The sequence below is a fragment of the Streptomyces sp. NPDC037290 genome (genome assembly GCF_055603245.1).
In genome coordinates this window covers 57,672-112,407 of sequence record NZ_JBVJVZ010000018.1, presented here as the reverse complement: position 1 = coordinate 112,407, position 54,736 = coordinate 57,672, and the positions used below count along the sequence as shown (strand labels likewise).

56 protein-coding genes and 8 pseudogenes (2 of these 64 only partly in view) are annotated in these 54,736 nt (G+C 69.0%); 40 read left to right on the top strand and 24 right to left on the bottom strand.

The window, feature by feature from the left end:
- On the bottom strand, window positions 1-256 hold the 5' portion of the coding sequence (locus tag ACZ7HQ_RS37035; protein WP_470999603.1) for a MarR family winged helix-turn-helix transcriptional regulator. The gene continues 191 nt to the left of window position 1, outside the view; the window shows 256 of its 447 coding nt (coding positions 1-256); its start codon is at window positions 254-256; the stop codon falls past the left edge of the window.
- 84 nt (window positions 257-340) lie between these two features.
- Here ACZ7HQ_RS37035 and ACZ7HQ_RS37030 point away from each other — a divergent pair, with 84 nt between their 5' ends.
- On the top strand, window positions 341-1,030 hold the full coding sequence (locus ACZ7HQ_RS37030) for a hemerythrin domain-containing protein (RefSeq protein ID WP_470999601.1): 690 nt from the start codon (window positions 341-343) through the stop codon (window positions 1,028-1,030).
- Window positions 1,031-1,377: 347 nt separating this feature from the next.
- On the opposite strand, the pseudogene ACZ7HQ_RS37025 reads toward ACZ7HQ_RS37030, so the two are convergent.
- Window positions 1,378-2,042 (bottom strand): annotated as a pseudogene (locus tag ACZ7HQ_RS37025) (GAF and ANTAR domain-containing protein).
- A gap of 77 nt (window positions 2,043-2,119) precedes the next feature.
- On the opposite strand from ACZ7HQ_RS37025, the gene ACZ7HQ_RS37020 reads away from it, so the two are divergent.
- The 5 genes from ACZ7HQ_RS37020 (at window position 2,120) to ACZ7HQ_RS37000 (ending at window position 4,702) form a co-directional block, all read left to right on the top strand.
- The gene (locus tag ACZ7HQ_RS37020; protein ID WP_470999599.1) at window positions 2,120-2,527 is read left to right on the top strand and encodes a hypothetical protein; all 408 of its coding nucleotides are present in this window, start codon (window positions 2,120-2,122) and stop codon (window positions 2,525-2,527) included.
- 30 nt (window positions 2,528-2,557) lie between these two features.
- A complete protein-coding gene (locus ACZ7HQ_RS37015) occupies window positions 2,558-3,130 on the top strand; it encodes a hypothetical protein (RefSeq protein ID WP_470999598.1) in 573 nt (190 codons plus the stop codon).
- A gap of 19 nt (window positions 3,131-3,149) precedes the next feature.
- Window positions 3,150-3,647: a hypothetical protein gene (locus ACZ7HQ_RS37010; protein ID WP_470999596.1), complete on the top strand. Its 498-nt coding sequence runs from the start codon at window positions 3,150-3,152 to the stop codon at window positions 3,645-3,647.
- Between the two features lie 113 nt (window positions 3,648-3,760).
- On the top strand, window positions 3,761-3,889 hold the full coding sequence (locus ACZ7HQ_RS37005; RefSeq protein ID WP_470999594.1) for a hypothetical protein: 129 nt from the start codon (window positions 3,761-3,763) through the stop codon (window positions 3,887-3,889).
- Between the two features lie 102 nt (window positions 3,890-3,991).
- Window positions 3,992-4,702 (top strand): N-acyl homoserine lactonase family protein, encoded by a 711-nt coding sequence (locus tag ACZ7HQ_RS37000; RefSeq protein ID WP_470999592.1) that lies wholly within the window; start codon window positions 3,992-3,994, stop codon window positions 4,700-4,702.
- On the opposite strand, the gene ACZ7HQ_RS36995 is transcribed toward ACZ7HQ_RS37000, so the two are convergent.
- The gene (locus ACZ7HQ_RS36995) at window positions 4,699-4,923 is read right to left on the bottom strand and encodes a hypothetical protein (protein ID WP_470999590.1); all 225 of its coding nucleotides are present in this window, start codon (window positions 4,921-4,923) and stop codon (window positions 4,699-4,701) included. The genes ACZ7HQ_RS37000 and ACZ7HQ_RS36995 overlap by 4 nt on opposite strands.
- Before the next feature lie 364 nt (window positions 4,924-5,287).
- Entirely contained in the window at window positions 5,288-5,689 is a 402-nt protein-coding gene (locus ACZ7HQ_RS36990; protein ID WP_470999588.1) for a hypothetical protein, read from the bottom strand.
- A gap of 1,650 nt (window positions 5,690-7,339) precedes the next feature.
- Between ACZ7HQ_RS36990 and ACZ7HQ_RS36985 the strand changes: the two genes are divergently transcribed.
- Window positions 7,340-8,944: a M48 family metallopeptidase gene (locus ACZ7HQ_RS36985; protein ID WP_470999586.1), complete on the top strand. Its 1,605-nt coding sequence runs from the start codon at window positions 7,340-7,342 to the stop codon at window positions 8,942-8,944.
- Window positions 8,945-9,278: 334 nt separating this feature from the next.
- Here the strand turns inward: ACZ7HQ_RS36985 and ACZ7HQ_RS36980 are convergent, their stop codons facing one another.
- The gene (locus ACZ7HQ_RS36980; RefSeq protein WP_470999584.1) at window positions 9,279-9,992 is read right to left on the bottom strand and encodes a hypothetical protein; all 714 of its coding nucleotides are present in this window, start codon (window positions 9,990-9,992) and stop codon (window positions 9,279-9,281) included.
- 609 nt (window positions 9,993-10,601) lie between these two features.
- On the opposite strand from ACZ7HQ_RS36980, the gene ACZ7HQ_RS36975 reads away from it, so the two are divergent.
- Window positions 10,602-11,201: a hypothetical protein gene (locus ACZ7HQ_RS36975; protein ID WP_470999582.1), complete on the top strand. Its 600-nt coding sequence runs from the start codon at window positions 10,602-10,604 to the stop codon at window positions 11,199-11,201.
- 361 nt (window positions 11,202-11,562) lie between these two features.
- Here the strand turns inward: ACZ7HQ_RS36975 and ACZ7HQ_RS36970 are convergent, their stop codons facing one another.
- The 3 genes from ACZ7HQ_RS36970 to ACZ7HQ_RS36960 form a co-directional block, all read right to left on the bottom strand.
- Window positions 11,563-12,042, bottom strand: a complete 480-nt coding sequence (locus ACZ7HQ_RS36970; protein ID WP_470999580.1) for a hypothetical protein — start codon at window positions 12,040-12,042, stop codon at window positions 11,563-11,565.
- 144 nt (window positions 12,043-12,186) lie between these two features.
- Window positions 12,187-12,750: a TetR/AcrR family transcriptional regulator gene (locus ACZ7HQ_RS36965; protein WP_470999578.1), complete on the bottom strand. Its 564-nt coding sequence runs from the start codon at window positions 12,748-12,750 to the stop codon at window positions 12,187-12,189.
- Window positions 12,747-13,109 (bottom strand): DUF1304 domain-containing protein, encoded by a 363-nt coding sequence (locus ACZ7HQ_RS36960; RefSeq protein ID WP_055496002.1) that lies wholly within the window; start codon window positions 13,107-13,109, stop codon window positions 12,747-12,749. The genes ACZ7HQ_RS36965 and ACZ7HQ_RS36960 overlap by 4 nt, the downstream gene beginning before the upstream one ends.
- A 42-nt stretch (window positions 13,110-13,151) precedes the next feature.
- Between ACZ7HQ_RS36960 and ACZ7HQ_RS36955 the strand changes: the two are divergent.
- Window positions 13,152-13,810: pseudogene (locus tag ACZ7HQ_RS36955) on the top strand (IS5 family transposase); the annotation flags it as partial.
- Window positions 13,809-14,081: pseudogene (locus tag ACZ7HQ_RS36950) on the top strand (transposase); the annotation flags it as partial. The pseudogenes ACZ7HQ_RS36955 and ACZ7HQ_RS36950, both read left to right, overlap by 2 nt.
- A gap of 4 nt (window positions 14,082-14,085) precedes the next feature.
- On the opposite strand, the gene ACZ7HQ_RS36945 reads toward ACZ7HQ_RS36950, so the two are convergent.
- Window positions 14,086-14,901, bottom strand: coding sequence for a terpene synthase family protein (locus tag ACZ7HQ_RS36945; RefSeq protein WP_470999575.1), 816 nt, complete (start codon window positions 14,899-14,901; stop codon window positions 14,086-14,088).
- A gap of 689 nt (window positions 14,902-15,590) precedes the next feature.
- Between ACZ7HQ_RS36945 and ACZ7HQ_RS36940 the strand changes: the two genes are divergently transcribed.
- A complete protein-coding gene (locus ACZ7HQ_RS36940; RefSeq protein ID WP_470999573.1) occupies window positions 15,591-15,794 on the top strand; it encodes a cold-shock protein in 204 nt (67 codons plus the stop codon).
- A gap of 793 nt (window positions 15,795-16,587) precedes the next feature.
- Here the strand turns inward: ACZ7HQ_RS36940 and ACZ7HQ_RS36935 are convergent.
- Entirely contained in the window at window positions 16,588-17,079 is a 492-nt protein-coding gene (locus ACZ7HQ_RS36935) for a hypothetical protein (RefSeq protein WP_470999651.1), read from the bottom strand.
- On the opposite strand from ACZ7HQ_RS36935, the pseudogene ACZ7HQ_RS36930 reads away from it, so the two are divergent.
- Window positions 17,042-17,247: pseudogene (locus ACZ7HQ_RS36930) on the top strand (IS5/IS1182 family transposase); the annotation flags it as partial. The gene ACZ7HQ_RS36935 and the pseudogene ACZ7HQ_RS36930 sit on opposite strands and share 38 nt — an antisense overlap.
- On the opposite strand, the gene ACZ7HQ_RS36925 reads toward ACZ7HQ_RS36930, so the two are convergent.
- Window positions 17,218-17,445, bottom strand: a complete 228-nt coding sequence (locus ACZ7HQ_RS36925) for a hypothetical protein (RefSeq protein WP_470999649.1) — start codon at window positions 17,443-17,445, stop codon at window positions 17,218-17,220. The pseudogene ACZ7HQ_RS36930 and the gene ACZ7HQ_RS36925 overlap by 30 nt on opposite strands.
- A 248-nt stretch (window positions 17,446-17,693) precedes the next feature.
- On the opposite strand from ACZ7HQ_RS36925, the pseudogene ACZ7HQ_RS36920 reads away from it, so the two are divergent.
- Window positions 17,694-17,899, top strand: a pseudogene (locus ACZ7HQ_RS36920) (transposase family protein); the annotation flags it as partial.
- 118 nt (window positions 17,900-18,017) lie between these two features.
- Window positions 18,018-18,989 (top strand): phosphotransferase family protein, encoded by a 972-nt coding sequence (locus tag ACZ7HQ_RS36915; RefSeq protein WP_470999571.1) that lies wholly within the window; start codon window positions 18,018-18,020, stop codon window positions 18,987-18,989.
- 97 nt (window positions 18,990-19,086) lie between these two features.
- On the opposite strand, the gene ACZ7HQ_RS36910 is transcribed toward ACZ7HQ_RS36915, so the two are convergent.
- Window positions 19,087-19,284, bottom strand: coding sequence for a hypothetical protein (locus ACZ7HQ_RS36910; protein WP_470999569.1), 198 nt, complete (start codon window positions 19,282-19,284; stop codon window positions 19,087-19,089).
- A gap of 227 nt (window positions 19,285-19,511) precedes the next feature.
- Here ACZ7HQ_RS36910 and ACZ7HQ_RS36905 point away from each other — a divergent pair.
- Window positions 19,512-19,919: pseudogene (locus tag ACZ7HQ_RS36905) on the top strand (transposase); the annotation flags it as partial.
- 24 nt (window positions 19,920-19,943) lie between these two features.
- Here ACZ7HQ_RS36905 and ACZ7HQ_RS36900 read toward each other — a convergent pair.
- The gene (locus ACZ7HQ_RS36900) at window positions 19,944-20,159 is read right to left on the bottom strand and encodes a DUF6207 family protein (protein ID WP_470999567.1); all 216 of its coding nucleotides are present in this window, start codon (window positions 20,157-20,159) and stop codon (window positions 19,944-19,946) included.
- 385 nt (window positions 20,160-20,544) lie between these two features.
- Between ACZ7HQ_RS36900 and ACZ7HQ_RS36895 the strand changes: the two genes are divergently transcribed.
- From ACZ7HQ_RS36895 to ACZ7HQ_RS36865, 7 genes and pseudogenes are all read left to right on the top strand, one after another.
- Complete coding sequence (locus tag ACZ7HQ_RS36895; RefSeq protein ID WP_470999566.1) at window positions 20,545-22,587, top strand: hypothetical protein; 2,043 nt, start codon at window positions 20,545-20,547, stop codon at window positions 22,585-22,587.
- A 150-nt stretch (window positions 22,588-22,737) separates the two neighbouring features.
- Window positions 22,738-22,959, top strand: a pseudogene (locus ACZ7HQ_RS36890) (Tn3 family transposase); the annotation flags it as partial.
- Window positions 22,960-23,362: 403 nt separating this feature from the next.
- Window positions 23,363-24,103 (top strand): 7-carboxy-7-deazaguanine synthase QueE, encoded by a 741-nt coding sequence (locus tag ACZ7HQ_RS36885; protein WP_470999564.1) that lies wholly within the window; start codon window positions 23,363-23,365, stop codon window positions 24,101-24,103.
- Between the two features lie 54 nt (window positions 24,104-24,157).
- Window positions 24,158-25,438 (top strand): 7-cyano-7-deazaguanine synthase, encoded by a 1,281-nt coding sequence (locus ACZ7HQ_RS36880; protein ID WP_470999562.1) that lies wholly within the window; start codon window positions 24,158-24,160, stop codon window positions 25,436-25,438.
- Window positions 25,435-25,968: a 6-pyruvoyl trahydropterin synthase family protein gene (locus tag ACZ7HQ_RS36875; protein ID WP_470999561.1), complete on the top strand. Its 534-nt coding sequence runs from the start codon at window positions 25,435-25,437 to the stop codon at window positions 25,966-25,968. Before ACZ7HQ_RS36880 ends, ACZ7HQ_RS36875 begins: the two co-directional genes overlap by 4 nt.
- 729 nt (window positions 25,969-26,697) lie before the next feature.
- Window positions 26,698-26,865, top strand: coding sequence for a hypothetical protein (locus ACZ7HQ_RS36870; protein ID WP_470999559.1), 168 nt, complete (start codon window positions 26,698-26,700; stop codon window positions 26,863-26,865).
- Between the two features lie 45 nt (window positions 26,866-26,910).
- A complete protein-coding gene (locus tag ACZ7HQ_RS36865; protein WP_470999558.1) occupies window positions 26,911-27,108 on the top strand; it encodes a hypothetical protein in 198 nt (65 codons plus the stop codon).
- Here ACZ7HQ_RS36865 and ACZ7HQ_RS36860 read toward each other — a convergent pair.
- On the bottom strand, window positions 27,105-27,374 hold the full coding sequence (locus ACZ7HQ_RS36860) for a hypothetical protein (RefSeq protein ID WP_470999556.1): 270 nt from the start codon (window positions 27,372-27,374) through the stop codon (window positions 27,105-27,107). The genes ACZ7HQ_RS36865 and ACZ7HQ_RS36860 overlap by 4 nt on opposite strands.
- Before the next feature lie 4 nt (window positions 27,375-27,378).
- Here ACZ7HQ_RS36860 and ACZ7HQ_RS36855 point away from each other — a divergent pair, with 4 nt between their 5' ends.
- Window positions 27,379-27,579 carry a hypothetical protein gene (locus ACZ7HQ_RS36855; protein WP_470999554.1) on the top strand — a complete coding sequence of 67 codons (201 nt, stop codon included), beginning with the start codon at window positions 27,379-27,381 and terminating at the stop codon, window positions 27,577-27,579.
- 368 nt (window positions 27,580-27,947) lie between these two features.
- Here the strand turns inward: ACZ7HQ_RS36855 and ACZ7HQ_RS36850 are convergent, their stop codons facing one another.
- Both ACZ7HQ_RS36850 and ACZ7HQ_RS36845 read right to left on the bottom strand, forming a co-directional pair.
- Window positions 27,948-28,082 carry a hypothetical protein gene (locus tag ACZ7HQ_RS36850; protein WP_470999552.1) on the bottom strand — a complete coding sequence of 45 codons (135 nt, stop codon included), beginning with the start codon at window positions 28,080-28,082 and terminating at the stop codon, window positions 27,948-27,950.
- Window positions 28,079-29,077 (bottom strand): NADP-dependent oxidoreductase, encoded by a 999-nt coding sequence (locus tag ACZ7HQ_RS36845; RefSeq protein WP_470999550.1) that lies wholly within the window; start codon window positions 29,075-29,077, stop codon window positions 28,079-28,081. The genes ACZ7HQ_RS36850 and ACZ7HQ_RS36845 overlap by 4 nt, the downstream gene beginning before the upstream one ends.
- A 122-nt stretch (window positions 29,078-29,199) precedes the next feature.
- Here ACZ7HQ_RS36845 and ACZ7HQ_RS36840 point away from each other — a divergent pair, with 122 nt between their 5' ends.
- A complete protein-coding gene (locus tag ACZ7HQ_RS36840; protein WP_470999549.1) occupies window positions 29,200-30,075 on the top strand; it encodes a LysR family transcriptional regulator in 876 nt (291 codons plus the stop codon).
- A 47-nt stretch (window positions 30,076-30,122) separates the two neighbouring features.
- Entirely contained in the window at window positions 30,123-30,287 is a 165-nt protein-coding gene (locus ACZ7HQ_RS36835; protein ID WP_470999547.1) for a hypothetical protein, read from the top strand.
- A gap of 121 nt (window positions 30,288-30,408) precedes the next feature.
- Here ACZ7HQ_RS36835 and ACZ7HQ_RS36830 read toward each other — a convergent pair whose 3' ends face one another.
- Window positions 30,409-30,918: a TetR/AcrR family transcriptional regulator C-terminal domain-containing protein gene (locus tag ACZ7HQ_RS36830; RefSeq protein ID WP_470999545.1), complete on the bottom strand. Its 510-nt coding sequence runs from the start codon at window positions 30,916-30,918 to the stop codon at window positions 30,409-30,411.
- A gap of 193 nt (window positions 30,919-31,111) precedes the next feature.
- On the opposite strand from ACZ7HQ_RS36830, the gene ACZ7HQ_RS36825 reads away from it, so the two are divergent.
- On the top strand, window positions 31,112-31,558 hold the full coding sequence (locus ACZ7HQ_RS36825) for a protein kinase domain-containing protein (RefSeq protein WP_470999543.1): 447 nt from the start codon (window positions 31,112-31,114) through the stop codon (window positions 31,556-31,558).
- Window positions 31,559-31,611: 53 nt separating this feature from the next.
- Here ACZ7HQ_RS36825 and ACZ7HQ_RS36820 read toward each other — a convergent pair whose 3' ends face one another.
- From ACZ7HQ_RS36820 to ACZ7HQ_RS36810, 3 genes are all read right to left on the bottom strand, one after another.
- A complete protein-coding gene (locus ACZ7HQ_RS36820) occupies window positions 31,612-31,875 on the bottom strand; it encodes a hypothetical protein (RefSeq protein ID WP_470999541.1) in 264 nt (87 codons plus the stop codon).
- 12 nt (window positions 31,876-31,887) lie between these two features.
- Window positions 31,888-32,748 (bottom strand): hypothetical protein, encoded by an 861-nt coding sequence (locus ACZ7HQ_RS36815; protein WP_470999539.1) that lies wholly within the window; start codon window positions 32,746-32,748, stop codon window positions 31,888-31,890.
- 217 nt (window positions 32,749-32,965) lie between these two features.
- The gene (locus ACZ7HQ_RS36810; RefSeq protein ID WP_470999537.1) at window positions 32,966-33,247 is read right to left on the bottom strand and encodes a hypothetical protein; all 282 of its coding nucleotides are present in this window, start codon (window positions 33,245-33,247) and stop codon (window positions 32,966-32,968) included.
- A 182-nt stretch (window positions 33,248-33,429) separates the two neighbouring features.
- On the opposite strand from ACZ7HQ_RS36810, the gene ACZ7HQ_RS36805 reads away from it, so the two are divergent.
- A complete protein-coding gene (locus ACZ7HQ_RS36805; RefSeq protein WP_470999535.1) occupies window positions 33,430-33,753 on the top strand; it encodes a hypothetical protein in 324 nt (107 codons plus the stop codon).
- On the opposite strand, the pseudogene ACZ7HQ_RS36800 reads toward ACZ7HQ_RS36805, so the two are convergent.
- Window positions 33,745-34,946: pseudogene (locus ACZ7HQ_RS36800) on the bottom strand (IS110 family RNA-guided transposase). The gene ACZ7HQ_RS36805 and the pseudogene ACZ7HQ_RS36800 overlap by 9 nt on opposite strands.
- A gap of 1,376 nt (window positions 34,947-36,322) precedes the next feature.
- On the opposite strand from ACZ7HQ_RS36800, the gene ACZ7HQ_RS36795 reads away from it, so the two are divergent.
- From ACZ7HQ_RS36795 to ACZ7HQ_RS36785, 3 genes are all read left to right on the top strand, one after another.
- A complete protein-coding gene (locus ACZ7HQ_RS36795) occupies window positions 36,323-36,493 on the top strand; it encodes a DUF5670 family protein (RefSeq protein WP_055705189.1) in 171 nt (56 codons plus the stop codon).
- Between the two features lie 1,453 nt (window positions 36,494-37,946).
- Window positions 37,947-38,903: a hypothetical protein gene (locus ACZ7HQ_RS36790; protein ID WP_470999533.1), complete on the top strand. Its 957-nt coding sequence runs from the start codon at window positions 37,947-37,949 to the stop codon at window positions 38,901-38,903.
- A gap of 211 nt (window positions 38,904-39,114) precedes the next feature.
- Entirely contained in the window at window positions 39,115-39,351 is a 237-nt protein-coding gene (locus ACZ7HQ_RS36785) for a hypothetical protein (RefSeq protein ID WP_470999531.1), read from the top strand.
- A 72-nt stretch (window positions 39,352-39,423) separates the two neighbouring features.
- On the opposite strand, the gene ACZ7HQ_RS36780 is transcribed toward ACZ7HQ_RS36785, so the two are convergent.
- Window positions 39,424-40,089 (bottom strand): TetR/AcrR family transcriptional regulator, encoded by a 666-nt coding sequence (locus ACZ7HQ_RS36780; protein ID WP_470999529.1) that lies wholly within the window; start codon window positions 40,087-40,089, stop codon window positions 39,424-39,426.
- Between the two features lie 109 nt (window positions 40,090-40,198).
- Between ACZ7HQ_RS36780 and ACZ7HQ_RS36775 the strand changes: the two genes are divergently transcribed.
- The 9 genes from ACZ7HQ_RS36775 to asnB all read left to right on the top strand — a co-directional run bounded on the left by ACZ7HQ_RS36775 (window position 40,199) and on the right by asnB (window position 48,365).
- Window positions 40,199-41,146, top strand: a complete 948-nt coding sequence (locus tag ACZ7HQ_RS36775; protein ID WP_470999527.1) for an SDR family NAD(P)-dependent oxidoreductase — start codon at window positions 40,199-40,201, stop codon at window positions 41,144-41,146.
- Window positions 41,147-41,804: 658 nt separating this feature from the next.
- Entirely contained in the window at window positions 41,805-42,410 is a 606-nt protein-coding gene (locus tag ACZ7HQ_RS36770) for a dihydrofolate reductase family protein (RefSeq protein WP_470999526.1), read from the top strand.
- Between the two features lie 360 nt (window positions 42,411-42,770).
- Entirely contained in the window at window positions 42,771-43,745 is a 975-nt protein-coding gene (locus ACZ7HQ_RS36765; RefSeq protein WP_470999523.1) for a GlxA family transcriptional regulator, read from the top strand.
- Window positions 43,746-43,850: 105 nt separating this feature from the next.
- Window positions 43,851-44,012 (top strand): hypothetical protein, encoded by a 162-nt coding sequence (locus ACZ7HQ_RS36760; RefSeq protein ID WP_470999521.1) that lies wholly within the window; start codon window positions 43,851-43,853, stop codon window positions 44,010-44,012.
- A 7-nt stretch (window positions 44,013-44,019) separates the two neighbouring features.
- Window positions 44,020-44,598 (top strand): MBL fold metallo-hydrolase, encoded by a 579-nt coding sequence (locus ACZ7HQ_RS36755; protein WP_470999519.1) that lies wholly within the window; start codon window positions 44,020-44,022, stop codon window positions 44,596-44,598.
- Window positions 44,599-44,941: 343 nt separating this feature from the next.
- Entirely contained in the window at window positions 44,942-45,331 is a 390-nt protein-coding gene (locus ACZ7HQ_RS36750) for a hypothetical protein (RefSeq protein ID WP_470999517.1), read from the top strand.
- 189 nt (window positions 45,332-45,520) lie between these two features.
- The gene (locus tag ACZ7HQ_RS36745; protein WP_470999515.1) at window positions 45,521-45,862 is read left to right on the top strand and encodes a hypothetical protein; all 342 of its coding nucleotides are present in this window, start codon (window positions 45,521-45,523) and stop codon (window positions 45,860-45,862) included.
- A gap of 524 nt (window positions 45,863-46,386) precedes the next feature.
- The gene (locus tag ACZ7HQ_RS36740) at window positions 46,387-46,788 is read left to right on the top strand and encodes a GNAT family N-acetyltransferase (RefSeq protein WP_470999643.1); all 402 of its coding nucleotides are present in this window, start codon (window positions 46,387-46,389) and stop codon (window positions 46,786-46,788) included.
- Window positions 46,789-46,919: 131 nt separating this feature from the next.
- Window positions 46,920-48,365: an asparagine synthase (glutamine-hydrolyzing) gene (asnB, locus tag ACZ7HQ_RS36735; RefSeq protein ID WP_470999513.1), complete on the top strand. Its 1,446-nt coding sequence runs from the start codon at window positions 46,920-46,922 to the stop codon at window positions 48,363-48,365.
- Here the strand turns inward: asnB and ACZ7HQ_RS36730 are convergent.
- Both ACZ7HQ_RS36730 and ACZ7HQ_RS36725 read right to left on the bottom strand, forming a co-directional pair.
- Window positions 48,355-49,632 carry a cation:proton antiporter domain-containing protein gene (locus tag ACZ7HQ_RS36730; RefSeq protein WP_470999511.1) on the bottom strand — a complete coding sequence of 426 codons (1,278 nt, stop codon included), beginning with the start codon at window positions 49,630-49,632 and terminating at the stop codon, window positions 48,355-48,357. The two genes, asnB and ACZ7HQ_RS36730, sit on opposite strands and share 11 nt — an antisense overlap.
- Window positions 49,629-51,065 (bottom strand): tryptophan 7-halogenase, encoded by a 1,437-nt coding sequence (locus ACZ7HQ_RS36725; RefSeq protein ID WP_470999509.1) that lies wholly within the window; start codon window positions 51,063-51,065, stop codon window positions 49,629-49,631. The genes ACZ7HQ_RS36730 and ACZ7HQ_RS36725 overlap by 4 nt, the downstream gene beginning before the upstream one ends.
- Before the next feature lie 513 nt (window positions 51,066-51,578).
- On the opposite strand from ACZ7HQ_RS36725, the gene ACZ7HQ_RS36720 reads away from it, so the two are divergent.
- On the top strand, window positions 51,579-54,736 hold the 5' portion of the coding sequence (locus tag ACZ7HQ_RS36720) for an amino acid adenylation domain-containing protein (RefSeq protein WP_470999507.1). The gene runs 3,313 nt beyond the window's last position; 3,158 of the gene's 6,471 nt are visible here — the first part of the coding sequence; the start codon lies at window positions 51,579-51,581; its stop codon lies off the right edge, out of view.

The following is a 54,736-nucleotide window of genomic DNA, read 5'->3' as shown; positions in this document are numbered from 1 at the left end:
GGTGGTCCGGGTTGGGCTCGTAGGCGGCGAGGCGCAGGGCGACGAGGTCGTTGGAGACGCGCTGGACGTTCTGACGGCTGACGCCGAGGCGCCGCGCGGCCTGGGGGACGGTGAGGGGGTCCTCGGAGGCGACGCTGAGGAGCTGCCATCGGGCCTGGGTGAGCCCTTCCGCGGCGGCGGTCTGCTCGCCGAGCCGGCGCAGGGCCCCGGCTGCCTCGAAGACGTCGGCGATCAGCAGGGCTGCCTCGTCCGGCATCGCACACTCCTCCACTTGACAACATGCTGCTTGAAAGACAATGTGTTGTCATCTTACCGGATCGGCCACCCCGAAGGACAGACCATGCCAAAGATCGACCTCTACCGGAACGTCCACATGGGACAGCGTGCGCGGTTGTTCACCCTCGCCACCGAACTCGGCGCCGCGGACATCACCCACAGCGGCGCCGCCGCCGAGCAGGCGGACCGCTGCCTGGCCATGACCCAGGAACTGCGCGAGCACGCCGACCACGAGGACACCTTCATCCACCAGCTCCTGCGCGAGCGCGCCCCCGAGGCAGCCGACGCACTGGAGGCCGAGCACATACGCCTCGACGCCGCCTTCGCCACACTCGACGAGCAGGCACGCTCGCTCCCCGGCACCCCCGCCGAGGCCCTGCCGGAGGCCCAGCACGCCCTGTACCTCGCCTTGAACGAAGTCATCAGCGCCTACCTCGCGCACCTTCACCTCGAGGAGACGGTCGCGATGCCGGCGCTGTGGCAGTACGCCGGCGACACGGAGCTGGGCGCCGTCCTCGCCGCCTTCCGTGCCTCCCGCACCCCCGAGGAGGCTCTTACCGACCTTCGCCGGATGCTTCCCGCACTGCCGCCCGCAGTGCGGACAGCGATCGCGCGGGGGATCGTCGAGACGGCACCGGGCCAGGAGGCCGACCTCCTGGCCGCGGCCACCACCACCCTCAGCCTCGGCCAGCGCCAGCGGCTGTATGACGACCTCGGCTTGCCGGAAACCTGGGCCCTCCAGGCCCAGCCCTGACGTGCGGCTCGCCGTCACGCCACTTTGCGACGGACACTCACGGAAAGCGGTCCGTGCTCCGACCGGCACAGTCCACGACCCGTGCGGCGGGTGGGCCAGTGCCGGACGATGTCACCGCCATGGTCCTGGCCCGGCACGGTTGCTCCGGCCACCGTCACAGCCCCGCCGGCGCCGACACCGGCGCGCCCGGTCACGCACGGATCACTGTCAGTCCGCCGGACTGTCAGTGTGGGATTGCCGGTTGGGGGACTTCGGTGTGCAGGCCGGGTCGGCGACGCTCCCCTGGGCGCCGGCCGGGTTCAGGCATCCGCGGTCCAGCAAACGTGCCGGGGGAGCCGCCGCCATCGTCAGGCCAGGGTGCCTTTTTCGCTGACCTGGTGGGCCGCCTGGCGGAGCTTGGTGGTGTTCTCCTGGGAGTAGCGGCGCAGCACGTCGGATGCCTGGTCCTCGGTGAGGTAGTGGCTGCCCATGAGGATGCCCATGGCTTCTGCGATGGCATGGAGGGTGGCGACGGCCTGTTCCGTCTGGGTGTGGGTGCGGGCGCTGGAGAAGGCCACCGCGGCGTGGGAGGCCCGCAGCCGGCCGGCTGTCCACTGATCTCGGTGAACGCCCCGGGGCTGCGGGAGCACAGATTCAGTGCGCCGAGGTCCTCGTCCTCGGTGAACAGCAGGAAGCCCATCATGCTGCCCAGTCCCAGCTTCTCCCGGGCCGGGGGAGCGTAGGAGGGCCAGCGCTGGTGCTCGGCGGTCAAGTCGGCGATGCGGAAGATCCGCTCTCCCGTACGGTTTCGGGCCGCGTCGAAACACGGGCCGTCCTGCAGCTGCTCCTGCAGTTGGTCGCTGTCGGTGACCAGCTGGTCCCGGGGAGCGAGAGACTTGACACGGTTGCCGCTCAGAATCAGGACCCCGGCGGCGTCGCAGCCCTCGACCAGCTCGGTGGCGGACTCGGTAATCCGCTTGAGCGTGGCATCCACCGAATCCTGCGCCTGCAGATCCCGGGCCATCGTCGCCATCTGCTGTGCGAACACGCCATGGCTCGCTTGTCGTCTACCCGCGAGTGCCGGCCTCCTCGGACGATCCAGTCGATCCGGTGGAAGGCGAGCGAGTTCCGCTCACCTATGTCGACCGCAATGCGCTCGGTGAGCTCACCTACGCCACCACCGACCCGTACTCGGGCCACGTACGCCGCTTCGTCGGCAGCCCCTACACCTCCGGCGGGCTGTACTGGCTCAGCGAGATCCAGGACCGCAACGGCAACGCCGTACAGATCGTCCGCGACGACGAGGGTTTGCCCACCGCTGTCGTCCACTGCGGCGGTTACGACGTGCGGGCCACCTGTGACCGGGCGAGCGGTCGCGTCGGGGCCTTGGAGCTGCGCACCGCGAACGGCCCGGTCAAGACCGTCTCCTTCGGCTATGAGGTCGGCAGCCTGAGTGAGGTCACGTGCTTCTCTGACACCGTTGCGTTGCGTTTACCTACGACGATGAGCACCGCGTGACGTCCTGGACCGACCGCAACGGCCACACCTATGCGTACGTGTACGACGCGGCGGCCGGGTCGTGGAGACACCGGTCCCGACGGGGCGCTGTCCTCGCGATTCGCGTACGACTCTGCTGAGCGCGTCACCCGGTTCACCGACTCGACCGGCGCGGTCACTGTTACCCGGCTCAACGCGCTCGGGCAGACCGTCTCCGAGACCGACCCGCTCGGACGCACCGTCCACTTCGTGTGGGACCGGCGCGACAATCTGCTGGAGCGCACCGACCAGCTCGGTCACACCGCCCGCTTCACCTGGGACGAGCGGGGCAACCTGACACGGACACAGTTCCCAGACGGCACCGAGTCGAGGACCTGCTACAACGACCTCAACCTGCCGGAGGAGGTCACGGGAGCCGACGGTACGACCTGGCGCCAGGTCTTCGACGAGCGCGGCAACCGCATCCGGATCACGGCACCGGACGGCACCGAGACGCACTTCTCCTACGATGCGCGCGGCGCACTGCTCACGCTGACCGATCCGGCCGGCACGACCGTTCCAGGCCATGATGACGAAGAAGGGCTGGACGATAAACTACGACATCCTGAAATGACGACGCCGTGAGGGATTCAGGGACTACGCGATGGATCTGGTAGTCAACCCCCCGCGCGGAGTCGCGCCGATCGTGCTGGGCATGACGATCGACGAGGCGCTCGCCGCGGTGCCCGACTGGGGCGAGCCCCGGGTATTGCGGCGCCCGAACCGGAACTTGGCGAAGGCGTCCTGGACCCTCGACCATGTCGGCGTACAGGCCCTGGCCGAAGGCGGAACCCAGGTCACCGCGATCGAGTTGTGGTGGCCCGGTGAGGGCCGCACGTCCACCACCCGCGTCCTGCTCGAGGGGGACGAGGTCTTCACTACCCCTGCCGAGGACCTCTTCCAGCGTGCCGCCGAGCGGGGCTGGACGGTCGACACATCGCAGCCCGAGTACCCGGTGGTCCCCGGGGTGTCGGTGGGCTTCACCCGGCAGACCTCACAGGAGGTCGAGCGGGACTCCGACGGTCTTCCGAGGTATGTCACCTCAGTCCTGGTGGGTGGCAAGGACTACTACAACCACCGCTATCAGGACAGCGGGCGTTAGCGGTTTCCCCACGACGGCTGATTGACCGTTTCGGTCATCTCTTGGAGCCGCAACCACGAAGGTGACCGCCCTGGTGGTGACCGGGCCGCGGCTGGCCCAAGACCTTCACCGACTTGAGGCTCTGCACGGCCATCGTCGGCCGGCTGACCTTCGGCGGCAACCTGATCCAGACCAGCACCGAATCCTGCCGCCCCGCCATCACGCAGGCCCGCGCCGCTGCCCAGGACTCTGCCGCAGACTGACCCTGCACGTGAATCGCCCGCCTTGCGGCCGATGGCGTCGATGGTGGTTCTGCTCTCGGCAGACTGGCCGACCGGAACTTCCAAACCTGACAGGCTGGCCGCATGGGGAAGAACATGTCGGTGCGTCGGCTCGATCTGGGTTACTTCATCCGGCCCGCGGCGGAGACCGGCGGCCCGCAGCCGCGGGTCGAACCTGTGCTCGCCTACCTGGTACAACACGATCACGGCCTGATCCTCTTCGACACCGGTATCGGCAAGGCGGACCCCGAGACCGAAGCCCATTACCGTCCCCGACGCCGAGACCTGCAGGATGCCCTGGCCGGGATCGGAGTCGCTCTTGACGACATCTCCCTCGTCGCGAACTGCCACCTCCACTTCGACCACTGCGGCGGCAACCCCCTCTTGGGCGGCAAACCCATCCTGGTCCAGGACGTCGAGCTCGCCACTGCCCGCAACGGCGGCTACACCTTCGACGAACTGATCGATTTCCCCGCCGCGTCCTATGAGGAACTCGCTGGTGAGGCCGAGGTCTGGCCGAGCGTCTGGATCATTCCGACACCAGGGCATACCCAAGGGCATCAGTCGCTGGTCCTTCGGCAGGCCGACGGCACGGTGGTCCTCGCCGGCCAGGCGCACGACTTCGCTTCCCATTACGCATCCGACCAGCTGGCCCGCCAGGCGGCACTTCACGGCGTGGAGCAGCCGCTTCCCGCCTACCAGCACTGGCTGGAGCGACTCGCCGACTTCGACCCACGACGCGTTCTCTTCGCTCACGACTGCTCGGTGTGGGAACCGGCGCAGAGCACCTTCTAGCACCCTATTGGAGCTCGCGGAATCGCGAACAGCTGCGGATTGCTCAGGTCGTTGGCGAACTGGCGACGCTTGGCGGTCGTCCATGCATCCGCTCCCGACCGCCAGCCGTTGGCGAAGGGGACGACGTCGTCGATATCGACCTCGGTGGACGGCTTGGTGGAGACCTTCCCGTCGCAGGCGCTGTACCAGGTCCACGGCACGGTACCGGACGTCCTGGACAACGCCCCGACCGTCGCGGGCGAGGACGACCTCGTGAGTGTCGCAGGTGCCGGGCTGGCTGGCCCCGTGCGGGACGTAGCCGGTCATCAGCTGCGGAGCCGCGACGGTGAGTTCGCCCACGGCCATCACCGCGCACGCCGAAGCCACCGAGGCCAGCCGCGGTCGCCGGACGCCGCGCACTGGCGCCACATGGTTCGCCACGCGGCGCTGGAACTCGCGGGCGAGGTGCTGACCATGGCTGGGCAGACTGACCCGTCCGGTGTCTTTCTGGAGCAGAACCTGATCTGCGGGCGGAGATCCCGGCGATGGCAGCGCGGCCGTCGGCGAGAGCCGCGTGCTTGAGAAGAGATGCTGTTGTGACCACGGTTATTCGGTAGCTCGGAGAGCCGCGAGGTGGCCGGCCCAGCTGTCCTGGGCCAGTGCCGCCCACTGAGTGGCGGTGTTCCTGTGGATCCCGAACAGGTCGCACATGATGATCGGCGGAAGTTCACCGGCCATGCCGAACAGGGCTGTACTCCGGGCTGCGAAGGTGGGCAGACCGTGCATCGCGAGCTGTGCCGCCAGACCTCCAGGGCTTCGCGGGCGGCCGGCGAGACGGCTCGGCAGAAGCAGCTCCAGGTGCTCGCTGTCGGGCAGGGCTCCCACGGCCGAATGTCTCCGGCCCTCAGCTATCTGCCGTTCGATGAGACGAGCCAGCGTCGGCGGCAGGAGCACGGGGTTCTTGTCGAAGGTGAAGTAGGCGCCGATGTATCGCGGGTGATGAACCACTCGGCGAACGGTCGAATGATCTCCGAGTGCACGCCGGGCAGACTCTGGGCGGCGGCACGGAACCACGCTCCAGCTGGACGAGATTCTCTTGCCGCGGCGGCAAGGTCCCAGCGTGGACGAGCAGTTCACGGACGTATCGCGTGGCCGGCTCCTGCGGCAGGTCATCGAGCAGTTCATGCGTGATCTCCGCCTGGCTCGCCGCGAGCGTGGCCAGGAGAGGGCGCTTGGGCTTCGGCGAAGCCACGCCAGGACGGACCTGGGCCGTGGCGCTGAGGAGAGAGCTCGGGCAAGCGGAGCGAGCAGTATGGCGACCAACCCGTCTTCAGCGGCGAGGAGCTCGTGGACTCGGTCGCCGGCGACACAGTGTGTGCAGCATCCGTCCGTACTGATGTCCGCCGGCTCGCCGCATCGGCGGCAGGTGAAGTCGATGTCGGTGCCGCAGCAGGGCCCGCACGTTCCAAGGCCCTTGTCACTGCGGCCGACCAGGACGCGGGTGACGCCGCAGAGGGCGCAGGGCTCCGGGTTGCGTCGACGTCTGGAGTAGCAGGGCGAGCAGAGATGGCCGACCGGCCATGTGGTGGCGGTGGCCTTCTTGTTGCGACCGCAGTCGACGCATCGGGTGTAGGCCGGGGCGGCATGGGTCGCAGAGGAAGATTCCGCCGGCTCGGCTGCCGCGTGCGCCGTCACGGAAGCGCCCGCACGCGGCGCAAATCCCTGCGGATCTGTAGCAGTTGTCGCAGACTCCCGGCTCGCGGTCCTTGCCCCGCTTGGCGAGTCGCCGGATTTGGGCGCACTTGCCGCAGACTTTGGCCGGGGCGACGTAGCAGCGGCGGCAGACCGGCCCTTCGGCGGAGTTGGACTGTACGGGGCCCAGGGTCTTGCAGCGGATGCACTCCTGGTCGGTGAACCCGGCGCAGGGGCGACACAAGGCGACACTGATCCCGTCCCTGAGCCGCATCCGGTAGGTGCCGAGTCGTCCGCAGTCGGCGCAGGGCCCGGTGAACCGGTGGCGGCTCTCGTAGCAGGAGCGGCAGATCGCTCCTTCCTCGTCGGTCCGGGTGACGATGTGACCGTCTTTCCCGCAGCGCGAGCACGGGCGTAGTTCGGTCCTGGCGACGCACCATTCGCATGCGCGGCCTGGCGGGGTGATGCGGGGCACCTTGCGGCCGGTGCGGCCGCAGATCGCACAGGCGAGCTGGGTGACGGCATCGCCGTGCCCGGCCTCCTCCAGGGCCTGCAGCAGCCGGGGCAAGGTCGCCGGGCAGTGCGGGGACGGCGCCGTCAACCCGTCCGGGAACTCGACTATGCGGGCGTGGAGTTCGCGCGCCATCGGCGGGCTCCATGCCTTCGCCCGCTCAAGGAGTGCCTGGCCCTCCTCCCGGAGAGCACGGGGCCACCCGTGTCCTGCAGCATCCGGGCGACCACCGGGGCCGGGCCCTGGAGGACGACGGACGAGGAGACACTCCAGCGGGGACACCGCCCCAACCGGCCGGTCGCGCCCCAGGCGGTAGGTTCGCCTGCCCTGCCGGGGCGTCCCCGCCGCACAGGCGCCACCAGAGGGAACGGGCCGCCGATCAAGTTGCCGCAAGCGCCCTTGGGGCCGCATGATGCGGATCCGCACCGCACTTCATCCCGGGGGAATCTGTCCATATGGGCGCTTCGCTGCGCGCTCTGCGCGCCCTCGTCCTGCTCGCGGGCTTCTACCTGCTGGGCGTCGTCCTGCTGGCAGTCCTGGCCGGCATCGACTACGCCGCTCTCAGGAGCGGGCTCCACGCCACCGCCGACAGCATCGTCGTCTTCTCCGTTGTCCTCGCGATCCCGGTCGTGCGCGGCCTGTTCATGCTGCGCACCCCCAAGGCCGAGCCTCCGGCCGGCATCACCGTCACCGTCAGCGAGGCTCAGGAGCCCGCGCTGTGGGAGGCCATGCGCGATGTCGCACGCCAGGTCGGCACGCGAGCGCCCGACGAGATCGTGCTGATCGAGCACGTGAACGCGGCCGTCAGCGAGGGCTCCTCGCTGCTGGGCCTGCGGCCCGGTGTCCGTCGCCTCTACCTCGGCCTGCCGCTGATGATGGGCCTGGACGAGATGCAGCTGCGCGCCGTACTCGCACACGAGATGGGCCACTACGCCAACTTCGACACCCTCCTCACCCCGCTGATCGCCCGTGGTCGCGCCCAACTGATCCGCACCGTCGCCCACTTCCACGAGCGCTCCGACAACAAGCAGGCCAAGGAGCGCGAGAGGCAGGAGAACAAGGCCGCCAAGCGGGCGGCCAAGGGCAAGAAGACCCTGATGGTCGACACCCCGGGCCTCGGTGCGACGTACCGCGGCATGGCCAAGATCTACACGGCGTACGGCAACTTCTACATGCGCGCCACACTCACCACCTCCCGCCGCCAGGAGCTCGCCGCCGACCTGGCCTCGGTCCGGGTCGCCGGACGCGACTCCGCCGTGTCCGCGCTGCGCGAGGTCAACGCCCTCGGCTCGGCGCACGCGTTCTACATGAGCTCGTACGCCACCCTCGGCGTTGGCGCCGGTCTGCTGCCCCGGCCAGGCGAGGTCTTCGGCGGCCTGCGCCGGCTCCTCGACGCCCGCTCGGCCGAGCTGGAGGAGCTACGCCGGGAGCTGTCGACCGAGCCCGCCTCCCCGTACGACTCCCACCCCTCGCTCGCCGAGCGGGTGGCCCGGATCGAGGCCCTGCCCGACGACGGCCGCGGCCGACAGGCAGCGCGGCCCGCTCTGGAGCTGCTGGCCGACCCGGACGCGGTGCTGGCCGCGCTGGAGCAGGCCGTCCTCACCCCGGAGGCGCTCGCGCTCAAGCGGGTGGACTGGGAGGACCTGGTCCACGAGTCGATGACCTTGTACGTCGCCCAGGGCACGGAGGACATCCGTGCGGCCCTCTCCGTCGAGGGCGCGGGCCCCGGCCTCCAGGCTCTGCTCGACGCGATCGACGCCGACCCGGCCGTGCGCTGGCGGATCGCCGACCGGTTCCCGAAGTCCGAGCAGACGGCGGCCGCGACCGGCAGCGCGGCCCGCGAGTTCTCCCGCCTGGCGCTGCGGCGGGCCCTCAACCAGCTGGTCACCATGGAACTGACGGCCCGCGGCGCCGCACGCTGGCAGCTGTCCTGGTCCGACTCAGCCACCCTGCGCTATCCCGCCGACGGCTTCGAGGACCAGCTCGGCCTGGCCCTGGACGCGGCCGTCGCGGACCAGCCCGACACCGAATCCCTGCGAAAGCTGGTGCTCGCCCCGTGACCGGCCTCTACTGACTGGCGACCTCGCGTAATCGGGAGTCGCGTATGCCTCAGCTGCTGACGGCTCGTAGTCCCCGCGAGTGGTCGCCGGGGGCATAGTGGCGCCAGGTTCCGCCGGCCACTTCGGCGAGGCGGGCTGTGGTGTCGTCGTTGTAGCCGAGCATTCGGGCGACCACTGGGGCCGGGGCCTGGGAGACGAGGTGACGGATCGCCGCTGTGTCCTCGCTGGGTCGGGAAGCCCAGGTGCCGGAGCCGGAGTTCCATAGTTTCCGGGGTCATGGGCTGCCCGGCTCAGCGGCCGGGGAAGAGCCATCGGGCGTCGAGGTTGGTCGCGGTCATGGTGTTCGGCCGCTGCCCCAGGTAGTCCAGCAGCATCTCGGCGAAGGGGCCGGGACGGGCGACGGCGGGTCGCCTAGCCGGACGAGGACTTCGCCGTCCTTGTGCTGGACGTCGTCGGTGCCGAGCCTGGCGATCCGGGTGAGCGGCTGCGCGCAGAGGAGGACAAGCGCGGCAGCCCCGCGGTCCTGGAGGGGGACGTCGTCGCGGTTCACCAGCTGTCGAAGCAGCGCGAGCCGCTGGGGCTGGGCGATCGGCGTGGGATTGCTCGTCGAGCGGTGCGGAACGGTGACGGCGGGCATGTGCTTGGACCGCATGGCCCGGAAGAGGAAGGCATGGGTGAGGTGCCTGGCGGTGTGGCCGCCTGCATACCAGGCGTCGACATCGGCCTGGGTGCAGTCGGGGAGGGCCCGTCTACGCTCGGCGAGGTGGCCGAGGAAGGCGATCGCGAGGTGGAGCTCGTTGCGGGCCTGCTGGATCTGCTTTCCGGTGAGCGGGCCGCGGCCGGCCAGGGTGCGCAGACGGCGTTGGATGTGCCAGGCGGCGAAGAGTTCCAGGAGCTTGCGGTGCTCGGGTTTGCTGACGGTCGGCAGTTTCTCGGCGAGCCACCGCTGGAACAGCAGCAACTGACGGTCGGCCGGCGGCAGGATGCCGCTCTGCATGAGCCGATCGCGCAGGTAGGCGACCGACCGCCAGGGCGTGAGCCGGCTCAACCTCTCGGGGGGTGAGGGCACTTGGCCGCGAGCCAGAGCCCGCAGGTTCCACTTTGGGCTCCCCCGATGGCGGGCAGCCAGTCGTCGAGCAGTACATACGTGGCCTCGCTGGCGCGCTGCGGGCCGTGACAGAGGACGCCAGTGAGTGCCGCATGACGGATCAGGTGGAAAGGCGCCTGCCCGTCCGGCGAGATACCGAGGGCGGTGAGGTGCTCGGTCAGCTCGGCCCGCGTCAGTCGGCCGTGCGTGGCGAGGACCCGTGGCAGGCCCTGTAGTCCTAGCCCAGACACCGGCCGCAAAGTAGCCGGGTGATCATGTGCTCGTCGCCGTGGCAGCCTGATCTTCCACAACGCCCTGGACATCGCCGCGATCATCCGCCAGCTGGTGAAGGAGGAGTGGGAGATCGATCCCGAGGACCTGGTCCACATTTCGCCGTACCTGACCGAGTGGCGGCGTACTCCCCAACGTGGCCAGCGAGGTACAGAGGTACGTCCCCACCCCGCAGGTGGTCGGGGCGCGCCGGGAAGCTGGGGCCCGCGCCCGGCTTCTCAGGGCGCGGGCTACGACGATCCGCGACGGGTGCCCTACGCTCACCGCGTGGGCTTGTGCATGGAACTCCTGATCGTCGACTGCGCGTACATAGAAGCGACGTCGCCCGAGCTGCGGGCCGACCTGGTGGAGACCGCTGCGTTCGGCAGTGACGACGTCTGGGAGGAGAACGGCTCGGAGGGATGGACCTGGCCTGATGTCGAGAACGGCCCCTGGTACGCACGCTACGAGTTCTCTAACACCCTCACCTCGTACAAGCCGCACTTCTGGGCAGGTGAACGATGGGACCAGATGCGAGGATTCGTCGGGCCCGGACTTCGCACGGCACTCGATGAGTTCAGCGCTCCGTTGTTCTGGGGCGAATACAACTGGGAGTTTGCGGACCCTCCATTCACTCCTGCCGTCCCCGGACGGGAGAACCACTGGTGCCCAGGGACCATGCGGTGGCTCCTCCCCGAGGACGTGGCAGCCCTTCATCACTTCTGGACCCAGGTCGAGCCTGGCCTGCCGTCTCTACGCGAAGCCTTCGAACGCCACGTCGCTCAGCCCACGGGGTGGATCAACGACTTCTCGTCGTTTGCTGCCCTCGTCACCGAATGGGGGCAGGTAGTCACCGAGGCTGCAGGGCGCAGGTGGGGCATCATCGGCCTGAAGTGCTGACATAGATCCCGAGCAGTGCTAGCGGCCCCGGCCGAATGGTGGCCGAACACTTAAAGACGTGCGAGGGAGCGATGCCAGCCGCGTGGTCAGCGGGCCGGGTGGCCAGCCTCGATGGGACCGCGCGGAACGCTAGCAGGCCGGGCGGGCAGAGCGCGGCACGAAATAGCCGCCCGTGCCGTCGGTGCGGGGACCATTGCCTGCGGGGACCACCGAATACGGCACAAGGGTGGCCCGCTACGGTCGGGACCATCCCCGCGCCCGCGGGGGGTGGCTCGCCGGACCCGCGCCTCTTCGAACCGAGCACGGCGTGTTCAGCGTGTGGTGGTGCACCACCGTGCCCGGCGAGGGCGGCGGGCGGGGTTCACCGGCGCGGGTGCAGGTGTGTGCGCCATGCGCGCGGGCGTATCTCGAGGGCTTCTGGGGAGGTGGCGGGTCGCGCCACCCTGGGGTTGTCCACCCTCGGTGGTTCGATGGCTGCCCCGAGCCACTCGGCGAGCGCCCACGGGTCAGGGACCGTACCGGTGCGTTCCTGGAGGGACAGGTGGACGGCACGCACCAACTCCGGGCGGTGGGTGAGGGACCGGGCACCCGCCGAGTCGCGCTCAGGACCCACGGCGGGTCCGCTGCCGCGCATCGCCAGAGCCAGCCGGAGCCATGGCTCGTGCGCCTGCGGATCGCGCCCGAGCTCTTCCGTCGTGATGCGGAGGACTTCCTCGGGCACACCGCCGGGATCCCTGTGACCGTCCACCTTGTCCGGCAAGCCCTGCGGTTCGAGTGCCGCGGCGCGCAGGAGGACGGCATCTTTGTTCAACGACCGTGCGGCGGGGTCGGGTCGCAGCACCGGCGGTTCGCCGGCATGGGGAGGGCAGACCGCGCCTTCCAGCCAGGCATGGGTGAGAGAGTAAACCGTCTCGGGGGCGATCCGCAGGTGATGCAGTCGCCAGCGGGCCCCGGGCGGCGCGGGAGGTCGCCTGCAAGTGACCGGTCACCGGCTCCGGTGCAGTGCGACCAGCAACTGCCAGACCTGGTCCGCGACTTCCTCCGGCGCGGCCCGCAGCAGCCCGTGCAGCCAGTCCGCGAGGACACCCGCGAAGGTCGCCGCCACCGCCGACGCGACCAGCGGGGCGTCAGCCGCGCCGGCCAGTTCGCGCTCCTCGAGGCTGCGGGCCCGCAGATCCCGGTGCAGCACCCGGCCGAGCGGCCCGCCGCCGCCCGGCGCGAGCAGCGACCGGTACAGGGCTGTGTGCGGGGACAGGCCGGTGAAGAACTCCCGCAGCGCGGGCGGGGCGTGGACCGGATCGGGCCGCCCCCGCCAGGCGTGCAGCGCGTCCACCGCCTGCCGCACGACGTCCGCGCACGCGTCGACCGCCAGCGCCTCGATGCCGTCGTAGTGCACATAGAACGTGGCCCGGCCCACCCCGGCCCGGCGCACCAGCGCGGCCACGGCGACCTCCGCCGGCGGTCGCTCGGCGCACTCGGCGAGCAGGGCGGCGCGCAGCCTGGCGCGGGTGCGCGCCGCCCTCGGGTCCTCGTGCGGCGCCCGGCTCATCGTGCGGCGAGGACGGCGGCCAGCGCGAGCGCGCCGGGCAGCGCCTGGGCGAACAGGATGCGGCGGTTGGCCGTGGTGGCGCCGAACACGCCCGCAACCACCACACAGGACAGGAAGAACACCTGGACCCGGAAGCCGGTCGGGTCGGCGGCGAGAAGCCCCCACACCAGTCCGGCCGCGAGGAAGCCGTTGTAGAGGCCCTGGTTGGCGGCCAGCGGAGCGGTCGCCCGGGCCGTCTCCGGGTCGAACCCGTGCAGCCCCCGCCCCGGCTTCCGCTGCCACAGGAACATCTCCAGCACCAGGATGTACATGTGCAACACGGCCACCAGGCCGACCAGCACGTTCGCCACGATTTCCATGAGCAGCGGGCCCTCCCCTTTTTGGACAGGTGTCCAGGATAGCTGGACACCTGTCCAAGAAATCGCCGGGTCCCGCCACCCCCTGGCGAAGCTCCCGTGCCCGTAAGAACTCCTAACAAAATGATCTTCGAGGTGGTCGGTTCCCGCATGACCTGCTGGCGCCGCCTGGCTGAATGGACCGAGGCTGGGGTCTGGCCCCGGCTGCACGAGGCTCTCCTGGCCGAGCTCTGCAGCGTGAACCCCTGGACTTCTCCCGAGCGGCCGTCGACGGCTCTCACATCCGCGCGCTAAAGGGGGGACTCAAGACCGGACGAAGCCCCGTTGACCGGGGCAGTACGGGCAGTAAACACCACCTGATCACCGATGCCACGGGCATCCCTCTCGCCGTCACCCTGACCGGTGGCAACCGCAACGACGTCACCCAGCTGATCCCGCTCCTGCAAGCCCTGCCGCCGGTGCGTGGCAAGCTTGGCTGACCCCGGCGTCGCCCAGACATGGTGCTGGCCGATCGCGGCTACGACCACGACAAGTACCGCTGCCTTGTTCGGGGCATCGGCGTGAAGCCGCTGATCGCACGCCGCGGCACCGAACACGGCTCCGGGCTGGGCGCCCAACGCTGGGTCGTGGAGCGCGCGTTCGCCCACCTGCACTGGTTCCGTCGCCTGCGGATCCGTTGGGAGATCCGCGACGACATCCACGAAGGAGCTGGCCGGCTTCGCCGAGGAACACCAGGACTGGTTACAGATCTTCCAGTTGCCCTCCTACGCACCGGAGCTGAATCCGGCCGAGGGGATCTGGTCGCTCCTCAAGCGGCACTTGGCCGACTTCGCCGCCACCGACCTCACGCGCCTCACCCGCGTGATCAAGCGGAAGCTGAAGAAGATCCAGCACCGGCCCCACCTGGTCGACGGCTGTCTGCCACCCACCGGTATGACCATGGCCGACGACGCGATCAGACCGCCGGTCTCCGCGTGGTTCAACCCGAGTAGCCCCGGAGCGGCCCTGAAAAGGCATATACCGCGGAGGTGCCCAGACCGCGGGGCCTCCCAAGGGTTCTTGCCGTTGCCTGGCCGAAGCGGCCGGTCAGCTCGTGCCACAAGTACGAGCCTGCCAGCGCCTCTTGCAGCGATTTGACGAACTGTTCCGCCTCGGGCAGTACGGCTGCCGGTGCCTCGGCCAGAGTGTCGACCCTTGCGGTCAGCAGATCGTTGACGACGGCGGCAGCGTCGCGCCGATTGAGCCCAAGGGCTTTGCGGGCAACCTCCACGCCGTTGTTGCCGACTGTGCCTTCATCGACCTCCCGGTCATAGGACACGATGTCGTTGTGCAGGCTGACGGCGTCAACGAACGCGTCAACGGCGGTGCGGAACTCCCTGCATCGAACTGCATTCTCATGGAGCTCGCCCATCGCGTGCTCCATGAGCACGGCGGTGAACTGCAAGCCGCCGAAGTCACGGCGGGCTCCCAAATATTCGATCAGGTCGGTCAAGGCATGGTCGACGTGTTCGAGCTCCCACAGCACCCCGTCGAGGAAGCGCCGCACACTGCTGATGAACCGATCGCGCCAGACCAGGCTCATGGTGGCGGACGTGCCGGTCCACAGATCTGCGAAGGCCCGCTCCACGGGATTGACGGGGCTCAGCGGCCGCGGCAATCCGTCCAACGGCAAGAACAGCATCAGCCGTTCCACCTGAGCTGCAGCCGACTCCTGGTCGTGGTCACGCCGGTAGAGCGGCAGGAACAGGTCGTCAACGAACCACAGAGCAACATGCCAATCGGTGACCAGCTCCAACTCGCCGCATCGGCGTCGGGATGGGTCAAGGCGATGAACAACGGGAAGTCGGCCTGATCGAACTTCTCCTCGCTCCACCTTTGAGGCCATTCCAAGTACTCGTCGTCGAACATGCCCATCTGCCGGGCCCACTCCTTGGCATGTGCGCGGGCCTGGTCAACATGGGGGTTGAGGCGGGACTCGAACGGCATGTGGAACTGCGGATGCGCAAGGGATCCCATGATCGGTTGCTTCCCTTCCCAAGCCCCGAGATGCCAGGGTTCACCCTCCAACCTAATACCGTGACTAACCGATCATATGATTCGGCCATTCGGCTCGTGCTGAGCAGAGGGATCTCGCTGGCGACGACTGGCCTGATCATGGACCATGACGCGACCAGACCATCGGACTCCACCAGCTCAACCTGAGTAACCGCATAGAGGATGCGGTTAGGCCGCCTTGACCTGCGGCTTTCGCGGGCTGCACGCGACCGGCACGCCAAGGTGATGCGCCGCGATGACCGGAACCGTGTGGCCGAGCCCCACCGACCGGTGTAGCGTCGTAATCAGCAGTCGTGGTTCCGAAGTCCCGTTCGCCCGTGATCGCAATCGCGGGCGTTTTTGCTGTTCAACGCCTCTCCGGACCAGGGCGATCACCTCCGGATCCTGCACGGTGCGGGATCGATGAGTCCCCTCGAAGGAGACAGGCACATGGCCAAGGGCACTGTGAAGTGGTTCAACGCGGAAAAGGGCTTCGGCTTCATCGAGCAGGAGGGCGGCGGCCCGGACGTCTTCGCCCACTACTCCAACATCGCCAGCCAGGGCTACCGCGAGCTGCAGGAGGGCCAGAAGGTCGAGTTCGACGTTACGCAGGGCCAGAAGGGCCCGCAGGCGGAGAACATCCGCCCCCTGTAACTCCGCACACAAGAGAGGTCCCAGCCGATGGGTACATCCCGGCTGGGATCTCTCCGGCCCTCCCCACCCTCGCCAGAGGTTTCCGGTCCCTGGGCGGGCGGCCGTCTTGGGGCCAGCGCGAGTTACCGCCTCGGCCGGCACGATGAATCCGCGCTGTGGCGCAAGTGCTGGGTCACGCGAGTCCTGCTGCTGCGCGCGCTTCCACGCTGCGACCAGCTCCTCGTACCGCGGGCCGATCCACTCGGACATGCAGCGTCCTTTCCTGCCCCGCAGCCTAGGCATGGAGGTTCCGGTGGTCGTCCCCCGACGGGGGTGGGGACGACCACGTCTCCAGCGCACGACATCGCTCCCGATGCGCCGTCGGAGCCCGCTGGAGTCTTGCCCGCCCCCGCCGCGGTCGGCGTGCGCCGGGAGCGGGAGCCTGTTTTCAGCGTTGTCTCGGCGCCGTCTGCCGGCGAGCGCGACGGCCCGCGCATGCACGACGATGACAGAGCCAACAGCAGGCGCGCCGACCTTGTGGACCTTCTCAGTCTCCTCGTCGGGCCGGATCGGCTCGGTGCAGCGTGCGCAGTTCATCGGCGGAGCTCCAGGGCGAGGGCGTGCAGGGCGCGGCGGGTCTCGCAGATCGTGGCGTCATCCGTGCACTGCTCGCACCGGCCGGGGTGGTCGTTGCGCGCGGTCAGCGCGGCACGGCGGGTGCAAGGCCGGCAGGCTCGCGGGAACCAGTGACCGCCGTCGGTCTCACGCTCGCCGAGGGCGACGGCCGTTGCCGTGGAAAGCGGTTCGCCGCCCCCTACGCACTCGGCGCCGCGCGCCCTGGCGTCGGCGGGACTTCCAGGGGCGGCAACAGGATGAGCGGGAGCAGATCGTCAGGCATGTCGAGCAGGGCTCCTGTCTCGGCGGTCGTCAAGAGGGGCGGCGCCTCCGCTTCGGTGCGGTAGCCGCCGGGACCGAACGCGGCGGCGATGAGCGCGAGATCGTTGAGGTGACCCGATCCGTCGGGACGCCACAGCCAGAACCGGCCGTCCATCTGCCAGCCAGTAGGCGGGCAGGACAGCGGCCGGCCCGCAGGATGCACGGCCAGGTGCCGGACGTCGGCGAGTTCCTCCGCGGCGCTCGGTGCCACCAGCCAGAACATCTTGTTGGCGTCGGGGTCGGCGAGGACGGGGCCGTGTGGCGAGGAGTTGCGGATCCTCGAGGCGGCCGGCCATCCCCAGGTGAGGCTGGACTCGGCGACGAGCCAGTGCTCCCACGATCTGACCGCGGCGCGCAGCCACAACATCATCCGGATCCGCGAACGCCAAGGCGTTCCCGTCCTCGCTGACCGCGCCTACATCGGCGCCGGCTACTGGGTGACCACGCCGATCAGACGGCTCCCGCACCAGGACCTCAACCCGACCCAGCGGACGATCAACGAGCCCTGTCAGCAGCGCGAGGGCCAGCCCGGGTCGGTGATGGGCCGGGCGATCCGCTCGGCTTCGGCCAGACGGAGGGCCGGCTTGTGGTCGCCGGCGGTCGCCACCACGCCGGCCACCGAAGTCAGCACCCGCGCCCGCCCCACCAGGTCGGTGATGGCCCGGGCGATCTGCTCGGCTTCGGTGGCCAGGCGGCAGGCCCGCTTGTGGTCGCCCGCGGCCACGGCCCCGGCCACCGCGACTAGCACCTGCGCCCGCCAGCCCGGTTGGTGTTGGCCCGGGCGATCTGCTCGGCTTCGGTGGCCAGACGCAGGGCTCGCTCGTGGTCGCCGGCGGTCGCCACCGCCCCGGCCACTGCGGCTAGCGTGTGCGCCTGCGTTAGCGCACTACATCATGCCCAACACAGGACCCACACGGGCGGAATCGCCCGTCCGAGCTGACCCATTTCATCGACCGATATGGACATGAACCCCGCTGGCCCTTGGTGACGACACCCCTCAGACGTCCGCCGGGCCGCGACCTCACGCCAACCGGCAAACCGTCAATCGACCGGTTTCCAGAACGCAGGCGCCGGTCGAGCGTGGCATCGCACGACTGAAGTCGTGGCGGACCTTCCGCAGGTCTCGCTGCAGTCCGAATCGAATGTCGTCAATCTCTGCGGCCGTCCTCACTTGGGAGCGGCAGCGCTGAAAGAGCTCATTGCCTACGCCGCTGCCCAGCGCATTGCGATGGCGCCACCAGCACGCTGACGTGCGAACAGGCCCATAAGGGTTCGCGCGTGCCGCCGTCCGGATGATGAGGTGGCACGGTGAGCAATCATGATGAGGCGGCGACTGTCCGGCCGTTGACACTGGCCTGGGTGCGCCGGCACCTGGAGGCGGGCGAGCGGATCGTCGGAGCCGAGGCGCTGCACGGCGGCGCCACAGCCGACATGCGGAGGCTGACCATCGGCACGGGGGACGGAGGAACTCGGCACCTGGTGCTGCGCTCCTTCGTCGGCCCGACCCGACAGGGGCCGGCCGAGGACCTCCTGCACAGGGAGGCTGACGCCCTGACCACGCTAACCGGCACCGGCGTGCCGGCTCCCGGACTCGTCGCCGTCGACCCGACCGCCGCGCACTGCGAGTACCCCTCGCTGCTCATGACCCACCTGCCGGGCCGGACGGTCCTCGACGACGAGGGGCTGGAAACGCGCCTGCCCCTGCTGGCCCGTCAACTCGTGGCGGTCCACGCGGTGCGGCCGGCCGACCGGCCCCGGGAATACGTGGCGCTGACGACCGCCGACACGGTCGTGACCCCCGAGGGCGCCGACGCCACGGTCTGGGCCGCCGCCATCGACGTGATCCGCAAGCCCGCGCCGCGCTACGAAGGGCGGTTCCTGCACCGGGATTTCCAGCCCGGCAACGTGCTGTTTGACCTGCCGCCCGCGGGCCCGGCCGGTGCCGCCGGTGCCCGGATCACCGGCGTCGTCGACTGGGCGGCGGCCTCCTGGGGCCCGGCGGACCTCGACGTGGCGCACTGCTCCACCAATCTCGCGCTGCTGCACGGACCGGCGTGGGGCCTGCGCTTCACCGAGGCGTACCAGAAGGCCGGCGGGAGGCTGGCCGCGACCGCGGACGAGCGGCTGTACTGGCAGGTGCGGGAGCCACTGGCGTTCTCGGAGGAAGTGCAGTCGGTGGCGCAGCCGTGGCGGGAGGCAGGACGGACCGAGCTGACGACAGGAACCGTGGAGGAGCGGCTGGATGCCTATGTCACCACCCTGATGAACGCGCTGCGCTGAGCCAAGGCGGTCCCGGGCGCGGGCCTCGACCTCACCCTTTACCGCTCAACCAAGTGGGGCATCGAGCAGACCCTGGGGAATTTTTCGGGCATCCCCGTCACCGCACGGCCTTCTTCATGGCCTGCTCGATCTCGTAGCGGCTGGCCTCGGTGGCTTCGGCGTGAGCGGTGATGGCCGCCTGCACGGCCTGGGACGCCTCGCCCCACCGGCGCCACTGGGCGTCGTACTCGTCACCGGCCACCTGCGAGCTTTGCGCGTTCCTCCTCGGCGGATCGTTCCAGCTGGATCGACTCATCGGTGCCTCTGCCGCGGGCATGGATCCTAAGTGGCGGGTGTGGCGGGCCGACGATCACACTTACTACCCGATCGGGTAGAGCCTTCCCCGGCTGCCGGGCGGGTCGCCGGTGGGAGCCGGCACGAAGATCACGAACTGCCCGTGATCTTCGAGAGGACCCCTGTCTCGTGCGTCTCGTCCGTACCGCTGTCGCAGCTGTCACCGCCTTCACCGCCTTCACCGCCCTCGTCGACCGTGGTCCCGCCAAGGGCCGCCGCAAGGGCTCCACCGAGACTGACTACGCCCGCCTGCTCGATGCCGTGCACCAGCAGCTTGGCGGCCCTGTCGTGCTGGTCTGGGACAACTTGAACACGCACGTCAGCCGCAACATGCGTGAGCTGATCGCCGCCCGATTATGGCTGACCGTCTTCCATCTGCCGCCTTACGCCCCCGAGTTCAACCCGGTCGAGGGCGTGTGGTCGCACCTGAAGAGGTCGCTGGCCAACCTCACGAAGCACAGCCTCGATCAGCTCACCGCGTCGGTGAAGACGCGGCTGAAACGGATGAAGTACCGCCCTCGCCTCATCGAGGGTCTCGTCGCCAAGACCGGGCTCGACCTCCAACCGCCACAACCTCAGCCTTTAAAGATCTCCTAGCGGAGCGGGCCCGGTCGGCGCCGTTCAGCTCGGTGCCTGGCGCATGTCCAGATAGCAGCGCAGCCGTACGCCGTGCTGCCCGGCGTCGCGTGTCGTGCGTTCCACCGCGGTGGTCGCCCACATCGACGCGAGTGCTGCCTGGAAGGCGAAGGCGGTCTGGTCGTCAGCGGCTGCCACGTCCACGACGACCAGACCGGGCTCCGACACGTGCACTTCGTTGATCGCATCCACGTCTTCCACGACGGGCTCGTGCGGTCACGGGTTCTTACTTGCGCAGGGGTTCACCCGCTCGGCGCAGGCAGCGTGTGCCTCAACTGGCGGCGCGGCGGCTGCGGGGGCGCTGCAGAAGCTGATCGGTGCTGCAGCTACGGGATACGCTGCCGGCCCGGACGCGCAGGTGAGCCCGAGGGAGGAGAGACCAAGGCTGGACACCGGGGCCGCCGAACCCCGGACCCGCGGACCGGATTGAACCGGGCCCGTGGATTGGCTCGGGGTCGAATCCGGCCCGGCGGACCGCGGTCGGGCCGCCGCCGAACGCCGGTTGCGCCCGTCGGGCCTGCCGTCATCCCGTCGGGTCGATGCCAGGATGTCAGTCGTCGACGTACGGCGGACTGACGGGGTGGCAATGGCGGGGACTTCGGTCGAGGCGGTGGACGCGGTGGACTGGAGCCGGTTCCGGACGGGCATGCCGGAGCACCATCCGGTCAAGGAGGTCCCGCGGGCGCTGCGCCGCCTGGTCAGGCGAGGCCCGGCGGCGACGGAGGAGGACTGCCACCCGCTGTACTCCTGCCTGTTCCTCCCGGGAGGCGGGCTGCCGTCGGCCGCAGCCGCGGCCCTGCCGTTTCTCACGGCGCTCGCATCCGACCCCGCCAACGGCGCACGAGTCACTCTCGTCGAACTGCTCGGCGCCCTCAACGGTGCGGCGCGCGAGGCCGGTGAACACGGCACGCACGGAGCATGGCGGGAGGAGTGGCTGCGTCAGAGCGAGAGGATCACGGCGCTCATCGCGGACCACGCGCCGAGCGTCCGGCGGGCCGCCCTCCTCATCGCGGACGACGACGCGCTGCTGGAACGGTGGCACGCCGAGACGGACCCGGCCGTACGCCTGCCCCTCCTGCTGGCGCTGGGCACCCGCGCCGCGACGACCGCCGACGCGCCCGAGACCAGGTCTCCCGGCGGCCGGCACCGGTTCGCCGGCGCGGTGGAGGCGGTGCTGAGCCGGGTGCTGCGCGACGACGAGCCGGTGATGAAGGTGGCGGCAGTGATCGCCCGGGCGTCCCTCGACCGCGACGCCCCACTCCGGCATGCCGACCTGCTGCTGGACGTCCTCGCCGATCCGGCCGTACGGCCCCGGTTCGAGCGGATCTGGTGGCTACCGGACGTCGAGATCCCCTACACCCGGGACGACGTCGCCGCATGGGTGTCCGGTCTCCTCGACCACATCCCCCAGGACGCCCTGTCGTTCGTGTCCCGGCTGGCTGAGGCGGCAGAACGCACCGCGGACGACGGGCTGCGCCGGATCGTCCTGGACGAGGCGTGGCGGCACCTGGTGCTGCGGCGCTCCGCGGCACCGACGGTGCTACCCCTCGCGGCACGGCTGCTGGAATGTGCCGACGACTGCGTGCGACTCAAGGCCGCGCACCTCCTCGCAATGCTCGCCCCTGACTCCGCTCCCTACGCCGACCGCCTGGCGGCACTGCTCGATGATCCCGGGACCGACGAAATCTCCTGGATCGAGGGGACCGTCGGCGACTTCGCACGCTGGGCCCTGGTCCGGCTGGGCGACCCCCGCTGCTTCCCCGGTCTGGTCGAGTCGCTCTGGGCGCCGTACCGGGAGCAGTTCGGGCGCAGCTGGGTGGCGGGCGATCCGCGCCGGCCGGAGATGCACGAAGTCCTTGCGCCGCTGCGCGAGCACGCGGACGTCCTGCTGCCCGCGCTGCTGGAGGAGGTGCGGCAGGACCACGAGCGGCACGGCGACCACGGCGAGATCATGGGCACCTTGCTGCACGTTGCCGAGGAGTGGGGGCCGGACGCGCTGCCCGTGCTCCCGGTCATCCTGCCGCTCCTGAAGGACACTCGGTACTCGTTTAGGGTGGTCGACGTGCTGCTGGCGATGGGACCCGGTGCGGCTTCGACGGCGCCCGCCGTGCGCGACGCGGTCGTCCTCGACCATCCGGGCAACCACGACAGGATCGCCTGGGCCGCGTGGCGCATCGCGGGGGGTGACGACGGTACCGCGCTGCGGCTCCTGGGCGAGGCGGTGCAGGACGAGCAGGCGTCGCCGTACGGACCGGTCCTCCTCCTGTCCGACTTCGGTCCCGCCGCCGCGGCGCACACCGGACGGGTGCGTGAGGTCATGGAGAACGCCGAGTACGGGAAGGCGACGGCGGCGGTCGCCCTGTGGAGGATCACCGGCGACCCGGGGCCCACCCTGTCGGTGCTGGAGCAGGTCGTCGTGCGCTTCACTGGGGACGACGACCGTTACGGCGACCTGGCCGAGGCGCTCCGCGGGTTCCTGCGCATCGGCACGGTCACGCCGGCCGCACGGCGAGCACTGCGCCTCGTCGAGGCCCGCGACCCGCGGCTGTCCAACTACCGGGACTACCGTGCCGTCCTCGACGACCAGGAGCTGCGCGCCGCCATCGCCGCGGTGCTCGCGCTCCCCTGACGTCCGGTGGCGTCAGCCCGGGGCCCGGCGTGGTGGTCCGGGCCGTCGGCCCGCGCGGGACGGGCGGGGCGGGGTCCCGTCCATTCGCCCCCGCTTCTGCCGTGACAGCGTGTGCGATACGGGTGAGGTCGGTCATGACGAGCGGCCGTCTACGACCTGCTGCGGACGTTCGGGCGCGAGCGCCACCCCACCCCATCGGGGCAGGCGTTCGCCGAGTACGGGCGGATCGACAAGACCCTGCACCTGCTCGCCCTCGTCGACCCGGTTGACGACACCTACCGGCGGCTGATGAACCGGCAGCTGACCGTCCAGGAGTCCCGCCACCGCCTGACCAGCGCGATCTGCCACAGCGGCCGCGGCCGGATCCGCCAGGCCTAGGTGTGGCGTTGTCCCGGGCGTGAGTGGTGAGGAGTACATCCGGGCGGCTGCCGACCTGCGGAAGCGGGTTGCCGGCCTGTGACCGGAGCTGATCGAGGGGCGGCTCACTGAGGTGGAGGCGGTGGCCGGGGTGAGGGCGATCCATCGGGAGGCCGAGGGCGTCCATGCGGTCGCGGTTGCGAAGGTGGTGGTCCTTGAGGCAGCGAATCGCGAGCTTGAGGCGAAGGAGCTGGAGCGGCGTCTGGGCCGTTGAGTGGAGAGAACACGCAAATCGGCTCAGCACGTTCTGGAGACAGCGTTCTGGTATTGCCACACTGGAAGGCAGACATCGCTTGTCCGGTCGAAAGGCAGCGCCGTGTCCCACCACGTAAGCAACCGAGCGGCCCCGAGCGGCATCATGCCCGCTCTTTCCGCCGCCGCGATCCATCGTCGTGCGCTGGCCGCCGGGGGACTGGTTATCAACGAGTTGTTCACCTCGATCCAGGGTGAGGGACCATCTGCGGGCCAGGCAGCGCAGTTCGTGCGGCTCGGCGGCTGCAATCTGGACTGCGCCTACTGTGACACGCCGTATACCTGGCAGTGGACCAACCCGACCTACCTCCCCGAGCAGGAACTGCATATCTGGCCGGTGGATGATGTAGCTCAGTGGGTACTGGCCCGCCGCCTGCGGCGTGTGGTCATCACCGGCGGTGAACCTCTCATCCAGCAGACGGCGCTGGTTCCCCTGGTCGCCAGGCTGTGTGGGGAGGGGCGGTTGGTGGAGTTGGAAACGAACGGCACGATCGCCCCCGCACCGGACCTCGTGGCTTGCACGGACCGATTCAACGTCTCGCCGAAGCTCGGCAACTCAAAGGTAGGACGCGGCAAACGCCTCGTCGCTGGCCCCTTGGCAGCTTTTGCCGCGACGGGCAAAGCCGTCTTTAAATTTGTGATCACTGATCCGGGACGAGACATGCCCGAGGTGGACAACATCGTTGGGACCCACGGGCTTGACCCCGTCTGGGTCATGCCGGAGGGCACAGACCGAGAAACCATCATGAACGGCATGGCCGACCTCGCGGAGCTTGCGGTGGAGCGTGGCTGGTCAGTCAGCCCACGACTGCACATCCTGCTATGGGGCGACCACCGCGGCCGCTGACAGGAAAGCGAGAATCGGCTGTGATGGGCAATGAAGGCCACACTCCGTTTCAACATGACAGCACGCGTCGAGGGCATAGACGACCGGAAGGTGCTCATGCTGTCCATCAAAAAGTCCGAGCGGTCATCGTCATCCGGAGCCCCGTGCGTCTCCATCGACCTCAACTGCCTGTTGAGCGCGGACGGCCCGGCCGAGCGGCTCGGGGCGCCCAACCCTGCAATGGTGGCGGCCGCGGCCAACGCACATGCCCACGGCTGGCGCATCCTGGTGCACTGCACCTTGCCGGAATCGAGCCGTGAGTCGGTCAAGTCCTGGCTGACGGAACATCGTGTGCCGCATGACGAACTCCGCTTTGAGCACCCAGTGCCGGTGGACGCCGTCATCGATACCCGTGGGATCGAGCTGCCAGCCCCTGCTCTGGAAGAGTGGCTTGAGCTGCGTCGAACCAGCGGGGATGCGGTATCCGACTGGACCCGCGGAACGGCCGATTCGTCGTTCCGTACCGCGATGCACGCCTCGGAGGAAAACTCGCCGACGGCGGGCGATGACCCGACCGGGTGCCACGTCGTCATCCCCGTCACCGGCGGTCTCGACTCCGCCACCTGCTACGGGATGGCCCTGGAACAGGAGCTGCCGGTGACCGCTGTCTACGTGGCATCGCCCGGAATCCCCTACGCAGACGCCGAGATCGCCGTGGCAAGGGACCTTGCCCCGGGCCTCAAGGTGATCGCCTGCGACCAGCCCTTCCACGTGCGGTACGAGCATGTCCTGGCCGGCCGCAACGCCGTCTTCCTGTGGACGATAGCCAACTGGTTCCAGGAGCGTTACCCGGGCGACTACGGCGAGGTCTGGTTCGGAAACCACGGCGAGGAAACGAAGCTGTCGATAAGTGACAAGTCGATTCGGTTCCACACCACCATGCAGCACCTGATCACCGCTGCCGCAGTGGATCTCCATCTGTGCCACCCGCTGCAGGGGCTGACCAAGCCGGACCTCGTGCGTTGGTGGGCCCAGCGCGGCCGGTTGGCGGAGGCACTGCGCACGCGGACCTGTTTTGCCGCGGAGGCTGGTCATTGCGGGCGGTGCTGGGCCTGCCTCCAACGCGTACTCGCCTTCGGCGCCGCAGGCTACCTGGAAGAAGTATTGGCGGCGATGCCCGAGGGATGGGACTTCGCGGGGCCCGCTCGGCGGCTCTGGGCGAAGCACCACACCCGCCAGGCTCGCGGTCAACGGGCAGGTCGTGACCCAGAGGTCTTCGCAGTACTCGACACGCTCGGGTATGGAGCGAACCGTTTCGCCGAATCACCGGCTGCGGGTGAAGGGCTGCCCGGATGACTGGAGTGTTTTCGTCGAATGCGGTGCCGTGGCCATCGGCGGACGCCTCGGAGCGGTCGATCACCGTCCGCACACGGTTCGAGGCGGCGCACCGGTTGCCGTTCCTGCCCGGCAAGTGCCAGTCACTACATGGCCATTCCTGGCAGGCATGGGTCTCGGTCCGCGGATCGCTTACGCGCGACGGCCTGTTGTGTGATTTCGACGCCGTCAAGCAAGAATTGGTGGCCTTCACCGCCGCCAACTTCGACCACGCTGCGCTCCTTGGCGACCGTGACCCTTATGCCCCACTGTTCGCGGCAGACGGAATGCGTGTCTTCCGGTTCGGCCATGACCCGTGTTCCGATCAATTGCCATGGCCGACGGTGGAGGCCGTGGCAGAGGTGCTGGCCCGCCATACCGAGCGCATCATCACCGAGCGCCGACTTCCGGTACACCTCCACCACGTACGCGTCCAGGAGACAGAGAACAACATCGCGGAGCTGACCCGCCCGTCCGTCGGTGTTGGGGTGCCGATACCGAATGTGTCATGAGCGCCAAAGGGGAAGGGCGTTGGTCCGTGCGTTGTTCGCGGGGCACGATCCTTGGTCGGCTGAGGCTGGAGTGCGAGGTCCCGGCAGTTTTCCATCTCCGTACCCGGGGTGGTTCCGGGGTGCGTACGCTGCGCGGCATGCCGGGACTGGCGACGCTGCGCGCGTGCGACCAGGGCCATGTCATCCACTATCCGGCCGCGCTGGATGCCAGGGCGATCGAGATGATGAGAGAGCTGGCCTTCTGCTCGGCCTGCGAGTGCGGCACGCTGAACTTCGTCGTGGTGTACGCCGGGGACCGCACGCGCATCCAGGTCCGATGGCCATGGAGAAAGTACCTTCTGCCACTGGAACGGATCTTCGATCGTCCGGCCCAGGCGCTGGGGTTCGAGCCGCGTGGCAAGGCCAGCGCCAACTTCCCTCGCCCGCCGTGGCCGGCACAGCAGGAGTGCACCGTCGCAGGTTCATCACCGCGTCCGCCGCCGCCACCGTCGCCCTGGGCATCGACGACACATACACGTCCGCCGGTTGGGCCTGCCACGACAGCGGCGACCGGGCCCAGGTCGCCCTCATCCACAGTGCCTCTCTGCAGAGCGCCCTGCACCGCGCCGACCCCTCCGCAACTGCTCGCGCATGGTCCGACCTCGCCATGCAGGCCCGACTGGAGGGCCGCCACGGATCCGCCGTCCAGGTCACCTGGGCCGCCCTCGACAACTGCCGTTCGCCGCCCTGTTGCACGCCCGCCTCGCCATCGGACAGGCCCGCACCGGCGACCGTACCGGCGCAGGCCGCTCCCTGCTCGTCGCCGAGCAGGCGTACGCCCGCATCGTCACCACGGCGCCGGCGCCGACTTGGCTGTCCTTCCTCAACTCCGCCGAGCTGTCCGGCTGGCCGCCATAACCCGCCAGGCGCTGGGCCCACCACGACCATGCCGGGGCCGTCACCGTGCAGGCTCTCGCCCTGCTCCCGCCAACCATGCGCCACAACCGCGCCTACTACTCCGGGCAGCTGGCCGAGCTGCAGCTGGCCCATGGCGAGCGCGAGCAGGCCGCGGCTACCGTCGTCGGCATCGACGCGCCCTCCCTCGACAGCCTCTGCATCACCGACCGACTGACCGCCGTCCGCCGGACCCTCACCACCTAGGAGCCCCGCCCGCGACCGCGCTCGACATACGGCACTTCGACCACCACCAGGCCGCCGAGGTGCGCCCGCTGCTGCTGGACGTCTACGCCGAGGCCGCGGAGAACGACCCGTTCGCCACCGTCGACCGCTTCGCCCAGGGCCTGGACGGCTGGAGCCGCCGCCCCGGCTGGAGTTGCGTGGTCGGCTACGACCAGGACCAGCCCGTCGATTACGCCTACGGCGCCCCGCTCCCATCTGGCGCCCCGTGGTGGGGGCGGGCTGCTCACCCAGGTGCCCGCCGACGTCGTCGAGGAGACCGGCACCCGCCCTTACGCGCTCAGCGAGCTGATGGTGCGCGACCCGTGGCGCAAGACCGGCGCCGCCCGGCAGCCGCACGACGCCCTGCTCGCCGACCGGCCCGAGGAGCGCGCCACGCTGCTGGTCGACCAGGAGCACCCCAAGGTTCATGCCCTGTACGAGCCGTGGGGCTGACGGACTCTGGGGGACCTGCGCCCCCCGTATCCCGAACGCGCCCCTCTTCCACGCCATGCTGCTCGACCCCCCCAGCGCTGACCGTGGCCCCCCGCCGCGAGCCGGGGGGCCACAAAATCCGGTGGGCGACGTTCTCCTCACTGTGAAGACGTCCCCGACATGCCCGCCCCACCGCACCGCCCGGACAGCTGTCTCCCGGGGAGACATCCGGCCGGCGGGAGACAGCCGCCTGTCCTCCCGTCCCGGGGGACACCATCTGACGTGCGGAAACTGGTGTCCCCAAACCTGTAACGATTGCGAGGGCCGACGTGTCTACCGCTATGAGAGGCCGTCACGGCGCAGCAGCGAAGGGGATGTCGGTGACCGGATCAGGTGAAGTCGCGGCGCGGCTCCGGGCCGTTCCGGCCTCTGAGGAGGATCGGACCGGCCAGTAGCTCGGGCACACTCAGCTCGTCCAGGGCGTGGGCGTAGTGTGCCACGGCCTGCTGGAGTTCGGCGATCACGAGACCACCGTCAGCACGATCTTGCCTTGTATGTGGCCCTGCGCGGCTCGCGTGTGTGCGCTGCCCGCCTCGGGCAGCGGGTAGGTGCTGTCCACCCCGACCTGGAGCTTGCCCTCGTCGAACAGGCGCCCGATCTCGGCGAGCTGGGGGCCATTGGAACGCACCTGAATGTTCGAGACCGTGATGTCCAGGCGCGCCGTCTCTTCCGGGTCGTACTGGGCGAAGAACACCGGAAGCATGGTGCCGCCGCGCTTGAGCACGGTCAGGAAGCGTGAGCTGTCCGGGCCACCGACGGTGTCGATCACCAGGTCGACACCGCTGACCACGTCCGCAGCCTGCGTCCTGGTGTAGTCGATGAACTCATCGGCGCCGAGCTTGCGCAGGAACTGCTCGTGCCGGCCCGAGGCCACCGCGATTACGTGTGCCCCCTTCCATTTCGCCAGCTGCACCGCGAAGTGGCCCACTCCACCGGCGGCCCCGTTGACCAGCACGGTCATCCCTGGCGTGATCGGCACCGGCTGGTGCACCTGGCCGGTGAAAGCAGACGGCACGTCGTGGCCGAGATCAACCAGGTACTGCCAGGCCGTAAGCACGGCCATCGGCGCCCCAGCCGCCTGCACGTGGTCGATACCGGCCGGCTTGTGCGCCAGGTCCGAAGCCGGCGCGGCCACGTACTCGGCGTACGTCCGGCCGTCGAATCCGGGGAACCGCAGCATGCCGAAGACCTCGTCACCGACGGCGAACCCCCGCACGTCCGGAGCGATCGCCTGGACCACGCCCGACATGTCCGTCCCGGGGATCAGAGGGAACTCCAGGGCCGGCCTCATCTCGGCCGGCATGACCTTCATCCCCTCACGCAGGTACCAGTCCGGCGGGTTGATGCCCGCCGCGTGCACCCGGACGAGCACTTCGCCCGGGCCGATCTCCGGAACCGGCACCTCGTCATACCGCAAAACTTCCGGCCCGCCCGCTTCGTGGAACTGGATTGCCTTCATCGCGTCTGTCGCCTTCTTGGGAAATCGTTGCCCCTTAAGTCAAGGCCCACCGCGGCATCGCCGTCCAAGACCGATTCGGCAACCTGATCATTCCGAAACGGCATGACGCGTACGCTGCCAGGGTGAACGATCTCGGACAGGACCTGGAACTGCGGCTGGTGCGCTACTTCACCGTGGTGGCGGCGCACCAGCACTTCGGCCGGGCCGCCGCCGACTTGCACGTGGCCCAGCCGGCGCTGAGCCGCCAGATCCAACGGCTCGAAAAGTATCTCGGCACACGACTGCTGGACCGCGTTCCCCAGGGCACCCGGCTCACTCCGGCGGGCCAGAGGTTCCTCCCCCGGGCCCAAGCCCTGCTGCAGGCCGCCCGCCAGGCCGAACTGGCCGTGCGTGAACAAGCCGAGATTGAACGAATCGCCATCGGCTACGTCGAAGACCTGGTCATCACTGCCGCCGTAAGGGAACTGCGCCGCCGTTACCCGGACGCCGAGATCGCCACCCGGTACCTGAGCTGCCGCGACGTCGGGGCGCTGTCCGACAAGCGTGTCGACGCCCTGATCGCGCGGGCCCCGCTGCCGCTCGCCGCCGACGACGTCTTCACCACCCCTCTGTACGAGGAGCCCCGGATGCTCGTGGTCCCGCGCGGCCATCCCTTGGCCGACCGCCCGTCGGTGACCGCGGAGGAACTGGCTGGCGAAGAGGCGGCACCGTGCCCGTTCGAGACCGCGGACTGGGCTTCCTACCGGATCCTCGGGGCTGGCGTGCCGCCGATCGAGAGCTACGAGGACAAGCTCGAACTCGTCGCGAGCGGCAGGGCGATCGCAGTGCTACCGGTCGGCGATCGGCGTAGCTCACTGCGCCCCAACCTCGTCACCGTCCCGATCGAGGGCGCTCCTTCCAGCCAGGTCGTCCTGGCCAGCCGCAAGGGCGATCCAAATCCGATGATCAGGAATCTCCGGCTGGTGGCCAAGGCCGTCCTGACCGCCCCGGCAGCCTAACCGGGCTCGCCTTCTCCTCCAGCAAGGCGACGCGCGAGGGCCAGGAGGTGCGCATCCTGCGCAAGGACCTGGCCCACCTGGTGCCGTGGATGCCGTCACTGGAGCAGACCGTCGCCGACATCGCCCGGGACGCCCCGCACGGGGACTTCACGGTGTTCCAGCCCAGAGCCAGTGGGTCGGTGCGCCCTTCGGCGTTGCGGTCATCGCCGTGATCCTGCAGAACCGGCTCGACGGCGCGGCCACCGCGGCAGCCTTGCGGCGGGGTTCGAGTGCGGAGGCCGGCGTCGGCGTGTGGAGTTCCCCGATGAACCGCCAGGTGACGCTGCCGGACCGTCAGGGCCGGACGGGGAGTTTGGCCTCGCACCCGCCGAGGAGCCGTTCGAGTCCCAATTCGAACCCGCGCTCGGCTCTGTCGGCCGCGTGGGGAAGTTCGGCATCACGAATGACCCGGGCGAGGAGTGGATGGCGCCCGCTCTTGACGACTTTGTCGAGGTCGGGCGCATGGGCGTCCATCCCTTCCTGGATGCCGACTCCGGACCGTCGGACGGCTTCCTGCTGGGCGAGCTCGCCGATGGCGTAGCCGCGGACGAATGCCTGCAGCCTGTCGGCGACGGTGATCATGACGTCGATGTCGAAGCCCAGGGGATCGAGGGCGGCGAGTGCGTGTTGGATGGCGTCGAGGGAGCTCGGTCCAAGTGATGGGTGCCCTGCGGCGAGGGAGGCCATCCAGGGGTGCCGGTGGAAGGCGGCCCGGGAGCGATGGGCCAGTGTCCGCAGGTCGCTGCGCCAGTCGCCGGTGGGGGCGGGCGGGCCGCCGTCTTCGGCCGCTACGGCGTCGAGCATGAGGTCGAGCAGGTCATCTTTGGACGCCAGGTAGCGGTAGAGCGAGGCTGTTCCCGTTCCCAGTTCCTTGGCGACGCGGCGCCTCGATGCCCTCGGCGTCGGCGATCGCGATGGCGGCGGCGGCGATCTCCGCCCGCGTGCGCGAGGGGGCGGGGCCTTTCGCGGCCCGCTCCGGCCGGTTCCAGACCACCGTGTGAGCGTCGTTGCTGACCGGCGTCGGCAGGCGAAGATCGCCGACTTCGGGATCGCGCGCTTCGCCGACGAAGCGGCCAGTGCTCTGACCGTCACCGGAAAGACCCTCGGCACCACCGACTACCTCGCCCCCGAACGCGCGCTCGGGCGCCCCGCCCAACCCGCCTTGGACGTCTATTCCCTGGGCTGCGTGCTGTATGAACTACCCACGGGCAGGCCCCCCGTTCCGGGGTGCCACCGTGCTGGCCGTGGTGTAGCAGCACGTCGACGCCATCCCAGCGCCGCCCAGCCGACCGCACCCCAACATACCGCAGCACCTCTGCGACTACGTGCTGCTCCTGCTCGCCGAGGATCCGGCCCATCGGCCCACTGCCGAACAGGCGGCCCGCGTTCCGACGACCAGCCTGCACGACGCACCCGGACTGTCTGCTGTGGTGGCACTGCCTAAACCTTCGAGCCGCCGCTCGGAATGCCCGGCCGGGGTAAGCGTCCCCCTGCCTGTCACCACCAGCCGTTGCGGCTTCGCCAGATCGGTGTGTGTTGCCCTGTGGCCTTGCGGTGAACGAGCACGCCGAGGATGTAGAACGGCTTGAGGAGCCACCAACTCGCCCATACCTCGAGGACGAGGCACCACCACAGCAGTATGAAGGCCGCGGTGACGCAGCCGGCGCCGCCGCCACTGCGACGCCGTCGTCCGCCCGTCAGCGGGATGCTGCCGCCGATGGAGAACGGGCCGGGAAGGGGAATACGCCAGCGCAGCCGCACGAGCGTGTCCTTTCAGTGCTGGTTGCCGATGCGGATCGTCACGCTGTGGGACAGGGCCGTACTGCCGTGCCTTTGGGAAGGCAGTGGCCGACGTTTCCATGGTGCCGGAGCGTCGTCAGCCTGCCCACACGGTGTAGACGGCCCGGGTCGCCTTGCCCTGGCGGGGATGCCCGTCCACTGTTCGCGGTAGCTCATCCCGGCGGGCAGGTCGTCGGGTACGTTGTCGGACGATCCCGTGTCGCCGCCGACGATGCGACCGGCCGCGTCGTAGAGGATGACCTGCTGCGTGACCATGTTCTTCAGGTCGTCGTGCGTGCTGTTGGTGACCTTCACCGTCAGGTTGTACGCGTACAGGTCGTTAGTGAACAGGTCGTCGCGGCTGCCCTGCGTGAGCTTCAGTTCGCTGGTGGCGAGCATGGGCTGCTCCACGGATCCGGCCATGCCGAAGGCGTCCCTCGCCTGACTGACGTCGATTTTGGCGGGGCTTCCCGTGAGCTGGGTGAGGCTGCCACCGAGCGTGCCGAGGAAGTCGAACGTGGTGTGGGCGGGGATGTTCGGCAGTGTCTCCTGGTCCGAGCCGACTATGGCGCCGGTCTTGTCCAGGGCTCGGGCGTTGATGGCGACCGACGCCGTGGAACTGTCCGGATTCGACACCCGGGCGACGTAGGTGACAGCCGTGTCGCCGCTGACGTCCTTGCCGGTGTGGCTCCAGACGAGGCGCACGGAGGCGCGGGAGCCGCTCGGCTGGTTGGCGACGGGCGCGCTGTCGCCGGCAGTGTGGCCGGCCTTGCTGTCGGGCTTGTCGCTGCTGCAGGCGGTGAGCGTGGCGGCGAGGACGGCGGTGGCGGCGAGCATGGTTGTTCTGACGCGCATTGTCCCCCCAAGGACGTTTCTGACGCCCGTCATTGTGGGGACGCATAAACTCCATGTAAATACCACTCACATTTCGTGGCCCACCTGTGACAGAGATGTCTGGGCCCGGGCCGGGAGTTCGGGTGTGAGGGAGTCGCCCCAGGCGCCCTTCCGTCGGTGCTTGGCCTCCGGAGCAGCTTCGGCCCGCCCTCAGGCCGAAGCTGCCCATGGCGTCACGTCAGGTGGCCGCGGTGCCCTGGCCCTGCCGGATACGCCCGAGGAGGTCACGGTGGTAGGCCGCGAGACCTCCGTCGGAGACGGGGGTGGGGCTGCCGGTGGGGGTGTACCACTCGGCAGCGCCGGTGTACTGGACGGCGACGTGGGCGCTGTGCCCGTCGCCGGCGAGAGCAGTGCGGACGGTGAGGTCTCCGGTGATGACGCCGGCGTAGTGGGTCATCGCCTCGCCCGGCCCGGCGGTGACAGTACTGGTGTAGGAGCCGGTGTCCGGACTGGTGCTCATGCGGGGCAGGTGTCCAGCATCTCGGTCAGCTTGTACTTCTCCGACTCGGTGATGTTGAGGACGTACACGTACTTCACGTGGGCCCAGGCACGCGCGTACGTGCACCAGTAGGAACGCAGTGGCGGTGCCCACTGGTCGGGGCCCCTATCTCTACGGTCAAGGTCCTGGGCCAGGATGGCGGCATGACGACCTGGTTCCGCACCTACTACGAGGACGAAGATCTGTGGCTGTATTTCGAGGCCGATGACGAAGGCTGGGCAGCGCGACAGGTTGAGGTTCGGCGGCAGGACTCGCGACCGGTGACGGCAGCCTCTCTTGAAGAGGTGTTGCACTTGCGTGATCACGCCGATCTCGCAGCGATGTTCCGCTATGAACGGCAGTATGGGATTCTCGCGGAAGGCCCCATGGACGGCTGGCAGGACCAGCCGGAGGCGGCCGAAATCTCCGCGGAGGAGTTCGACCGGCTGTGGACTGAAGCACGGCGGGCTCTCGGCGATTCAGCCTGACCTGACGGGTTGGGATTCGTAGAGGGTGCCGTCACGGAGCATCGCGAAGGGGACGTCGGCTCGCCGTCTGACGAGACAGAGCAGGGCTTGGGTGTGGTGCTTGCCCTGAGCGATCTTCCTGTCGTAATAGGCCCGCGATGCCGCGTCGCCCAGGGCCGCGAACGCGGAGACGAAGAAGGCCCGTTTGAGCTGTTTGTTGCCGCTCCGGGAGGGTTGTTCGCCGCGGATCGAAGACCCGGAACTGCGGGTCGTCGGGGCGAGGCCGGCGTAGGCGGCGAGGTGGCCTGCGGTCGGGAAGGTGCTGCCGTCGCCGACCTCGATCAGGATGCGGGCTCCGGTCCTGACGCCGATGCCCGGCATGGACGTCAGGACCTTCGAAAGAGGGTGAGCCTCCAGGAGTTCCTCGATCCGCCCGGCCAGCAGTTTCCGCTGGTCAAGGACGGCCGCCAGCGATCCAGCCGGGCTCGGGACGATCAGCGCGGCCGCCTCGGTGCAGGGAACGATGGCGGTCTGTTCGTCCAGGGCGGTGAAGATGTCCTCGACCGGCCGTTCGGCCATCCTGGGCGCCTTCGACCCTATGAGTGTGACCAGCCGCCGCCTGCCGGCCTTGCGGATCTGGGCCGGGGAGCCGAACCGCTCCAGCAGGGTCAGAACGGCCGGGTGCTGCAACCGCGGCTCCAACGCCCGTTCCAGCGACGGATGGATCTGAGTCAGCAGGCCGTGCAGCCGATTGGCGACCCGGGTCGCTCGCCGGCCAAGTCGTCGTCGAAGCCCACGACCATCTCCAACTCGGCAATTGTCTCGTCCTCGCCGTCGATCGCCCGCAGCGTGTGAGGCATCGCGCGGGCCGCGTCCGCGATGATGAACGCGTCCTTCGCGTCCGTCTTCGCCTCACCTGGGTAGAGGTCGGCGATCCGCCGCATCGTCAGCCCCGGCAAGTAGCCAACCGGGCAGCCCATGTCCCTGGCGACTGCCAGCGGCAGGGCGCCGATCGAGGCCGGCTGGTCGACGACGACCAGCACTGTTCCGTGCTTGGCCTGCAGTTTCGCGAAGAGGTCGCGGAGCCTGGGTTCGGCATTGGGTAGCCGCTTGTGGAAGGCTTTCTTCCCGGCCGGTGTGACGGCGGTGGCGTGGCGTTCGCCCTTGCCTACGTCCAGGCCGAGGAAGACGTCGATGTCACCGGTGTCGATCACGCGCAGGCCCCTCCATCACATTCGTCCGGCCTTGCCTCGGCACCGAGCTGCCACATCCACGTTACGGAGAGCTCTTCCGGCTCGGGTGCAGCCTGTGCTCAAGCCCCTCATCAGCGGTCCGTCGATGCCTCCGGGCCCGGTGACACCACCCCCCGGGATCATCAACAACAAGGGGGGAGTCATGCCGAACCCGAAGGCCGGAGGCCCCATTGCGGAGCCACGAAAACGGCAACGGGGGGCTGATCGCCCCTTTTGCCGGTTCGAGCTCGCGGACACGGCGATCAGCCGGGGGTTGGTGAGGTCGTTGGCGAACTGGCGGCGCTTGGCGGTGGTCCACGTCATCGGCGCCGGAGCGCCAGCCGTTGGCGAGGGGGACGACGTGGTCGATGTCGACCTCGGTGGACGACCTTGTGAAGACCTTCCCGTCGTAGGCGCTGTACCAGACGCCGGAGATGGCGCGGCACTTCTCGTCCTGGTCGACGTCCTGGCCGTCGCGGGCGAGGACGACCTCGCGGGTGTCGCAGGGTGCCGTACTGGGTGATCCAGTGGGGGAACTTCGAGCGCGAGTAGCCGGCCATCGGGTGTGGTGCGGCGACGGTAAGTTCACCGAGTTCCTTGCGGCCACCTCGGCCGGCGGCGGCTCGGGAAGATCCCTGCGCACGTTCGAGGCACCGGCCACGTGGGTGGCGGGCGCTGCGGCTGCGGCCGCAGCCGCGGGAGCGGAGCCGACGGGGGCGAGCAGCGCGGCGATCGCCGCGCTGACCAGGGCAAGCTTCGCGTGGAACGGACGCATGCGCTCATCTCTCTCGATCGGCAATGAAGCTGGTCAAGACAGGTAGCGGCCCTAACGCGCCGGTGCGGATGTACCGTCAGCGGCAACTCCCGGATGGCGGGTGGGGGTTCACCGGAGAAACGAACCACCAACGGCCCGCCACTGTGCGAGGCGACTGCTCCCGCGGGGAGCGATGGCGTCACTCACTTCCGAGAACGTGATTCATGCACAGCGTCGCGCCGGCCTCCTGCACGTCGTCCACGGCCTTGCCTGCGCTGGCGCCTGTTCAGTTCCTCCTTGCCGGTGGCGCGCTCTTCGGCCTGAGCTCGGCCGTTTCGATGGCGGTCGCGGGGCTGAGCTCCCTCGGCTGCCGGTCTCGGGCGTCGGCTGTACGCGCGACCCCGTAACGATCCCGGAGAATCCAAGGCCACGGCATCGCTTTGAGTGATACGCGCTGCGTGTCGGCGGTGCGTGAGGCACGAGAAAGCGGGAACCGTCCACGACGTGCGGCGCGCACATGCCCCTCCTTGCTTGGAAGTAACTCCTATTTTGTGGGCTTGTAGGGCTGAAGTAAGGGCACCCGGTGGCCAGGAGGTTGATAGAGATGGTTCCCCTGCTTCTGGTTCTTCTGCTGGCCCTGATCCTCTTTGGCGCGGGCTTCGCGCTGAAGGCGCTGTGGTGGATCGCAGTGATCGTGCTCATCGTGTGGCTGCTCGGTTTCGTCGTCCGCTCCGCGGACAGCGGAGGCCGCAGGGGCCGCTGGTATCGCTGGTAGACGAAAGACCCCCGGCGCGAGGAGCGTGACACGCGCGAGCAATGAGTGGGCCCGGCCGGCACGGCCGGGCCCACTGGCGTGAAAGAGACGCTCTGGCGGTGGTGGGGAGGGAACGGGCTTATCGGACGTGCCGCAGGGTACGTGAGTCATGCACCGGCCCCGCAGACTCAGCAGTGGAACCCTGCTCCTCCCGTCTGCGGGGCCGGTGCGCGGGTCTTGAGTCAGGCGCGACCCCTGGCCCGGACAGCGAGCCGGGCTCCGGGATCTCTGTCGGCTGTACGCCGGAGCCGGTGGGGAACCACACCCGTGTTCGTCCTGCCTGCGGCAGGGAGATGCCCTGTGCCTCGTACGCCCGGCACGCCAGCGGCCGCGCCCGAGCAACCAGCCGCGACCAGATCGCCGCAGGCCTGCTGGACGGACTCGCCGACGTCCCGCTGGAGATGATGGACGCCGCGCACGCCATCCTGGTGCAGGCCGGCGCTGGCAAGGACTCGCTGGTCATGCTGCACCGCATCGCAGCCTGGGCCAAGAAGGCGGGCTGCCTCCACAAGGTCGTCGTGATTCACATCGATCTGGGTGAAGAGTCCGAGTGGCCGGGCGTCCGCGAACTCGCCCAGCGCCCGGCCGAACGCTACGGCCTGCGCTTCGACGTACTGCGCGCCGAGGTGCAGAAAGGGTCCTGGTGCCAGCTCTGCCGGGCGAGGAATCCGGCCGAGGCGTGCTGGCTCTGTGGTCGCATGGTCGTGGCCTCGGCTCACACCGAAGAGGGTGCCTGGTGCGAAACCTGTCGCAAGCGGGCGCTCGCCGAGCCGTGCTCCCGCTGCGGCATGACCCGAACGATCACCGCCCGCGAGGAGGACGGGAGCCCGGTCTGCAGTGCCTGCTACCAGCGGGAACATCGCGGTGATCGGCCGCGGCACAAGTGCGTCGACGGTGGCGGGATGAAAGCCGTGGAGCGGATCGCAGACGACGGACCGCTCTGCGAGAAGTGCAACAACCGGCGGGCGCCCATCGTGCTCTGCCCGCGCTGCGGCAAACACCGCAAGATCGGCGTTTTGAGCACCGGGGTCTGCCGGGCCTGCACCCAGCAGATGCGGCCTCGCGAGCCATGTCGCATCTGTCGCCGGAGCATGCCGGTCGCCTTTCGCGACACCGAGGGTCAGCCGTGGTGCGACAACTGCCGTCGTCGCGACTGCGCGCGACCGTGCCCCGGCTGCGGCATCACGAAGGTGGTCACCGCCCGTGACGCCCGCGGACCGTGGTGCTCGGCCTGTTGGCAGCACGCTCGCCCCGGTCCCACCTGCGTCGACTGCGGTCAGAATCCGTCCATGCCGATGCCGAGCTGGGACGGCATACCACGTTGCGTCTCGTGCTACGGGGCACGAGTGTCCCCTGCGGCTGCTGAGGGACGCTCGCCAGAGCCGAGCGTCGCTGGCCGCAAGGAGCGGTCTGCTTGCCCTGCGTCGACGAGGTCCGCTTCACCCACGCTGACTACCACCGATGCGGTCGGCTGGCGGCCGTCTTTCGCCAGGAGGAGGGAGGTCCGATCTGCCCGGAGTGCGCCGGAGTCAACTTCGCCTACCGCTGCCCGACTTGCAGCGCGATGGGCAGACTCCTGCACGGTCAGTGCCCCCGCTGTCGGGCTCTGCAGGAGCTCGACGAGACGTTCGCCGACCCCGACGGCCAGCGCTCGCCCCAGCTTGCCCCGCTGGCCGAAGTCCTGGAGCAGTACGAGCAGCCGTGCTCCCTGGCCCTCTACCTGCTGCGACGGCCCGGCGGTCAGCTGATCCGGGCGATGGCCAGAGGTGACCTGGAATGCTCACACGACACCCCGGACGCCCTGCGGCAAACAGCGTCTGTCCAGCACCTATGCGGACTGCTGGTGCTGGCTGAGGTGCTGGAACCGCGCGAGGAGCAGCTGGCCCAGTTCAAGCGTGCCATCAAGGTATGCCTCGACGAGGTGACGGACCTGCACGACAAGGCTGTCCTTGCGCGATACGCACGCTGGCATCTCATGTCCCTCGCTGACCACCGCCTCGAACGGGCCGGTCTCAACCGGTTCCAGCGCGAGCATCTGCGCCGCAAGCTGCAGACGGCACATGTGTTGCTCACCCACATCCGCCGTCGCGGCAGCACTCTCGACAGCGTCACCCAGACCCTCGGCAACCGATGGCTGATCGCAAACAAGCCCCGCCAGAACCAGGCCCGCTCCTTCGTGCTCTGGGCCGCCACCTCCCACTTGATCCCTCAGAACGTCGCGATCGCCACCGCGACCAGGACCGTCGACCGGGCGATCATGAGCGATGCCGACCGGATCCTCACCGCTCTCCGCCTGGAGACCGACGAGTCCGAGCACATCACCGACCGTGTCGCTGGCTGTTCTCGTACTGCGATACGGGCTGCGAGCTGATCGGCTTGTGAGCCTCATGACCGGCCACGTTCTGGTTCACCCTGAGGGGCCGGGTGTCCTCGGTCTCCGACTCGGACGATTCCCGCTCTGGCTGGGGCCGCGGCTGTCGGCATTGGTTCACCATCTGGTCAACGAACGACGCCTGCTGGCCGTCCTGCTCAGGTCCCGCGAGACGCCCTACCTCTTCCCCGGCCTCCGACCCGATCAGCCCATGGCCTCCCACACTCTGCAGAGAGGAGTGACTCGCCTGGGCATCGCCAGCATTAGCAAGGTCCGCAACGGGGCCTGGCGCGTCATGGTCGGCGCCGTCCACTGGAAGGTGCTCGCCGATCTCCTCGGCCTCGCCGACGGCACAGCCCACAACGGGCACAAGCTCAAGGGGGGAGACCGAGCCAGCTATGTCGCCGGCCGACTCAAAGCCTCTCGAGCACCCGCCGAATCCGAGTAGGGGCCAGGTCCGGTGCGCTTGACGGTCGGCTCAAGGGGTGCAGAGGTTTCGGACTGTTCGGTGCAACGCTGGTCAGCGGCGGGGTAGCACGCCCAGGAGGGTTGCGGTCAGGGCCTGCTTCAGGTAGTCCTTCAGATCCAGGTGGAAGCGGGCCAGGTCGGGCTCGGCCTCGTAGGCCGCCTGCAGGCTGGGTGGGGGCGTGCTGTACGCCGACAGCGCGCCGGCCATGACCATGGTCTGCAGGCTGAACAGTGTTGCGTTCTCGCCCAGCTCGGGCAGGTACGTCCGGAGCAGGGCGGTCATGGTTGTCAGGCGGTCCAGGGAGGCGCGCTTGTAGCGTGCTACGACCTCGACGGAGACATTGTGTTCCAGGACGCTGCCCTGTGCGCCGAAGAGCTCGCACAGCACCATTCGGCCGGACAGCGAGCGACTGAGGATCTCGGCCACCGCTGCCGCTCGCTCGGACATGGGGAGGTCTTCGTCGATGCCGGCGGCCAACTCCCCTGCCAGTTCCGTCAGCCACTCCCGTAGATAGCGGTCGAGCAGCTCCAGCAGCACCGCCTCGCGGGACTCGAAGTAGCGCAGCACGTTCGGCTTCGCCAGGCCCACCCGGCGGCTGAGCTCGTTCAGGGTGACCGCGGCCACAGGCATCTCGTCGAGCATCGCCGACGCCATGTCGAGGATCGCCCGTCGGCGGATCTCCCGCTGCTCTTCGGTTCGCGCCCGCTGGAAAGTCACGCTCCCCAGTCTAGATTAGGTACCTTCGGTACGTTGACAACGTACCGAAGGTACTTTAATGTCGACGATACAAGATACCTCCGGTACGTTACCTGGGTGGGAGCCTGACATGGGCGAGAAGTGGACGACAGCGAACATTCCGGACCAGCGCGGGCGGGTGGCCGTGGTGACCGGGGCCAACACCGGACTGGGGTACGAGACCGCCAAGGCGCTCGCCGAGCACGGGGCGTCCGTGGTGCTCGCCGTGCGCAACGTCGAGAAGGGCGTGCGGGCCGCGGCCCGCATGACCGGCGACGTGACCGTGCAGGCGCTGGACCTGACCTCGCTCGACTCCGTGCGGACCGCGGCGGCGGCGCTGCACTCCCGGCTCGACCGGATCGACCTGCTGATCAACAACGCCGGCGTGATGTACACCCCGAAGCAGACCACCGCCGACGGCTTCGAGATGCAGTTCGGCACCAACCACCTCGGCCACTTCGCGCTCACCGGGCTGCTGCTTGACCTGATGCTGCCGGTGCCCGGCTCGCGCGTGGTGACGGTCAGCAGTACCGGCCACCGCATCCGGGCCGCGATCCACTTCGACGACCTGCAGTGGGAGCGGTCGTACAGCCGGGCCGCCGCCTACGGTCAGTCCAAGCTGGCCAACCTGATGTTCACGTACGAGCTGCAGCGCCGGCTCGCCGCGCACGGCACCACCGTCGCGGTCGCCGCCCATCCCGGCGTGTCCAACACCGACCTCGTCCGCAACACCCCCGCCGCGCTCCGCCTGCCCGTCATCTGGCTCGCGCCGCTGATCACCCAGACGCCGGCCATGGGCGCCCTGCCCACCCTGCGCGCCGCCACCGACCCCGGCGCGCTCGGCGGCCAGTACTACGGTCCCGGCGGGCGCAACGAGGTCAAGGGCCACCCCCGACTGGTCACCTCCAGCCCGGAGTCGTACGAGGTAGCCGTCCAACAGCGGCTGTGGGCCGTCTCCGAAGACCTCACCGGCGTGAAGTTCCCCGTCGTTCAGTCCCCGCAGAACTCGTTTCCCTCCGGATCGGCCCTCACGATGTAGCCCGCGCTGGTAGGAGACGCCGGTCCGGATGGCGCTCCGCCGCCCGACGGTCGGCGATCGAGAAGAGCCGTTACGGGAACGTGCGGGAGCTGCGTCCGCGTAGCGGTGGGACGGTTGGTATCCGAATGCTCTTCGTCTTCGATACCGGGCGGCGGGCCAGGCGGCACGCAAGGCGGATCCTGGCACGCCGGGGAATGATCTCTGCGAGTGTGGGCACTGATGAGTGCCAACCACGGAATCGGTCCTGGCAGAGGACCTCTGTCGGTGCCTCACGCCGGCAGCTGACCGCTGCCCGGTGACAGGCCGAGGACGGCTTTCCTACCGCTGACCCGCAGACCTCTTCACCGCCGCGATCAGATCACTCGATCCAGCCGGCCGCGGCTGGGCCCTGCTTGTCCTGCGCGACTGAGCACCCCGGAACAGGTCGGCTCCTAGATGACGCACCAGCAGGCGCCCTGCCCCACGAGCAACCATCACAACCCACCAGCGCGGGGTCTGGTGCGCACATCTGCGGACCAGACCCCGCTCTTGTCGGCCAAGAGGTACCCGCACTCGCAGCCGGGCTGTTCCGACGACGGCTCTGGTGCTGCTCTGCGGAAGGTCTGCCGATGAGTTTCCGGTGGTTGCGCGGTCTACCCGTCGACGAAGGGAGCGCACCATGCGCAAGATCATCATTTGTACGTTCCTGACGCTGGACGGCGTCATGCAGGCGCCAGGCGGTCCGGACGAGGACACTCAGAGCGGCTTCGAGCACGGCGGCTGGCAGAAACCGGTGTCCGACGACGAGGTCGGCACGGCGATCGCCGGTTGGTACGAGCCCTGCGACGCGATGCTGCTCGGCCGCAAGACGTACGAGATCTTCGCGTCGTACTGGCCGACCGCCGATCCCGACAATCCGTTCACCCATCGGATGAACAGCATGCGCAAGTACGTCGCGTCTCGGACCCTGACATCCGTCGAGTGGCAGAACTCCACGCTGCTGCAGGGCGACATCGTCGATGGCGTACGCAAGCTGAAAGCGTCCGACGGCGGCAACGTCAACGTCGTGGGCAGCGGCGACCTCGCCCAGACCCTCATGCACCACAGCCTCGTCGACGAGTACCGGCTGACGATCCATCCGGTGATCATCGGCACCGGCAAGCGGCTGTTCGCCGACGGGGCAATCCCCACCGCGCTGGAGCCGGTCAGCGTCTCCACGACGAAGAGCGGCACCGTCGTCGGCGTCTACCGGCCGAACGGTACCCCCGGCTACGACAGCTACTAGCTGGATGCGGGCACTCAGCAGAGCCGAGGACGACGGCCGCGTACGGATCCGGCAGCAGACAACGGCCGGCGCACACGGCCATGGGGTGAAGAATCTCCTCCGGGGCCGCGTAGCGACGCGACCGGATGCCGGAGCGGCGTTCGATCCACTCCTCGTCGATACCGAGGCGGCGATCCGCGCTGTCCACCACCCGTCGCGCCGGGCCGTGAGGGCGCAGTGGTCCAACGGTCAGGAGGCGCCCGGATCGGGATCCAGCTTGCTCGAACGCTCTGGCCTTGCCGTCGGCCACCCTTCCCGATGGCCTGATATGACAGATCCTGGTCTCTGCAGCCATGCCGGATCGGGCGGAATGATCGGGGCATGCCCCAACCGCACCGCGTTGTGATCGTCTCCTTTCCCGGCATCGAGCTGCTGGACGCCACCGGACCGGCCGAGGTGTTTTCCGTCGCCTCCCGGGTCGCAGGAGCTGACCGGCCGGGCTACCTCGTGCGGATCGCGACGGCCGACGGCGCCCCGGTGACCACCTCCAGCGGCGTCCGGCTGATGGCCGACCTGGCCTTCGACGACGTGGTCGGCCCGATCGACACCCTGCTGGTGACGGGGGCGATCGAGCTCGTAGACGGCGGCGTGGAGCCGGTGATCGACCACGAGGTCACCGGCTGGCTGCCGCGTGCGGCACCCCGGGCCCGGCGGACCGGGTCGGTCTGCGCGGGGGCGCACCTGCTGGCCGCCGCGGGACTGCTGGAGGGCCGGGCCGCCACGACGCACTGGCTCACCGCGGGCCGACTGGCCGCCGAACACCCCAGCGTCCGGGTCGATCCCGATCCGATCTTCATACGGGACGGGCGAGTGTGGACCTGCGCCGGCGTCACCTCGGGGATGGACATGGCGCTGGCCATGGTCGCCGAGGACCACGGCCAGGACGTCGCACTCGCGACCGCCCGGATGATGGTGATGTACGTCAAACGCTCCGGCGGGCAGAGCCAGTTCAGTGTGCCGCTGTCCGTCCAGGGCTCCTCGGACGACCGGATCGATGAGCTGCGCAGATGGATCGCCGAGCACCTTGCCGAGGACCTGTCCCTCGAAGCCCTGGCGGCCCGCACGCACCTGAGCACGCGCCACTTCACCCGGTTGTTCCATCAGCGCACCTCCAGGACACCGGCTGCCTATGTGGAGGCGGCCCGGCTGGAGGCCGCCCGGCGGCTGCTGGAGGAGAGCGACCGCAGCCTGCCGGAGGTCGCCGCCGCCAGTGGCCTGGGCTCCGTGGAGACGTTGCACCGCGTCTTCCGCCGGCGGCTGGGCACCACCCCGGCCGAGTACCGCCGCCGCTTCTGACCCTCACCACCCGCACCGCCTGCCGGCCACCGGGCGCGCTCGCGCACCGGCCGTGCTTCGCCATGCCCGCACGCGACATCGACCAGCACACTCCAAAGGAGAACCGTGTCCCGCACGAAGGTCGTCCCGATCCCGGTCATGGGCCGGCACAACATCAACGCCTACCTGCTGCTCGGCCGCCGCCCCGTCATCGTCGACGCCGGAACCCCCGGTAGCGGCCAGAAGATCCACGACCAGGTCACCGCCCTCGGTCGTCGATCCCGCTGATGTCGCGTTGATCGTCATCACCCACGGCCACATCGACCACTTCGGCTCCGCCGCCGAACTGCACCGGCTCACGGGCGCGCCCCTCGCCGGCCACATCGCCGACCTCGGACCGTACCGCTCGGGCCGGGTCCGCGAACCGTATCTGCCCACCGGCCCCATGGGCCGTCTCATGGCCCGCAACCGGAACCTCCATGTCCGGGCCGAGCCGTTCGAGCCCGCGGTGCTCGTCCGCGGCGAGACGAGCCTGGAAGACTTCGGCCTCGCGGCGCGCGTCATGCCCACCCCCGGCCACACCGCCGGATCGGTCTCCGTCCTCACCGACGACGGCGACCTCGTCGCCGGCGACCTGGTCGCCGGCTCCTTCATGGGCCTCATCCCCGGCAGGCCCGCCAATCCGCCCTTCCACGACGACCCACGGCAGAACCTCGCCAGCCTGCGCGAGATGCTCGCCCTCAACCCCGCCCGCCTGCACGTCGGCCACGGCACCGCGCTGGATGCCGGCCGGGTGCGGCGGTGGGCCGAGAGGGATCACGACCGCCTCGCGCGCCTCGACGCGGCCGGACGCCTTACCAGGCGCGGTGAGTGAGGCACCAGTTCGCGGCCCGGCACTAGCGGGGAGCGGAGGCAGGTCCTGCAGAGCGGGGAGCGGAGGCAGGTCATGGCTGTGCGAACACGTCCTCGGCATCCAACCCGCAGTCGAAGACGAGGGACTCAAGCCGCGCCGTTGGCAGGCCGACAAATGGGCCCTCAACTACGAGGCCGCCAAGCAGTACTACCAGCGCGAAGGGCATCTGAGGGTGCCGAGGAAGCACGTCGAACGGATCGCCACCGCTCGCCGCGGTTGCTGCGTGGTTCGCCGAGGCATTTGGCAGCAAGTCTGGTAAAGCACCCGGGAGCAGAGGCGTACCTTCACCGTACATTCGGCGTACATGGTGGTGCTCACGCCGAGTACGAGCGTCCCGGGACACCGAAGTGGATACTGGGCCCACCGCGAGGAGGAGCACGCCGCACGCCGGGGGTGGCGCCTGCTGCACGTGCGGGAGGCGGCCCACGAGTACCGGGCCCAGCTGCGCGCCCGGGACTGGGACCGCCTGGCGGTGGTCGGCGCAGACGCCGCGAGCATGGAGGAGGCCGACATCGCATACGCGGAGGAGGAGCTGGGGACGAAGCGCGCCGAGCTCCGGACCCTGGCCACCGCGGCGATCGGCTGGGGCCGCAGCGACAGCGAGGTCGCCCTCCGCGCCCGGATGTCCCGGCGGACCGTGCGCCGGCTGCGGAAAGACGCCGCCGACACGACTGCGGGAAGCAAGAACAAGTAGGCGCGTCCGGGACTGCCGTCAACAGCCCCGGACACCGCACCACCATCCACCCGGAGCCTCGTCTCGTGCGGGGCGCCGGCTGGTTGCAACGCCCGTGCGGATTAGGTGAATTGGCCGGAAGGCCCGCCCCTCTCCGACCGGCACTGCCACACTCGGGTCTGTTGTGGTCACCGCACGCCAACGGAGGACATGTTGAGCCAGCAGGAACAGCCCTGGCAGCCGGGCCCGAAGGACCTGCCCTTCACGACCAGTCTGATCAACCCCCACGGCGACCGGCACCTGGGCTTCAACGATGAGGACGGGCGCTTCTACCGCTTGTGGCAGTACAAGTCCCCCGAGCCGCTGCACACGGGCCAGGCGATCCTGCTGCGCCCGAGCGACGTCGACCAGATCATCCAGTTCTCCATGCTCTGGGCGATGAAGCACCCCACGCACCCGCGCAGCAACGCCCTGATCGATGAGGTTGCCGCCGGAGCCAAGGCCGTCGTCATGCACTTCGCCCAAGCCGCCCAGGCCCCGGTGCAGTACTAGAACGATGTTCCGCCTCGCCCACCCGCCGCGCCCCACTGCACCAAGCCGGACAGGGCGCGGCTCTGGTCATCTTCTTGGGACGATCTGCCTAGCGAGGACCTGACGGTCGATGTACGGGGCGACGGCGGCGAGGACCAGGCGTTGCGTCTCGGCCGGTTCGCGGGCTTCGACCTCCCACTGCGCCGGGGATCGCCGCGCTTGCCTCGGTCGCTATGTACCCCTGGCATCGGCCTGAGCCTGCGAACCGGTGAGGCGAACGGCGCCAGCCTGGGCCCGGTTCGTCGAGGCCGGCGCGGCGGCACCGCTGGGGCTGGACCTATTCAGCGGGGAGGTTGGGCAAGCGTGTGGTGAACCCGTCACAAGCCCAGAGCCGGTGGTGGACGCTGTCGTGGTGAGGAGGCAGACTCCGGAATCACCGGGTTCGCAGGTGATCTCGTGGGTAGAGTGTGCATGTGATTACCGAGGACTTAGTGCAGATCCGAGCCGCAGGAGTCCCGGATGCGGCGGACATCGCGCGTATCCACATGGCGTCTCGGGCAGCGACCATGCCGTACCTGCCGCCGCAGAAGCGTGATCACGGGCAAGTGACGGCCTGGGTGGAAGAAGTAATCCTGAAAGAGTGCCGCACCTGGGTGGCCGTGCGCGGCGGCGAACTGCTCGGCTACGCCGCCCTCGACGGCGATCTGCTCGAGCATTTGTATCTGCGGCCGGACGTCTTGCGCCGGGGGGTCGGCACGCTTCTCCTGGACGAGGTGAAGCGGAACAGCCGAGGGCGACTGATCCTGCATGTCTTCGAGCTCAACGCGGGTGCACGCGAGTTCTACGCACGCCACGGTTTCACCGTTGTTGAACGTACCGACGGCAGCCGAAACATGGAGCGGTTGCCTGATCAGACGTTGGAATGGATCTCCCCTGTAGTGCACTGAAAGTTTTCCTGTCAGACCTGACCTGCAGGAGTGTGGGCAGACCCTTGTGCGGAATCGCCGCGATCATCGATGCTCGGATCAACGACGAATCACCCGAAGCCGTCGTCCGCCGGGACGAGCAACTGGCTAGCATGCTCGATCAAATCAGGCACCGCGGTGACGCGGAGTGCTTCGCGGAACGCCTGGCCCGCCCCGGTATTGCGCTCGGAACCAACCGGTTGGCGATCGTCGACCGTGACGGCGGCCGCCAGCCGCAGTGCGACGCCGAGGGTCTCGTCGAGGTCGTCTTCAACGGGGAGCTGTACGAACACGAGCTGCTGAGAGACGAGTTGGAACGGCTCGGGCACAAGTTCCGCACCATGTCCGACACCGAGGTTCTGATCTTCGCCTACCTGGAGTGGGGGGAGTCGTTCGTGGGCCGTCTGGACGGGATGTATGCCTTCGTCCTGCACGACCGGAGCACCGGTACGTTCCTGGCGGCGCGTGATCACATCGGAATCAAACCGCTGTACCACGCGGTGCGGGACGGCGCGCACTACTTCGCATCCGAGCAGAAGTGCCTGATCGGTGTCGCGGACCGGATCGAAGAGGTACCGCCCGGCACGTACCTGGTCGACGGAAAACAGCCGGTACGGCACTTCGAGTTGAGGACCGACCCTCCCGGCTGCTCGGACCTGGAGGCGGTAACTCACTACCGGGAGCTGTTCGACGCCGCGGTGCGCAAGCAGACGGCCACCGACCTGCCGCTCGCGGTCCTGTTCAGCGGGGGCATCGACAGTGCGGCGGTTCTGGAGGCGGCATGCCGGTTCCACCCCCGAGTGACGGCGTTCACCGTGGGATACGAGGGCGCGGCCGACGTCGAGGTGGCGCAACGGTACTGCGCCGAGCTCGGCATTCCCCACGTGGTCAGGTACCTGGACCGGCACGCGATCGCGGAGATCGTGCCCACTGTGATCCAGGGCGTGGAGCTCTTCGAGGCGATCGACGTGATGGACTCGTGCGTCACCTACTTCGGGTACCAGGCGGTGCGGGAGCACGGCTTCAAGGTTGCGATGTGCGGTGAGGGCAGCGACGAAGTTCTCGCTGGATATGAGCTGTTCAAGACGCACCCCGAACCCGCCGAGCTCATGCGGTACCGGACGCACAACCTGTACCGCACGGACCTGCAGCGGGTGGACCGTATGAGCATGCACCACTCGGTGGAGACCCGGGTGCCGTTCCTGGACCGTTACGTCCTGGAGTTCGGCTACCGGCTGCCGATGGCTTTGAAGCTCCGCGGCGGCGTGGACAAGTGGGTGCTGCGCGAAGCCTGCAAGGACCGGCTTCCGGAGTACATCACATCCCGGGGCAAGAGCCGGATGTCGGACGGCAGCGGACTGACCGACGCGGTGATGGTGCGGGCCCGGCAGGCGGCCACGTCGGGTGACCAGCTGGCGGACCGCCTTGGTATCGACTCCGAGGGGGGCCGGTACTTTCTGAACGAGTACCTGAAGGCGGGCTTCCCCGCCCCGCGGGAACGCTTCAAGCGGGCGGGGTTCGACTACCCGCACGACAACTACTTCGAGTTCACCCCGTAGTGGCCTCGGACGCGTCGGCGCGGGCCCGGCGTGCCGGCCCCGGGAAGTCGCCAAGGGCCTGCATGCCAAGGCCGGTGCGGCGGCCGAGCAGGTGCAGCACCGGCCCGCTCATCGCGGTGGTGGTCAGCGCCATCACGACCATCAGGGAGTACAGCTCGGGGCTGATCAGACTGAGTTGGAGCCCGGTGGTGAGGATGACGATCTCGGTGAGCCCGCGGGTGTTCATGAGGGTGGCCAGCACGGTGGATTGCAGCCTGGGTACGGCGTGTGCCCGGGCCGCTGCGTAGGTGCCGACCGACTTGCCGGCCACGGCGACCGTGAGTATCAGAGCGAGTTCGCCCAGGCTTCGCCACGTGGTGTGCGAGAAGTCGACGCGCATGCCCGCCAGGACGAAGTACGCGGGCAGCAGCAGCTGGCCGGTGCCCGTCAGGCTGTTCCGGAGTACCGATGCCTGAGCTCGTGACAGCCCGCGGGGTACCACCGCGCCGAACAGGAACGCCCCGAAGATGAAGTGGATCCCCATCCACTCGGTGGCCGCGCACGACAGGAGAAGCCCGCCGAAGACGAGGACGACCAGGGACCCGGTGGAGTGCCGGCGACTGTTCGCGCGGGTGAGCAGTGCGCGCAGGGCCGGCCGGACGACGAAGAGCATCAGCAGCAGATAGACAGGGGCGAGTGCGATCCGCCACTGCCCTGCGTGACCCGCCATGGAGGCAGCGCACGCCAGCAGTGGCCATGCGGCCAGATCGGTCACCGCGGCACTGGCCAGGGCGATCCCACCCACACGAGTGCGCTCCAGGTTGTGGTCGTCGAGAACCCGGGCGAGCACGGGCAGGGCAGTAACCGACATGGCCACGCCAAGGAAGACGACCGAGCCCGTCCGGTTCGGAGAACCGTTGGCGTCGATCAGGGCGAGCCCAAGCAGCACCCCGCCGATGAAGGAGAGAGCCAGGGAACCGAATGACACCCCCAGGACGATGCGTTCCGTGCCGCGCTCCCGGGCGGCGTGCGCCTCCTGACCGACTGCGAACAGGAAGAGGGCCAGGCCGAGATCGGCGAGTGCGGTCAGCAGCGGGCGGATGTCGGTCGGCAGAAGAACCGAGCCGATGGATCCGCCCAGCAGCGACGGGCTGAGCAGCACCCCGGCCAGGATCTCACCAACGACCGCCGGTTGCCGAAGGCGGCGGGCGACGGCGCCAAAGACCGAGGTGAGGACCGTGAGGGCGGCAAGTGAGAGAAAGAGCGACCATACCTGATGGGTCGTCATGTCAGAGGAGCCGGCTGAGAGGCGCTCCTGGCCCAGTGCATGCCGTCGTCAGTCTCCACGAGGCCGCCTTCACGCAGTGGAACGTCTCCGACGGCTTCGCCGAAAGTGGCCTGCAGCTGGATCCGGTGCCCTTCCCAGTGCATCCGCGGGACGTGGTCGAGCAGTTCCGCCTTGCGTTGGGCCCGATATGCGTTCGATACCAGCGCACCTTCGTCGGAGGCTCCACCGCCGACCAGCTCGACGAAGGCCTCGGCTCCCGGCGAGGTGTTCTGGGTGACTCGCTTGGCCTCGCCGAAGTACTGCTGCTCGTCCCGGTTGACGTCGTAGAAGGCAACCAGGAAGTCGTGGAAGAGCTGGTATTCCTTGCGGTAGCGCGCCTCGTACTCGGTGAAGCACTCCTGCTCGTCAATTTCCCCCCGCAGCGCGGTGTTGATGGAGCGCGCTGCCAGCAGGGCGCTGTAGGTGGCGAGATGGACACCGGAGGAGAACAGCGGGTCGATGAAGCACGCTGCGTCGCCGATGAGGACCATGCCCGGACGCCAGAACGAATCATGGAGGTAGGAGTAGTCCTTGCGGATACGGACCTCGCCGTACGGCCCGCTCTGCACTCGGTGGGCCTCGGACAGGTAGTCCGACACCAGCGGGCATTCGTCGATGAGGGCGGACAGGGCCTCGGCGCGGTCGCCTCGCACCCGGTCGGCCTGGTCTCTGCGTATCACCGCTCCAACGCTGGTCAGCTCGTCGCTCAGCGGGATGTACCAGAACCATCCCGAGTCGAAGGCGACACACGTGATGTTGCCCGAGTTGGGTGCCGGCAGCCGCTTGCCGCCCTCGTAGTAGCCGAACAGGGCGATGTTCTGGAACAGCGGTGAGTACTGGCGGCGACCGCCGATGCGCCCCTGCAGTCGGCTCTGGTTGCCGGACGCGTCCACGACGAACCGCGCGCGGACCTCGCGCCGTACGCCGTGTTCGTCGTCGTAGGCGACCCCGCAGACCTGGCCGCTGTCCTCCAGGACGTCGATGACGGTGCTGCGCTCCCTCACCTCCACCCCCTTGCGGCGGGCGTTGTCGAGGAGCAGCTTGTCGAACTTCATGCGCTCGACCTGGTAGGCGAAGGATGTGGGGCCCGCGAACTTGGGGGAGAGCGCGAAGTCGAACGACCACGGCTCGGCGTTGGAGCCCCAGCGGAAGGTGCCGCCGTGCTTGACCACGAACCCGGCCCGGCTCAGCTCCTCCGACACTCCGAGCAGTTTGCAGATGCCGTGGACCGTGGACGGCAACAAGGACTCGCCGATCTGGTGCCGGGGGAACTCCTCCTTCTCCAGCAGCAGGACCCGGTGGCCTTGCATTGCGACGAATGACGCCGCCGATGACCCACCCGGTCCGCCCCCGACAACGACAACATCGAATTCGGGATCAACGGCATGTGTCATGTTCGGATGACCTTCCGAGGAGGGGGAAGTGAAAACTGGATCAAGGAAATGGAAAGGCAGTCGACGTGACCTGTCGGCTATCCAGTGAAGTCATTTTCCGACAGTGCTGGTCTCGGGGTCAACCGCACCCCCGGTAATTGTGGAGTCGTATCTTCGCCTTCGTTGATTTGAAGGTTAAACGTCTAATCTCGGCCATTCGAATCCGGATTCTTCCAGACGTGCCCCATGGTCATCAAGCTGGTGGTCAAGTTGGTAAATGTGCAGGTGAGGCGGCTGACCCCGGGATGTTTCTGTGTAGGTTGCATCCCTTTCTTGGCTGTCTGGAAATCGCCCTATGGTGGGCCGAGGGGGCCTTGATAGCGTGATCAGTCGGCGTGGGTTGACGGCCCTTCGGCGGGCTTCCCGGTGGTCCCAGAAATTTCCGGTTCATTTATTCGTGGTAGCTTCATCGACTGCTTTGGCGCATTCTTGGTGCTGGGTTGGCTACGAACTGAGGAATTTGATGGAATGCGCATGTCGGTAGGAGTTCCGGGTTCTGGTGGGCGGTCGCTTCCGACGCGGCCGGAAAGCGGCTGGGCCCCGCTGACGTATGCGCAGCGGGCCATCTGGCGAGCCGAACAGGTACGGCCGGGCAGCGCGCTGCACAACGAGAGCGCCGCCTTCCGTCTGAGCGGAGCACTCGACGCTGACCGATTGGTGCGCGCGCTGACCGAGGTGACCGGCCGGCATGAATCCCTTTGCTCCTGCGTCGTCGACGGCCCCGACGGCGAGCCGGTGCAGCTGTTTCCCGGTACTCCGCCCACCCAGGTGGAGCAGGTCGATCTGACTGACCAGCCCGGCCCGGAACGCGAAAGCCGACTGGCCGAGCTGATCAATGCCGCCACGACCGCTCCGTTCGAGTTGAGCCGGGCCCCGCTGACGCGGATGCTGCTGTTCCGCGTGGCGGCGGACGAACATGTGCTGCTGCTCGTAGCCCACCACATTGCGGTCGACGCCTGGGCCTTCGGCGTGTTTCTCGACGAAGTGGCGGCCCTCTACACGACGCCGTCGCGTTCCCTGCCGGACGCGCCCGGGCTCGGGGACTACGCGACCTGGCAGTACGGGGAGTTCGACGCCGGGCGGCACCTGCAGTACTGGCACGGACGCCTCGGCGCCGAGGTCCCAGCGGTGGACTTTCCTGCTGCGCCGGCCGGCGTTGACACCTCGCCGCACGAGAGTCGCGGTCGAGTACGCGGCGCGCTGCACGAGTTCACGGTTCCGGCGGATCTGGCAGCCGGCCTCGCGGAGCTGGGGCGTGCGGAATTGGCCAGCCTGTCCACCGTGGTGCTCACGGCGTTCTGCACCGTCGTCGGTCGCCGCACCGGAAGAGACAGCCTGAATGTCGGCATGCCCGTGGCCACCAGGAGCCGCCCCGGCCTCGCCGGCGTCGTCGGCCCCCTCCTGAACGTGATGGTCCACAGGGCGGATCTCGATGCGCAGTTGACCTTCCGCGAGGCCCTGCGCCGAACCAGGGCCACCCTGAAGGAGGATCTGCGGCACCGGGACACCCCGCTCGACCTCGTCCTCCAGGACCTCGGTTCCGAGGCGGAGTCGGTCTTCCAGCTGATGTACGCCTTTCACAGCGGCCCGGCCACCACCCTCGACCTGCCCGGAGTCAGCGCCGTCCCGCTGTCGACGCACAGCGGCACCGCCAAGCATGACCTGTCGCTCTTCGTCCGTCCCCGGCCCTCCGGCGCCCTGGATCTCAGTCTGGAGTACCGGACCGCAACGCTCGACGACGCGACGGTGGACGACCTCGCCCGGTCATTGCTGTGTCTGCTCCGCGCCGTGGTCGAGGACGCCGAACGTCCCCTGACCCGATTGCCGTTGCTCACGCGACAGGAACATCGGCGCATCGTGGAGGAGTTCAACGCCTGCGCCCAGGAGCCTCCGTCGTGGGGTGCCGTACCGGAGGTGCTGCGGGACATGGCGCTGCGGGACAAGACCGCGTCCGCCGTGCGCTCCCCGGGAACGGTGCTCAACCGGGGCGTGGCCGACTCCGTCGGCGACCGGGTGGCCGCCCGGCTGGCCGCATGGCACGCGGTGGGGCGCGGCGACCGAGTGGCCTTGCGCGTGCGACGCGACGCGATGCTCGTCCCGCTGGCGGTCGGGGTGTGGCGGGCGGGGGCCGTACTGGTTCCGCTCGACGAGGCGTTGCCCCCGGAGCGCGTCGCGCACATGCTCAGCGACAGCGGGGCGAAGGCGGTCATCATCGACGGACCGGACAGCGCGTCACCCGAGATCCCCAGCGGGGTCGCGGAACTGGCCGCCGCCGCCCTTCTGGCCGACGGCGAAGGCGGCTACGTGCCGTACCCGGACGGGCCCGCCCCGGAGGAGCCCGCCTACCTGATGTACACCTCCGGATCCACTGGTACGCCCAAGGGCGTTGCCGTGACGCACGGCAATCTGGCCAACCTGCTGCACAGCGTGGTCCGTGAGCCCGGCATCGCAGCGGACGATGTCCTGCTGGCCGTCACCTCCGTGGGTTTCGACATCAGCATGCTGGAACTGTTCGCGCCGCTGACTGTCGGCGGACAGGTCGTGGTCGCACCCCGTGAAACGGTGCGTGACGCCGACGCACTCGCGGCCCTGCTGACCGACAGCGGCGCCACCCTGATGCAGGCCACCCCTTCGCTGTGGCGCGCCCTGCTGGACTCCGCCGTCCTGCCGAGCCGGCCCGGACTGCGGGCGCTGTGCGGCGGCGAACCGCTGGACGCCCGCCTGGCCGCCCGGCTGCTCGAGTGGTGCGGCGAAGTGTGGAACATGTACGGCCCCACCGAGACGACCATCTGGTCCACGGCCGGCCGCGTCGCCAAGGGAGAGCCCGTGACGGTGGGCCGTCCGGTGGGGCGCACCGTGTGCTACGTGCTGGGCCGCGACAACCAGCCCGTACGCCCCGGCAGCGTCGGCGAGGTGTTGATCGGCGGCGCCGGAGTGAGCGCCGGATACTGGAACCGGCCCGACCTCACAGCCGCCGCCTTCGTCCAGGATCCGGTGAACCCGCACGGGGGCCGCGTCTATCGCACCGGTGACCTGGGACGGTATCTGCCCGACGGGCGGATCGTCATCCTCGGCCGATCCGACGAACAGGTGAAGATCCTCGGCCACCGCATCGAACTACGGGAGATCGAGGCGGCCTTGGAGGGCCATCCCGCGGTACGGCACGCGGCCGTGGTGGCGGACCGCGCCACGGAGGGCCCGCCACGCCTGGCGGCCTTCGTGATGACCGGCACCGACGGGGGCGAAACGCATCTGCAGACGCAGCTGCGGCAGTGGCTGCGCCAACGCCTGCCCACCGCGGTGGTGCCCGGCACCCTCGTCGTCCTGCCCGAACTGCCCCTGAACACCAGCGGCAAAGTCGACCGCCCCGCCCTGGTCCGCATGGCCCGTGGCACGACACCCGAACCGTCCGGTGCCGAACCGGCCGGCCCCCTCGAACGCACGGTGGCTGACCTGTGGGCCGAGGCCCTGGGCATCGCCCCCGAAGGCGTGCGCATGGCGGATGACTTCCTCACTGCCGGCGGCAACTCGCTGGGCGCCACCAGACTCCTCGCCCGGGCGCGGGCTGCTCTGGGCGGCGCACCGTCGCTGGCCGCCTTCTACCAGGACCCTACGCCGGCGGCCCTGGCGCG

Excerpts from the sequence above, each read along its gene's own strand:
- ACZ7HQ_RS36770 (WP_470999526.1), top strand. The coding sequence starts at position 41,805 with ATGCGCAAGATCATCATTTGTACGTTCCTGACGCTGGACGGCGTCATG.
- ACZ7HQ_RS36875 (WP_470999561.1), top strand. The coding sequence starts at position 25,435 with ATGACTGGAGTGTTTTCGTCGAATGCGGTGCCGTGGCCATCGGCGGAC.
- ACZ7HQ_RS36885 (WP_470999564.1), top strand. The coding sequence starts at position 23,363 with ATGCCCGCTCTTTCCGCCGCCGCGATCCATCGTCGTGCGCTGGCCGCC.
- ACZ7HQ_RS36750 (WP_470999517.1), top strand. The coding sequence starts at position 44,942 with ATGGTGGTGCTCACGCCGAGTACGAGCGTCCCGGGACACCGAAGTGGA.
- ACZ7HQ_RS36975 (WP_470999582.1), top strand. The coding sequence starts at position 10,602 with ATGGAACTCCTGATCGTCGACTGCGCGTACATAGAAGCGACGTCGCCC.
- ACZ7HQ_RS36880 (WP_470999562.1), top strand. The coding sequence starts at position 24,158 with ATGACAGCACGCGTCGAGGGCATAGACGACCGGAAGGTGCTCATGCTG.
- ACZ7HQ_RS36745 (WP_470999515.1), top strand. The coding sequence starts at position 45,521 with ATGTTGAGCCAGCAGGAACAGCCCTGGCAGCCGGGCCCGAAGGACCTG.
- ACZ7HQ_RS36740 (WP_470999643.1), top strand. The coding sequence starts at position 46,387 with ATGGCGTCTCGGGCAGCGACCATGCCGTACCTGCCGCCGCAGAAGCGT.
- ACZ7HQ_RS36775 (WP_470999527.1), top strand. The coding sequence starts at position 40,199 with ATGGGCGAGAAGTGGACGACAGCGAACATTCCGGACCAGCGCGGGCGG.
- ACZ7HQ_RS36940 (WP_470999573.1), top strand. The coding sequence starts at position 15,591 with ATGGCCAAGGGCACTGTGAAGTGGTTCAACGCGGAAAAGGGCTTCGGC.
- ACZ7HQ_RS36730 (WP_470999511.1), bottom strand. The coding sequence starts at position 49,632 with ATGACGACCCATCAGGTATGGTCGCTCTTTCTCTCACTTGCCGCCCTC.
- ACZ7HQ_RS36845 (WP_470999550.1), bottom strand. The coding sequence starts at position 29,077 with ATGAAGGCAATCCAGTTCCACGAAGCGGGCGGGCCGGAAGTTTTGCGG.
- ACZ7HQ_RS36960 (WP_055496002.1), bottom strand. The coding sequence starts at position 13,109 with ATGGAAATCGTGGCGAACGTGCTGGTCGGCCTGGTGGCCGTGTTGCAC.
- ACZ7HQ_RS37030 (WP_470999601.1), top strand. The coding sequence starts at position 341 with ATGCCAAAGATCGACCTCTACCGGAACGTCCACATGGGACAGCGTGCG.
- ACZ7HQ_RS36910 (WP_470999569.1), bottom strand. The coding sequence starts at position 19,284 with ATGAGTCGATCCAGCTGGAACGATCCGCCGAGGAGGAACGCGCAAAGC.
- ACZ7HQ_RS36895 (WP_470999566.1), top strand. The coding sequence starts at position 20,545 with ATGGCGGGGACTTCGGTCGAGGCGGTGGACGCGGTGGACTGGAGCCGG.
- ACZ7HQ_RS36815 (WP_470999539.1), bottom strand. The coding sequence starts at position 32,748 with ATGCGCGTCAGAACAACCATGCTCGCCGCCACCGCCGTCCTCGCCGCC.
- ACZ7HQ_RS36965 (WP_470999578.1), bottom strand. The coding sequence starts at position 12,750 with ATGAGCCGGGCGCCGCACGAGGACCCGAGGGCGGCGCGCACCCGCGCC.
- ACZ7HQ_RS36805 (WP_470999535.1), top strand. The coding sequence starts at position 33,430 with ATGACGACCTGGTTCCGCACCTACTACGAGGACGAAGATCTGTGGCTG.
- ACZ7HQ_RS37015 (WP_470999598.1), top strand. The coding sequence starts at position 2,558 with ATGCGTACGTGTACGACGCGGCGGCCGGGTCGTGGAGACACCGGTCCC.
- ACZ7HQ_RS36935 (WP_470999651.1), bottom strand. The coding sequence starts at position 17,079 with ATGATGTTGTGGCTGCGCGCCGCGGTCAGATCGTGGGAGCACTGGCTC.
- ACZ7HQ_RS36795 (WP_055705189.1), top strand. The coding sequence starts at position 36,323 with ATGGTTCCCCTGCTTCTGGTTCTTCTGCTGGCCCTGATCCTCTTTGGC.
- ACZ7HQ_RS36765 (WP_470999523.1), top strand. The coding sequence starts at position 42,771 with ATGCCCCAACCGCACCGCGTTGTGATCGTCTCCTTTCCCGGCATCGAG.
- ACZ7HQ_RS36785 (WP_470999531.1), top strand. The coding sequence starts at position 39,115 with ATGGCCTCCCACACTCTGCAGAGAGGAGTGACTCGCCTGGGCATCGCC.
- asnB (WP_470999513.1), top strand. The coding sequence starts at position 46,920 with ATGCTCGATCAAATCAGGCACCGCGGTGACGCGGAGTGCTTCGCGGAA.
- ACZ7HQ_RS36985 (WP_470999586.1), top strand. The coding sequence starts at position 7,340 with ATGGGCGCTTCGCTGCGCGCTCTGCGCGCCCTCGTCCTGCTCGCGGGC.
- ACZ7HQ_RS36810 (WP_470999537.1), bottom strand. The coding sequence starts at position 33,247 with ATGAGCACCAGTCCGGACACCGGCTCCTACACCAGTACTGTCACCGCC.
- ACZ7HQ_RS37000 (WP_470999592.1), top strand. The coding sequence starts at position 3,992 with ATGGGGAAGAACATGTCGGTGCGTCGGCTCGATCTGGGTTACTTCATC.
- ACZ7HQ_RS37010 (WP_470999596.1), top strand. The coding sequence starts at position 3,150 with ATGGATCTGGTAGTCAACCCCCCGCGCGGAGTCGCGCCGATCGTGCTG.
- ACZ7HQ_RS36830 (WP_470999545.1), bottom strand. The coding sequence starts at position 30,918 with ATGCTCGACGCCGTAGCGGCCGAAGACGGCGGCCCGCCCGCCCCCACC.
- ACZ7HQ_RS36725 (WP_470999509.1), bottom strand. The coding sequence starts at position 51,065 with ATGACACATGCCGTTGATCCCGAATTCGATGTTGTCGTTGTCGGGGGC.